Genomic DNA, 56,840 nt, shown 5'->3' with positions numbered 1-56,840 from the left:
CGTACGCAGGCTGTGCGCTGCTCTATTTAACCGGCGTTTCCTTTCTTGAAGACGAGACCGCACTCAACCTCATCATCATGCTGGCGTTCGCGGGCGGCGCGGTTGCGCTGGCCGCCCTTGTGCACCGCAGGCGCAAGCGCAGGGGCGTGTCGTACAAGCACCTTGGCAATGCGGGGCTCATCGCATTCTGCCTTGCCTTTGCCGTTGGCGGCGCGCTCATTGGCTGGGATATCGCATGGAGGGCTGCGGTCGATGCGGCAAGCGGCCCCGCTACGGTGCGATGCTTCTATCGCGACTACGACATCGACAGGCCCACCGGTCGCTACGCGGGGCTTCACCCTACCAAGCTCCAACTCGCTTTTACCAATGTGAGCGGGGACGGCACCATGCCCAACCCAGTGGTCTATATTGCCTCCGGCGACGTAGATGTAGTTCTTGACCAGGTATTTCGCGAAAACGCGTTTGCTATCGACCTCACGTACTACCCCAACAGCAACGTCTTTGTGTCTGCCGAGACCGCATAGGCGCACATGGCACGTGCCGCGCGGTCGCGGGCCCCCGCGGTTGCGGGCCGCCGCGGTCGCGATCGCACGCGACCGAAGGCGGCCGCCGCCCACACCTCGCGCGGCGCATGAATGAACACCCGGAAGCAACCGCAGCTATTTTTAGCCTCCAGTTGGACTTGGAGCGTGCTGAAATCAGCCTTCATGTTGGCCAAATTGCTAAAATCGACCTTCAGTTGGACTTGCTAGTATTCATCGTCCAGTCGCGCAAGCTCTCTACCTGCTATTCTTTCACGAGAGTCTTTTTGATAGCCAAGGCAAACTCCAACTGAAGGTCGATTTCAGTAGGGCGAAGTCCAACTGGAGGCCAAAAATAGCAAAAGAGCGTACATGAAGCTCGATTTTAGTAGAGCGAAGTCCAACTGGAGGTCGTTTTTAGCAAGGCAACTCCAACTGAAGGTCAAAAATAGCAGCGGGGCGCGGGGACGGCCCCGCGCCCATACGCGCCCGCTACATGAACTGCGACCGATACAGCTCCGCATATGAACCGCCCGCGGCGAGCAGATCCTGGTGCGTGCCCTGCTCGATGATGGTACCGGCCTGCATTACCAAAATCAGATCCGCATCCACAATGGTGGAGAGGCGATGCGCGATGACAAAGCTGGTCCTGCCCCGCATAAGCGTTTCCATCGCATGGACAATAGCCTGCTCCGTGCGGGTGTCAACGCTGGAGGTCGCCTCGTCCAAAATAAGGATCTTGGGATCGCAGAGGATTACGCGGGCGATGGTAAGCAGCTGGCGCTGGCCCTGGCTGATGTTCTCCGCGTCATTGGCCACGTGGGTGTCATAGCCCTGCGGCATGGTGCGTACAAAGAAGTCCACGTGCGCCATGCGCGCCGCCTCGACGATTTGCTCGCGCGTGGCCCCCGGGCATCCGTAGGCAATGTTATCCGCGATGGTGCCGTCGAAGAGCCAGGCGTCTTGCAGCACCATGCCAAAGTTCTGGCGCAGCTCGCCGCGATCCATCGCGCGGGTGTCCACGCCGTCCAGCGTGATACGGCCGCCGTCAATCTCGTAGAAGCGCATCAGCAGGTTGATCAGCGTGGTCTTGCCCGCGCCGGTCGCGCCCACAATGGCGATTTTTTGCCCGGGGCGCGCCTCAAAGCTGACGTCGCGCATCAGCGGCTTATCCGGGCTGTAGCCAAAACGAACGTGCTCGAAGGCCACGTGGCCCTGCGTGGGCTGGTCCACGCGGGCGGCAGCGGCGGGGGCGGGATCCGGCTCCACCTCGGCCTCGTCCAAAATATCGAAGACGCGCTCAACGGAGGCAAGCGCACTTTGCAGCGTGTTGATGGTGAAGCTCATCTGGGTCAGCGGCTCGGATGCGTGGTAGATGTATTGGAAGAACGCCTGGAACACGCCCACGGTAAGCTGTCCGGCCACCAGCATGCCGCCGGCGACCACCGCGATGATGACCTGCGCGATGCGAATGATCATGCGGATGGCGGGCGAGATGGCGTTGGTCATGAAATCAGCACGGCGGGAGGCCTCTGCCAACTTATCCGAGATGCGATGGATGTCAGCGGAGCTTGCCTGCTCGCGGTTGAAGGAACGAATGATCACGCGCCCGCTGTACGCCTCCTCCACTGCTCCGGTGAGATGACCCACCCACTTTTGGCGCTCCGCCGCCAGGGCGAGGTTGCGCTTAGCGACAAGCTTGGTCACCACGGTGGAGAGCACGGCGAAGCAGATGAAGATGGTCGCCAGCAGCGGGCTGTAGCGAAACATCATGATGACCGATCCGGTGATGGCGCCCACCGCGGTGAGCAGGCGGAGCAAGCCGGTCTGCAGCACCTCCGACATCTTGTCCAGGTCGTTGGTAGCGCGGCTTACCACCTCGCCGGGTTTATGGCTATCGAAGAACGCCAGGGGCAGGCGGTTGAGTTTATGGGCGATGCGGTTGCGCAGCTCCAGGTTGAGCTTTTCCGCAAAGCCCGCCATGGTGAAGCTCTGCAGGCTATAAAAACCGCAGGCAGCCGTCCAAATACCCAGGTAGATAATGATATCGCGCCCGGCGTTATCCCACGTGACGGTAAAGTCGCGGCCCTGGGCAAACGCCTCGCTGATGCCGTTCCACAGCACGTCGATCACGCGCGCGCTGTATGCCGGCGCGGCGAGGCTAAACCCCGTGTAGAAGATGATTGACACCATGACCAGGTAGAAATGCCAGTGCTGGCTGCGCGCGGCATCCCATAGGCGGCGGATGGTCGCCCATGTATCGCGCGGGATCTCGAGCTCCTCCGTGGCGATATCTGTAGTGCCATCTGCGGTGTTGTCCTTGGCATTGTCCTTATCGGCCATTGCCGTCACCTCCTTTCATCTGCGACTCCGCGATGGCGCGATACACCTCGCAGGTTTCCATGAGCTCCTCGTGCGTGCCTATGCCGGCCATCTCGCCGTCTTTAAGAACGATGATTTGGTCCGCATGCAAAATGGTGCTGATTCTCTGGGCGATGATCAGCGTCGCGGCGTCTCGCGTCTCCGGGACCAGGGCGCGGCGCAGCGCGGCGTCCGTCTTGAAGTCCAAGGCAGAGAAGCTGTCATCGAAGATGTAGAGGTCGGCGTGCTTCATGAGAGCGCGGGCGATGGAAAGACGCTGGCGCTGGCCGCCGGAAAAGTTGGTTCCACCCTGGGCCACACGCGAATCGAGCCCATCCGGCAGGTCGTAGACAAACTGGCTTTGGGCGACGTCAAGCGCATGGCGCATCTGCTTCTCCGTGGCAGCCTCATTGCCAAAACGCAGGTTGTCCGCAATGGTGCCGCTGAACAACCACGCCTTTTGCGGCACGTAGGCGATCGCATCTCGAAGCGACTCCTGCGTCATGCCTCGCACGTCCACACCGTTGAACTGGATGGCGCCGCCCGTAACGTCATGGAAGCGCAGCAGCAGCTTGGCCACGGTGGACTTGCCCGAGCCCGTGGAGCCGATGATAGCCGTGGTCTGGCCGCGGCGGCAACGGAAATTGAGGTTGTGCAGCGTGTCCTCGTCCGCATCTGAAAAACGGAAGGTCACGTGGCGGAAGGCGGCCACCACGTCGGTATCATCGCCCGGCTCCGCCGCATCGGCGACCACGGCGGCATCGAACGCCGGGGCGGCGTCTTTGGCATCAAGCGGGTCGTGAGCGGGTCGCACGCAATCGCGAATCTCAGGCACCAGGTTGATGACCTCGCCCGCGCGATCCAGGCACGCCTTGGCGCGCGGCAGGGTCAACGCCACGATCTGCGCCATCATGATGAAAAACAGGATGAGCATGGCGTATTCCAGCACCGCCGAGATGCTGCCGATCTCCATGGCGTGCGCTCCCACGCGGTTGCCGCCAAACCACAGCACGGCGACCTCTGCGATGTTCATAAGGAAGAACGCCGAGCAGTCCAGTCCGGCGAACAGCCAATTCACCTTGATGGCGGCCTTGGCGTAGCGAGAGAAGACGTCGTCCAGGCGCTCGTTTTCATGCTCCTCTTTGTTGAAGGCGCGGATAACGCGGACGCCGGTGATGTTTTCACGCAGCACCACGTTCATGCGGTCGATGAAGCGCTGCAGCCGCGTGAAGATGGGCGCGGCGTTTGCCACCGTAATCGCCGCGATGACCAGCACTACGGCAACCACGATCGCAAGCAGGATGCCCATTTGATAGTCGATGGAAGTTGCCAGCGCGATTCCCATGACGCACATGATGGGCACGGGCAGCACCATCTGGATGGTCATGATGATGGACTGCTGAATGACATTGATGTCGTTGAGGGTGCGGGTGATCATGGAGCCGGTGCCGAAGCGCTCGAAGTCGCTGCCGGAAAACGCCAGCGAGCTATCGTACACGGCGTTGCGAATGTCACGGCCCACGCTGGCAGCCAACTTGGCGGACAGATAGCTGCCCAGCAGCGCGCCGCCGCTCGCCAGCGCCGTAGCGCCCAGCATGGCCAATCCGTTTTGCAAGATGTAGTTGAAGTTCTTGGTGGCCACGCCGATGTTAACCATGTTAGCCAGCAGTGTTGGCACCAACAGCGTGCCGGCGATGTCGACCATCAGCACCAGCACGGTGACGATGGCAAGCCCCCGATAGGGCTTCATGTACTTTAGCAGCAGCTTCATGCAGTCCCCTGCCCTTCTGCGGCGTCCGTGGCATTCGCCGCGCCCTTGGCACCGTTCTCGCGCTGCCCGTCTTCCGAGCGCGAACCGTTCATGTTTTCGAATTCCCTTGTGAGCGCCTCTGCGTAGCGTCGCGCCAAGGCCATAAGCGTCTCACGCTCTTCCTGATCAAGGCTGAAGAACGCCCGTTCCTCCGCGCGCATGGCGGGGACGATGTTCTTATCCACGAATGCGCGGCCCGTGCCCGTCAACGAAGCGCGTTTGCTTTTGCGGCTCCCCTCTTCAAACGAAAGCTCGATAAGCCCGCGCGACTCCATGGTCTTGAGTGCCGAGCTCATAGTCTGCTTGCTATAGCCCCAATCCACGTTGAGGGCGCGCAACGATGCCTCGCCCCCGGCGCGTTCCAGCTCGTAAAGCATCCAGTAAGCGCAGTTCGAGATGCCGCAGCTGCGCGCGAAATCCACGTACAGCCGATCTGCTGCTTTATAGAGGTACTCGAGCTCTATCGGCAGATTGCAGGTACCCGACATTGAAACCCCCTCTTCGTGTCCCGCCCAATCACTCGCGTTCGCGCGAGATATGCCTTTCACGGTGCTATTATGTCCGATTTCGGACAAACTCAGAGATTAACAGCCCTTTAGTGGCCAAGTCAATCCCTCCTGCGGTAGCTTCACCGCGCAGTTCTCAAGGATAATTGCATCGATTTTGAAAAAGGCCGAGTAGCCCCATCCGCAGCCCTTCCGTGAGCTGGGAAAATGATTTGCTACTCATTTTGTATACAAAGCACTTTCCCGATATTGACGCAATTATCCTTGAGAACTGCGCAGCGACATGTAAAGCCGACGCTACCCGACTGGCAATGTGGTTGCAAAATGGATCGCAAGAATGCAAAGAGCCGCCTAGCATCGCTGCAAATGCTGTACATTTGCAGGAGGTCACACTCGAATAGACATATGCGAGGGGGATGCTCATGACAACGATTACGCTCTTTCACGGCCCCCCATGAGGAGGTAACGCCCGCGTTCGGTTTAGGAAATGACAAGCATGACTACGGCCGTGGTTTCTACTTAACCGAGAGCGTAGGGCTTGCCAAGGAGTGGGCCGTATGCAGGCCGGATGAATCGAACGGTTGGGTCCACCGTTACGAATTGGACCTCGAGGATCTGCGCATCCTAGACTTCCAGCAGTACAACGTCCTAGCCTGGCTAGCCGAACTGATGAAGCATCGCAGCGCCGCCGATTCCAAGCGCTATCGAATGCTCGCAGCTAAATTCATCGAAGCCTACGGCATCGACACCAGCGGATATGACGTTATCAAAGGCTGGCGCGCAAACGCGTCATACTTCTACATCGCCAAGGAATTCGTCCGAGACAACGTGGACGTTGACATCTTGGAGGAGCTTCTGTCGTTGGGTGGCCTGGGAATCCAATACTGCATCAAATCTGATGTAGCATACTCGCGCCTTCAAGAGGTTGAGAGCGGCCTTACGGCCGTAAGCTACGATGAGTTCAACGAGAAATACAATCGGAGAGATATCGAAGCACGCGCAAACATGCGGCGCCTCATCGATTCCGATGCTAATAAGGTAACCAATGTATTCAGCACGCTGCTGTAAGGAGCCGCGGCAATGACGTCATATCCAGAAGACTACCTAGACGATGTGGTGGAAAACCAAGGCAAGCTCTTCGATTTTGTAGCGCAGGCCTTTCCCCATAAGAGCACAGAGGACTTCATCACTGCATATATGACCAGCAAGACTCGCAAATACATCGATGAATGCCAGGCCTACGTAAACACGATGAGCGCAGAGGAGCTATGGGAGTATTTCACAGAGACCGAGCGCTACAAGCTGAAGGACGGAAAGGCGCTTGAGGGATTTATGCCCGACTGGATTGGTGAGTTCTACGCCTACTACCAGTGGTTCTACAACATTCCCAGCGCCGAAGTCATCGATAAGGTGCCGCTCAACTTCCTCAAGAAGGCATATTTTGGCCTCCATGATCTGGACTTGGATCTTGCCGTACAGAAGGTGGGCAGGCAATGAATGAGATTATCTGCTTCCATAACCCAAATGAGGAAAACGGCTACCTAAGCAACTGGTATCCATCGCGCTTCACGGTACGCGGGATAGCGTTCTCTTCAATGGAGCAATACATGATGTACCGCAAGGCAATGTGCTTTAACGACGAAGGGATCGCCACGCGTATACTCGAGATTGACGATGTTGGGGAAATCAAGCGACTGGGACGACTCGTCGCAAACTATAACGAGCACATATGGAGCGGCATGCGGCAGATTGAGGTGTACGAGGGGCTGGTTGCCAAGTTCGAGCAGAACCCGGACCTTTGCGCGCAGCTTAACGAAACCGGCAACGCCATGCTGGCTGAGCGCGCGGTCAAAGACCGCATCTGGGGCATAGGGCTGTCCATGAAAGATCCCGCCCGACTCGACCCCGCGCTATGGCGCGGGCAAAACCTGCTGGGCTACGCATTGATGCTCGCAAGGAAAAAGATCTGCCGCGCATAGTAAATGACGAAGGGGCGCCCCGTACGGAGCGCCCCAACCATGAAGCGTTCATTTGATTGCGTGCGAATGCCTACGGGCGCCACGCGCCCCGTTGGTTAGCCTACTCGGGGCGGACCCAACCCTCCTGCACCGACTCGTAGAACGTGGCGTTTTCAAACAGATCGTGCAGGCTCTTACCATCCAGCCACGGAAGCTCGACGAGCTCGGACATGGTGGTAACAAGCTCGGAGCAGTCGGAGAAACGACCCTTGGGGTTGAGCTTCTCGCAATCCTGCACGCGCCAGTAGCCGTCGGTGTGGGTGATGTAGTACTCGTGGTCGTCCACATCCATGAACACACGGGTCTTGGAGCGCAGGTAAGCCAGCAGCTCCTCAAACGAAAACGTGAGAGTGTCGTCTGCCTTCAGTCCCATGGCTGCCTCCTCGGCGTCGCGCGCCCCGCCGGGCGCTCGGATGTAATAGCTACCCTTAGTTAAACCCCCAAATACCGTTCGCCAATCGAATAAATAGGTGGACGGGCAACTTGTTCGAGCAGCGGTATGGATTGGACCAGAAGCGTGACGATTGCGTGTTGATACGGAGCACATAAACACGTTGCCGCTATTTATTCTTGTCTCGATCTCATTTATGCAGATGCCAAACTTTTTTGATACAGCTTGCCATGCGACCAAGCAGCCCCCAATCCATGGGGCCTTGCTGCCGCGCGCCGCCTCGAACATCCGCCACCGGCGCCACCGCCCAAGCGTCACGTAAGAGAGCAAAAGTTGTAAAAGCATCTTTGACGAAACCAACAAAAAGGCCGCTTTTCCCGCTGTGCGTAACGGGAAAAGCGGCCTTTCTTTTGGTTTCATCGATTGGAAAGGGGCCCGGAGGCGCAAACGCGAGCGATCGGCAGCCTGCCGCCGGCCCATACGCAGGGCGCTCGAGCGTCATTGCTCGGTTTACTCAGCGCGGTCCTTCTTCATGGCGGGGATAATGCGCTTGACAACCCACCAAGCGATGACGGCGACGGCAACCACGATGATGACGATCTTCACGATGTCGGAGAAGCCCTCGACCTGCTGAGACACGGTCTCCCACGCATTGCCGGCATAGAAGCCCAGCGTGCATAGCACGGCATTCCACACCAGCGAACCCACAAGGGTGTACAGCGTAAAGCGAATGATGCCCATCTTGGCGGTGCCCGCCGGAATAGAGATCAGGCTGCGGACCACGGGGATGCAGCGGCAGATGAGCACGGTGATCTGGCCGCGCTTATCAAACCAACCAATAGCCTTAGCCACGTCGCCGGAGTGGAATCCCAGCATGCGCATGGGTTTGGTGTCGAAAAAGCCCTCCAGGCGCTCCTGCGACAACAGGCGGCCAATACCATATAGGAAGAAGGCACCGACAACGGAGCCGACGGTCGCGAACGCAATGACACCGGGCAACTGCATGTCAGTCTGGGTAACCAGGGCGCCGGAAAGCGGCAGGATGACCTCGCTGGGAATGGGCGGGAACACGTTCTCAAGCAAGATGAGCGCCGCGACGGCAAAGTAGCCAAACTGGCTGATGAACGAGAAGAATGCCTCTTGCATAACCGAACCTTTCATATTTGCTGCGCGCTACATCATATATGCAGGGGCGCCCGCCCACGAAATTTGTACGGAATGCTAACGAAACGTGGACATAGAAAAAGGCGCCGGCACCCATCATCGAGTGCCGGCGCCAATAAGGTCAGCCTACCAAATGCCAAGCATATGCTGCATGCCCAGGCTCACCAGAGCGATGCCAATCCAGCAGCACAGACCCATAAAGATGGGCTTGCCGCCCGTCTTGACCAGCTTGACTATATTGGTGTTGAAACCAATCGCCGCCATAGCCATCACAATGAAGAACTTGGACAGCTCCTTGATGGGCGCGGTCACGCCCGCAGGCAGCGCGAAGACCGTGGTGATCACGCTGGCAAGCACAAAGAAGAGGATAAAGAAGGGGAAGATCTTCTTGATATCGAACGTGCCCGCGGCCTCGCCGCCCTCGCCGTTCGCGGCGGCGCGCTTGGCCTTGTGGACCTGCCAAAATGCCAGCGCCAGCGTGATGGGGATGATGGCGAGCGTGCGAGTGAGCTTCACAATGGTCGCCTCGTCCAACGTATTGGCGCCAGAGTGCATGCCGTCCCACGCGGCAGCAGCGGCGGTTACGGACGAGGTGTCGTTGACGGCGGTGCCGGCAAACAGGCCAAAGCCCTCGTTTGAAAGGCCCAGCATGCCTCCAAGAGCCGGGAAAATAAGCGCGGCGATGATGTTGAACAAGAAGATGACGCTGATGGCCTGCGCTATCTCCTCATCGTCCGCATCGATAACCGGAGCGGTCGCCGCGATTGCCGAGCCGCCGCAAATTGACGACCCCACGCCCACCAGAGTGGAAATCTTGGTGGGGATCTTGAGGGCGCGATGCAGGGCGAAAGAAATCACCAGTGACGTGGTGATGGTTGCCACAATAATGGGCAGCGAACGGGCGCCCACGCGCGCAATCTGGGAAAGGTTGAGGCCAAATCCCAGCAGGATAACCGCGTACTGCAAGATCTTCTTAGAAGTGAACTTGACACCGGGCGCAAACGGCAGCGCCGCATCGTCCTTAATAAACAGCGCCAGCACCATACCGATGAGGATGGCGAAAACCGGCCCGCCGATCACGTCAAAGCGCTTGCCCAAAAACCATGCCGGCAAAGCGATAAGCAGGCATAGCGCCACGCCCCTCCAGCTATCTTGAACCTTGTCCCACGTTCTTCCCGCCATGTCATCGTCCTTTCCCTAGGCGCTGCCCCGCGTGCCGGGCCGCCGGCCATCGTATGCGGCGCAGCTGTTCCCAGTCCGCCGCCGGGTGAATGTGCAAAGAGATGGTACTACCTTGGTTTATAATTCTTTTCACCCATTTGGTTATCACTCCATAATTACTTGTTATATATGGATGATGCCAATGGACGATGCGATGTACAGGGCTGCGGATGATGCCGTGGACGATGCTTGAGCATAGGAGACGCCATGCTGGACTACCGAACCCACACGTTCCTGGCCGTGTGCAAGCTGGGCAGCTTTACGCGGGCGGCGGCGGAGCTGCACATCACCCAGCCCGCCGTATCGCAGCACATCCGCCAGCTTGAAGCGCATTACGGATGCGACCTGTTCTACAGGGGAGGCCGGCGCGGCGAACTTACGCCGGCGGGAGCCATGCTGTTTCGCGCGCTGGAAACCATGGAAAACGACGAAGGACGCCTCAAAACGCAAGCAGAAGCCCTGTCACAAGAGCAACCTGCCAAAGCGCCGCTGCGTTTTGGATGCACGCGCACCATTTGCGACTATTGGATGCCGCGCGTGCTGGCCCGCCACATGGCGAAGCACCCCGACGAGCTGGTGCGGATGAGCGTGGGCAACACGCATGACCTTGTGATGCGCCTAGAGGCTGGCGACATAGATTTTGCCCTGGTAGAGGGATCTTTTGACCGGGAACGCTTTGACTTCGCCACCGTGTCTCGAGAGCGCTATGTTGCCGTTGGATGCGTGGACGAGTTTGACGCGCCGGGCGGCCCCGCGTCCCTGACGGACCTGCTTGATCGCAGGCTCATTCTTCGCGAAGAGGGATCCGGCACGCGCGAGATTCTCGAAAAGCACCTGGCAGCGCGCGACCTCGCCGTAGGCGACTTTGCCGGCACGCTCGAGGTCGCCAGCATCCCCGCCATCAAACTCTGCGTTCAGGCAGGGGCTGGCATTACGTTTATGTATCGCGCGGCCGTGCAGCGCGAGCTTAACCAGGGCGAGCTGCGCGACATCACCCCTGCGGACTTCTTTGTAGAACATGACTTTCGCCTGATCTGGCAGCGCGGCAGCCTGGCTGCGCGCCGCTACCAGGAACTCTCCCGCTCCTGGGCTCAATAGCTGCGCGAGCGATTCAGCCGACCGCCTAAGAGAACCTCAGTCTATCAACCACCGTAACTTTATTGGGAAGTACGGCCCCGTTCATGAATGCCAAAATATTGTCGACCGCCATGTCGCCCATTCGAAGGTTCGCCTCCATCGTCGATGATCCAATATGTGGAGTAGTGAGCACATTTGGAAGGCTCATATAGGAAGTAGGATCTGGCGGCTCCTTAGCGTAAACATCGACCGCGTATCCGCCAAGATGTCCAGACATCAGAGCCTTCTCAAGAGCCGCCTCACGAACGACCCCCGCACGGGCCGTGTTAATCAGAAGCGCACCCGGCTTCATTCTTTTCAGCTCCCGAGCTCCGATCAAATTCTTGGTCGCCGAAGTCAGAGGCACATGAATTGTCACAACATCCGAAGCGGAGAGAAGCTCATTGAGGCTCGTGTATAGAAGCCCGAAGCGTGCGGCCTCATCACGTTGGACGATGTCGTTGCCCAAGATATCCATCCCGAACCCCATGGCACGGCTGGCAACCGCCATGCCTATAGCGCCTACACCAATAATGCCAATTGTCTTACCATAAAGAGTTCTGCCTGGAATTTTATTCCATACGCCACCCTTGAGCTGATTAATGCTCTGAGTCACCATGCGAGCTAAATCAAGAATGAGGGCAAAGGTGAGGTCAGCAGTTTCCTCTTTGTTGGCACCAGGGGTGTTTGCCACAGTAATATCCCGCTTGCCAAGCTCAGAGAAGTCGATATTATCTAAACCCGCTCCATGGCGAACGACAAGCTTGAGATTGGAAAGCTTGCCAATAGCGGCAGAGTCGAGGCGGTCGTTACCCAAAATAATAACGTCGGCATCCTTAGCATGCTCAACGATCTCGGCGGGAGTCAAAGGGCGTCCATAAGGATTCAAACGGACCTCACACCCTGCGTCCTCAAGACGCTCCACAGGAACCTTGTTAAAAATACCAAACGTAACGGCGCAAGACGCAACGATCAAACCGCAGGACAACCCCGAATCCTCCCTACGTTAAACAGCCCAAACGACCCATTAGATATCGCGACACTCCGGACTCCGTGCAGCTCGCACAGAGGTGGTCGGCAGCAAGTTTGCAGGCATGAACGGCATTCTCCATCGCCACACCGTCTCCAGCAGCGCGCAACATGGTCGTATCATTTTCATTGTCACCGAATGCCACCACATCAGCCGTGGAAACGCCTAAGAATCCACAAAGCCATTCAAGGGCGGCTCCTTTGTGAGCACATGCGTCAGTTATCTCAACGTTGCAAGGGAGAGACGTGCTCCTCCTGAGTTCAGTACGCCTGTCAATAGCATCCCACACAAGATCGCAATCTTCTTTGGTATGGTAAAAAATATTGAGACGACAAACGGGGCCCGTCTGCGTCATCAGCTCTTCCATTGAACAATCGAACAATGTTCTACCAGCTTTAATGAAGTCCCTTGTAGGTCCCGACAATTCCACTGTATCAATGTACCCGAAACGACTACGTTCGGTATAAACGCGCCTATCCGCAAAAACATCGAAAGTTATTTGGAGGCTAGACAGCTCGTTGTACAGCCCCAAAACTGTGCGCTTTTCAATGGGAGTCTCTTGCAAGACGCGACCAGTTTTCGCATTCACCACGAGAGAGCCATTGCAACAAACCGCATACGAAACACTTGGATGAGCCAGCAGCTCCGAAGGAATATCGCTTAGATTGCGGCCTGTACAAGGAACAAACTGGACGCCACGAGCATACACGACGTCCAGCATGTTCCTGTTTTCGGCCGTAATGATCTTATCGGGCGTTAAAAACGTTCCATCCAAATCGGAAAAGACCATCTTGACCATATTTATTCCTAAATGTAATTAACGAACAACGGCACCCGTTTTCGCAGAGCCTACAGACTTAGCGTAGCGCTCGAGCAGCCCACCGTTGTTCTCATGAACGACCGGCGCCCATTTCTCTCTACGCTTGGCAAGCTCCTCATCGCTTACCTCAACCTCAATCAAGTCGCGGGTAAGATCAATGTTGAGCACGTCGCCATTCTCCACCAAAGCAATGGGTGACCCCTCGTACGCCTCGGGACAAAGGTATCCGACTGAAAGACCTCCAGACGCTCCAGAGAAGCGGCCATCAGTTATGACAGCGGAGTTAGGGATGCCCTTCATAATCTCGGTAACGCGATGAAGCTCCTTCATTCCCGGACCACCCTTGGGACCCTCATAGCGAATTACCACACCAGTTCCAGGCCTAATATCCCCAGCATTATATGCGACGAAAGCTTCCTCTTCTGAATTGAAGACCTGTGCGACGCCAGACCACACATGCTGGTCAGCGGGCACAGCGCTCGTTTTAACCAGTGCGCCCTCCGGTGCAAGGTTGCCGTAAAGCACCTGAATGCCCTTCGCAACAGAATTAGGATCATCTTGGGTTCGAATAACAGAGCGGTCGATTAGGATGTCGCCCTCAAGATTTTCTCCCAGAGTCTTACCCGTCACCGTCATCACTGAGGTGTCCAGGTCGCCCTCGATGGTCTTAAGAACGGCGGGGATTCCTCCTGCTTTGTATAGATTAATGCAAGAGATATCGCCGTTCGGCACCACATTGCATATCACCGGGGTCCTGGAGGTAATCTCAGCAACCTGCGACCACGTGCAGCTCAAACCAAGTTCTTTGGCCAAAGCGGGCAGGTGAATCAAAGCGTTGAGAGAACCGCCGATGGAAGCAAGCAGCTTGACCGTATTGTCAAGGGCGGCCTGGGTCATAATATCGGAGGGCCTGATGTTGCGGCGAACCATATCCACCACGGCGGCACCGGTACGGCGCGCACTGAATCGCCTCTGACTCGTAGAGGAGGGCCAGAGAGCCCCCATGGGAAGCATCATGCCGAGGCCCTCGGTTAGGCAGCCCATGGTATTCGCGGTTCCGAGGAACGGGCACACGCCCGGACCAGTGTAGTATTTTAGCGTGCCTTCGATAACCTCACGCTCAGTTGCCTCGCCAGCAAGGAATCGCGCGCGGAGCGCTTTGGACTCAGAAGGCTTAATTTCGTCATAGCAAGGCCCACAGGTCACCAGGGCAGACGGAAGGTTGATGCGCGCCGCAGCCATAAGCATTGCCGGAATAATCTTGTCGCAGCTTCCTAGGTAAACAACACCATCGAAACACCCCTCTCCCACAATCATAGCTTCGCACGAATCAGCAATGATTTCGCGATGAGGAAGACAGTAGCGCATTCCAGCATGCCCCTGAGCGATTCCATCGCACATTGCAATGGTGTTGAACTCGATCGGTTCTCCACCCGCCTCGAGAACGCCTTTCTTTACCTCGGCCGCGAGTTGACGCAACGGCTCGTGTCCGGGGCAAACCTCATTCCAGCTGTTGGCAATTGCAATCAAAGGCTTGTTGGTGTCCTGAAGAGAATCGATGGATATACCCGCCGATGCAAGATGCGCTTTGGAAATCGCTCGCTGAAACGGCTCGAGCTTATCAATTGCACGCTCCATATAGGACACCTCCTTTCTTTGTAATGGGACGAAGAGCAAACCGCCCTTCGTCCCTTATAGGTATGTACTCTTCTTACATCTCGTCGTATTCGGCAGCGTAAGCTTCAATCTTCTCCATGGTGATCTTCTTCTCGACCACATACCAGATGGCGATGAAGGCGATAACCAGAGCTGGAACGACGATAATCGCGTTCTCAGAGATGCAGCTCCAGAAGATGATGGCAGTCTGGGTAAGCGAGGGGCCCGCCATGGAAGCAATCTGGCCATCAAATGCCAGACCAGCGGACTGCGCGATCTCGGTCATGAACGGAGCGGCGAACGTGCCGGCATAAAGAATCGCAGCCATAACGGGAATGGAAATGAGAATGGAACGGAACACGTTACCACGGCACAGGGCCACAACAAGAGCGACACGGAAGGTCACAACTGCGAGGTCCGCCAAGGGCATCATACGATTGCCGGGAAGGATGAAGGCCAGCAGGATGGTCACCGGAATCATGATGAGTGCGGTGGTGATGACCTCGGGGTTGCCGACAACAACGGCAGCATCCAGACCAATGGAAAGGGCGCGGCCGCCAAACTTCTCGCTCGTGAACTTCTGAGCGGCAGAAGAGATGGGCATGAGACCCTCAACAAACATAGCAGTCATCTTGGGCATGAGAACCATAACGGCAGCTACGTTGATACCAGTAAGGAAAATCTGGTCAAACGGGAACAGTGCAAGAGCGCCCATCGCGCAACCGAGGATGAAGCCCAGCATCATGGGGTCGCCAAAAACACCAAGATACTTTTGAACCCCCTTGATGGAGAAGTTGACCTTGTTGAGACCCGGAATACGGTCGATAAGCCAGTTCAGCGGAGCAGCGATAATAATTGAAGAAGTATAGGAAATAGTGGGAAGCGTCACATCGGGAATACCGAAGAAATGCTCGATAAGAGGCTGGGTCCAGTCGGCGAACTTGAACGTCATGACCGCAGTGATGGCGGTAGCAACTATTGCCCAAATGATATTCTGGGTCACAAAGAAAACCAGGATGCCCACGATCATCATATGATGGTAGTTCCAGATATCGACGTCCATAGTATTCGTCTTCTTGAGAACCAGAAGCAAAATGTTGATGCCGAGGATCTCGAAAACCAGGAAAGCAACGATTGGGGACGCCCACGTCACCGAAGAAATTGCACCCCAGCCGACATCGGTAACGTCGAGGTTGAGACCAAAGTTGGCGACCATGGCTGCTGCCGCAGGGCTAACAGCGGACTTAAGCAGGTTCACCAGCAAGTTAATGCCAACAAAGCCGCAAGTAATAGTAATGCCGCTCTTGAAGGCCTTCGCAATGGGGAGGCGGAAAATCAAACCGATCACCATGATGATGAAGGGAAGCATTACATACGCACCTGCACCAATAAATGCCTGGAATACTGCATATGCGCCATTAAGGAATGCGTCCATAGCGCTCCTTCCAAATAGAAATTACTCTTTTGGGGGCTAATAGTGAGGGTGTCTAGATTTAGACTTCTCTACTCTTTAAGAGCCTCAACGATCTTCTGGAGAGTCGCCTCCTCGTTAATGCCAGTGAGCAACGCAATGGCCATGATGCACGGAGTGGTGACATCGGGATCCTTGAACTTACCGGAGGTAACAACCAGGTCGTAGTCGTTCGCCTTGCTGTGAAGCTCAAGCATCTTGCACTGAGTGACCTGAATATCAACGCCATGGTCAGCGCAGTAGTCCTTAACCTTGGATGCAACCACGGTAGAAGTCGCAACGCCGTTGCCGCATGCAATCAGAACACGTTTCGTAGCCATGAGAGTTTCCTTTCCATCTTTCTCTCAACGCCCCCTTTGGGCGCATGATTCCAAACTCGAATTAGATGAGCTGATCGCGAACCAAATCGAAAATCTCTTCTTCGCTCTCAGCCTTTACAACCTTTTCGATGAGCTCTTGGTTTTGCACAAGCGCAATGACCTTCTGAAGCATTTCCAAGTGAGCGTGCGCCTCGGTAAGGGCAAGCATGGTCACAAGCGATACCTCACACGTCGTCTCAGGATCATCCATGCGATACCACGCCACCGGATGCTCGAGAACACCAATGCAGATCGCCGCCTTATTCACGTTCGCAACATCGCAGTGAGGCATAGCAACGTTGATGCCGCCCATGTCCAAAGCGGTCGGAAATATCTTTTCGCGCTCCAAAATCGCGTTGGTAAACGTGTCCTTGGCATAGCCTTGACGCTCGAGCTCCGCCGCCATGGCACGCTCCACGTCCTCAGTCGTCAGGTCGTCTCCCTTGATACGCAATACCAATGAACTATCGAGACTCAGATCCGCCATTCTTTTCCCTTCTTCAGGCCGCACGCGGCTTACCAACAAACGTTTTCTTCAAGTCGCTTGATAGCGGCTGCAAGATTCTTGCTATTGCATGTCTTGATATCTTCCGGATCAAAAATGCCCGAACCGATACCAGCGTATGTGGCGCCCTTGTCGAAAAAGCTCTGGACGTTGCCCGTTCCGACGCCACCCACAACCATAAGCGGAAGCTTCCCAAGGGGCGCCTGCACAGCTTTGACATAATCGGGACCCAGCTGCCCCGCCGGGAACACCTTAACAATGTCGGCACCCATATCGAACATCATCTTGATCTCGCTGGGACTGAACGCGGCGGGCACCGTAATAACCTCATTCTTCTTAGCAAAGTCAAACATCTCTTTAGTAAACATGACGGGAGACAGCATGAATTCGGCTCCAGCATCAACCGCCTGCTTTGCCAAATCAAGATTGGTAACAGTGCCTGCTCCTACGCGAACCTCTGCTCCAAACTCTTTGCGAGCCGCAGCAATAGATTGCATGGCATGCGGAGAATTGCTTGCCACCTCAATGGAGTTCACCTTTGTCCCAACCAGCTGCTCCACAACGCACAGAACCTGCTCTGTCTCGTATCCCCTCAAAATGACGGTAACTTTTGGAAGTAGCAGCCCGCTCATTGATATCTTCCTTTCGACGCTTATCGTCTGTACGCCGCAGATATTAATACGTATTTTTTTGTTTTCCAACTTAGGACTATTTGCACTGTTTCTACATATTATAAATCGCCTATTTTGTCTCGATTACATAGATAGAGACTTTGCTATTAAACCTGCTATTCCTACAAGTTTTTTCTTATTTACGCAGGTAGTATAGCTATATATATCTGTATCTTCTTTTATTACGTATTTTGAAACAGCTTATTTCACTTAGTTAATCCCTTATTGTTGGGGTAATTTCATTATGTATATTTTTCGCTATCTTTTGTATATTTCTTACACTAATCCACTTATTTCTCCACTATTTCTTCACATGTATGGCTCAAAATGTATGAATCAAATCGTTAGCTTACGGAGGCATCATGGAATACGGTCGGAAACTAGCTGAGTTCAGATTGGACCGAGGTATGACGCAGGAAGAGCTCGCCAGCACGATTGGCGTCTCCCCCGAGGACATATTGAGCTGGGAATCCTGCTCGGACTACCCGAGCAAATTTCATCTCACAGCAGTCGCCACTGCACTGCGGGTTAAAATCTCCTCCATTATCGACAAAGATATCGATGCAATGATGGCGGCGATCCATGTCGCAGAGACACGGGAGACCCTCTGCATGGCAACACTTACCGCTCTCGCACTTGTTTGCACCGCGGGCCTCGTCGCAACCTCGCAGCTCTCTCCCGATAGCGTTCCCGCCGCGGCAAACGTGGTCAAAGCTCTGCTGCTCGCCATTTTCTTGGTACTCGTGGCTTCTAGAAGGAGTAAGACTTCTCTTAGGGCAAAGGCATATCGAGAGGCGCTTGAAGCGGCAGACGGCTCTCATTCGGCCTTTGTGCTAAAGCGTAAGGCAGGGAAAAGCCCTAAGCTGGTTACTTTGCAATTCGTCCTTGGCGTCGTCCTTGCCTTCTTGCTTATCACGCTTCTCGCGATTATCGAGCCCGGGTCTCGTTTACCCTGGGTCATGCTATAAAAGAGGGGAGGTGGCAGATGCAGCCCCTCCCCTTTACGTTTCTCATTATGACAAATCCAAAACCAAGACTTATTGTGCGCGCTGCAGCAGCTGCGCAACCGCTGAGGCGCTCCCCCTACTCCACCGTCACGCTCTTGGCAAGGTTGCGCGGCTGGTCCACATCGCACCCGCGCAGTAAGGCGACCTCGCGCGCCAGCAGCTGCAACGGGACCGTCGCGGTAATGGGGCTAAATGCATCGCGTACGGCGGGCACGTAGATCACGTGGTCGGCGATCGCGCAAATGTCCTTGTCCCCTTCCGTGGCGACCACAATAAGAGACGCGCCGCGAGCCTCGCACTCCTTAAGGTTGGAGACGGTCTTGTCATATGTGGGGCTCTTGGTCGCCACGGCGATCACGGGGAACCCGGGCTCAATCAAAGCGATAGGACCGTGCTTCATCTCGCCGGCGGCGTAGGCCTCTGCATGCAGGTAGCTCACCTCTTTGAGTTTGAGCGCGCCCTCATAGCTAATTGCGGCGCCCATTCCTCGTCCAACAAATAAAGCGGACGAGGCATCCTTGCAAGCCAACGCGGCATCGTGGATCGCCGGCCGCTGCTGGTCCAAAATACGCTGGATCTGCTGCGCGGTATCGCCCAGCTCGCGGAACAGCAGGCGTACCTGCGCCTGGCTCAAACGACCCTTTACCTGGCCCAGCAGCATGGCCAGCAGCGTCAAAGACACCACCTGGCCAATGAAGCTCTTGGTAGACGCAACGGCCACCTCTTTGTTTGCCTTGGTATAGATGACGCCGTCGCTTTCGCGCGCCACGGGGCTGCCCACCACGTTGGTGATACCAAAGACCTTGGCGCCCTTGATGCGCGCGTCGCGAATGGCGGCCAGGGTGTCGGCGGTCTCACCGGACTGACTTACCGCAACCACCAGGGTAGACGTGGTGATAATGGGGTTGCGGTAGCGGAACTCGCTGGCAGCCTCCACCTCGCAAGGAATGCGCGCCCAGCCCTCGATAAGGTTCTTCGCAACAAGGCCCGCGTGGTAGCTGGTGCCGCATGCGATCACGTACACGCGGTCGATTAGGTTGAGCTCCTCAAGCGTCAGGCCCAGCTCGTCAATGGACAGCGCGCCGCCGGTAAGACGGCCCGCCAGCGTATCGCGCACCACGCGCGGCTGCTCGTAAATCTCCTTGAGCATAAAGTCCGGATAGCCGCCCTTCTCTGCGGCATCCGCACTCCAGTCGATGTGCGTCACCGGCGGCTCAACGACCTCGCCCGCGGCGTTGGTGAAGGTTGCACCCTGCGGGGTGAGTCGCGCGAACACGCCGTCCTCCAACACCACCACGTCGCGCGTGGCGTCCATGATCGCGATGGCGTCCGATGCCACGTAGCTGCCCTGCTCGCAGCAACCGATCACAATGGGCGAGTCCTTGCGCGCCACGGCGATCACGCCCGGCTCGTCCTCGCACACAGCCGCCACGCCATAGGCGCCCACCAGGCGCTCGCACGCCCGGCGCAGCGCAGAAACCAAATCATGCGAGCCCGGCTTGCCGCTGCGGCCATAGTAGGCCTCCTCAAGCAGGTGGGCCAAAACCTCGGTATCCGTCTCGCTCTTAAAGACGTGGCCGCGGGCGACAAGTTCCTCGCGCAGCTCTGCAAAGTTCTCGATAATGCCGTTGTGCACAATGGCGATGCGCCCGTCGCAGCTGGTGTGCGGATGCGCGTTCTCCTCTGTAGGACGACCGTGCGTAGCCCAGCGAGTGTGGCCGATGCCGCAGGTAGCGCAGCCGGGAACAGCAACACCCGCTTGGTCGATCTCGCCCGCCGCCTCCAGCGCCTGCCCCAGCATGGCGACCTTTCCAACGCGGCGCACCACCTCAAGGCCAGATCCGTCCGGCCGCTCAAGCGCAACGCCCGCCGAGTCATACCCACGGTACTCCAGCTTAGACAACCCGCTGGTCAAAATGGCAGCTGCGCCGGCAGCTCCGGTATAGCCCACAATTCCACACATAGCGTTCTCTCCAACAATAGAAGGCGCGCCGGCCATCGCCGCCAAGGCCGCCCCGGCACCGCCGCGCCCCTTTGGAGAGTGGCGACCGCGTGCTTCTGGAAGGCTGACCGGGCGAGGGCCCGCGCGCTTTTTCAATGCCGGCGTATTATTGTAAAAAGAAAGCTGCGCGCTTTTATTAACGTCTGGTTACACATATTAAATACCAGTAGTGCGCGGCAGCGGTTTCCGACTCCTTCTGCGCCATCCGCCCCTCTTGCCTCCGTGCACCCTCCCAATACGAAGCCACGTTCAGGTTCTTGCGGGGCAACTGCTAAAAACGCCCTCCAGTTGGAGTTGGCGCTCTGCTAAAAATGAGGTCCAGTTCACGCTGGATGCTGAAAATAAGCTCCAGTTGGACTTGGCGCGGTCAGCCCTCCGGGCGAACAAGGCCCCTACCTCGCGTTTCCCTGCACAGTCCCTTAAGGCCTCCACGCCCAAGTCCAACTGAACCGCGTTTTCAGCATTGCCAAGTCCAACTGAACCCAAAAAGTAGAAGTCGAGCGCAACCGGAGGCCATTTTCAGCAGAAGCCCAAGTCCAACCGGAGGCCAAAAACAGCACCAGCGCCCAACCCGCGCCCAACCCGTTCCCAACCCGTTCCCAATCCCGCGCCCAACCCGCGCCCAACCCGTGCCAGGCCTCACGCCAAGCGCCCAGCGCCGCCCCCATCCATGTAACATGCGCTCCCGCGCACCAGCTCCCCAGGCAAACGTGATAGACTTGCAAGCAAGATTGAAGCGCATCAACTACGCATCAACAACAACTGTCACGCATATTCGCCTCAACCCGCGCGCGAAGGCACATCCAAGCCGGCGCGCGCCTCTGCACAAGGACCGCCATGGCTAAAGTCACTATCCAAGATGTCGCCAACGAGGCAGGCGTCTCGCTGGGAACCGTCTCCAACGCGCTCAACCACCCCGACAAGCTCAAACCCAGCACGCTCGACGCGGTGCGCCAGGCCATGAGCCGCCTGGGATTCATGCCCAACCAAAGCGCGCGCATGCTCGCTGGTGGCCGCAACGCCTCGTTTGGCCTGGTGCTGCCGCGTCTGGACCACGGCTTTAGCCTGCAAATCGCCAACGGCGCCCACAGCGAGGCCCGCCGCCACGGATACGGCCTGCTGATTGCCAACGCGGATAACGACGAGATCTTGGAAAACAACTACCTTCGCTATTTCATGGGCACGCAGATGTCCGGCGTGCTGGTGCAGCCCATGGCAATTGGCGACTGGCGCCCCTACAGCGAGGCCTTCCCCGTGCCAACGGTCTATCTGGACATCCACAGCGACCAGCCCGGCTACTTTGTAGCGGCGGACAACCTGGCGCAAGGGCAGCTCATCGCCGAGCACGCCATCTCATGCGGATCGCAGCGCATCGCGGTCATAGGCACAAGCGAATACATGCAGCTAGCACTTCGCGTCAAGGGCATCAAGCGCGTTGCCGCCGCCAATCATCGGGTTTCCTTTGAGTTTTTGGACGAGGGCGAATGGAACCTTGCGCGCGACGGCTTCATGATCGCCCAGCGCCTGGCCAATCAGCCCGCAGACCGTCGCCCAGACTTTATCCTCGCCCTTACCGACGTGCTGGCAACCGGCGTTATCGCAGGCGTGCAGGACGCGGGCCTTAGCGTTCCCAACGACATTGCGGTAGCTGGCTGCGACGGCAACCCGCTGGCCTGGAGCGGCAGCGTGCCGCTTACCACCTGCGCTCCTCCGGGCTATGAGATCGGCCGCCGCGGCGTGCAATTCCTTATCGACCAAATCGAACGCAGGCGCGCCTTGGCATCCGGCGAGGCGAAGCCAGAAGATTTTGCGGACGAGGATCCGTGCCATCAAACCATGATCCGCCCGTTTTTGCTTGCCCGCCAAAGCACCGTGGCAAAGACCACGCACCAGCAGTCGGCAGAGGCGGCACTCAACCTGGGCACGTACCTGTAGCAACGCGACCGGCTGCTGCCGGCGCTTCAGCCTAAGCTCGATACCGGGTTCGCGGCCATTGCAGACGCTGTCCCGCGCCTGTCCGCGCCGCAGCTAGATCGCCAGGGCGGCGGGCAGCTCTGCCAGGCTGCCCAAAACCCGGCAGCACATGCCAAGAATCTCCTGGCTGGGCTCGATCAGGTCGGGCACCAAATACACGCTCGCGCCCGACGCAAAGCCCGCGCGGACGCCGTTGGGCGAGTCCTCCACCACCGCGCACTCCGCGGGGTCGACCCCTTCAAGCTCCATGGCACGCAAGAAGATGTCTGGCGCGGGCTTGCCGTTTTTAACATCTCCGCCGCAGGTCACGTGGTTAAAGTAGCCAAGAAGCCCCATGCGCTCCAACGTGGGCTCGGCCAAATCCCTAAAGGTCGACGTCGCTACGCCGCAGGGCACGCCCGCCGCGCGCAGGGCCTCAAGGCACTCGATGGCGCCGGGCTTAAGCTCAAGCTGGTCGCCCAGCTCGCCATGGCGAATGTCGCGCGACAAGAAGAACACGCGCTGCGCATCCTGGGCGTTTCCCAGCACATCCGTCAACGCAGCCAGAACATCCGGCCTGGTCTTGCCAATAAAAGAGTAGATGACCTGCTCTGTCACGCCCTCGAACCCAAGACGCTCCGCGGCCATCGCCCACGCCCTGCGGCCCAGGCGCTCGCTATCGACCAGCGTTCCGTCCATATCGAAAATGACCGCTTTCACCACGTGAGAGCACCCCTCTTTACCCCGTTTCGCATTATCCACACGTTATCGCTCATTGTGCCATAATGCGCGCGAGCAATTGGGTAGCATCCAATCCGTTACAGCATTCGCACCGTCGCGCCGCCCGGCCTGCACGCCGCCCGCTCCGCCCGGCCTGCACGCTGCCGCGCCGCCTGATCCGCGCGCCGTACACCGCGATCATCGTCCACCTCATGAATGGGGGCCCACCTTGCAAGATAAACTTGATGCACTCAAAGACTTGCTGCAAAGCATGGGAACCGTCGCCGTCGGGTTCTCCGGCGGAGTCGATAGCACGTTTCTCGCCGCCGCTTGCGCCCGATACATCCCTGCCAGCACACTGCTCATCCACCTTGATACGCCCTTTTTGGGCACGCCGGAGCGCGAGTCTTTCAACGCCGCCGTCGCCCGGCTGGGGCTGCCCGTAACCGTTGTCAAGCTGGACCCCCTCGCAAACCCCCAGGTTGCCGCCAACCCGCAAGACCGCTGCTACCACTGCAAGCTCGCCGGGTTCACAAGCATTGTCCAGACCGCCCGCCAACTAGGCGCCACCACCGTGGTCGAAGGCAGCAACGCCGACGACGCTCAGGATTTTCGTCCCGGCATGCGCGCCATCACCCAGCTGGGCGTGCGCTCGCCCCTGCTAGAAACCGGGTGGCACAAAGACCAGGAGCGCCAGATGCTGCGCGAATGGGGCTACCCCGTATGGAACCTCCCCGCCGGAGCGTGCCTTGCCACGCGCGTCGCCTGCGGGCAGGCACTTACGCCAGAGCTGCTGCGCACCATCCGCCGCTGCGAGGACCTGCTGTCCAGCCTTGGGCTCATCCAGGTTCGCGCCCGCGTCGACGGGGCCTCGCTGCGCATCGACGCCTGCGAGCATGACCTTGACCTGCTCGCTAGCCTTGGCGGCGCACGTAAGGACAATGGCGTCTCGCTTCCCACCCAAGTGCTCGCCCAGCTTGAAGCGGTTGCGTCTTTGGACGATGCCTCGCCCGTAGCCTCGATCGATCCCACGGCGCGCCTCTACCGCAGCGGAGCCATGAACGCGTAGCTAAGCAACGGCCCGCAAGCGCGATGAGCTGCGCCCGCGGGCCGTTTCATATAAAGAGTCGCGACGGAATCGCCACGGATCAATTGTCGTACCCAGCGCCATGCAAAACCCTACGGCGGCGCGGGCGCGCGACTAGATCATCTGCTCCCCCGCGCCTTCGGCGAGCATCTGGAACGCTTGATAGGCAGCGCCCAGAGCGCCGGCATCGTTGCCGAGCGTGGCGCGGCGCAGCACGTACTTGCCACGCGTGCCGGGGAACACGTACTCGTCCAGCTTCTCTGCCAAGGGACCCATCAGCAGCTCCCCCGCATGCGAGAGGCCGCCGCCCACAATGACCTCCTGCGGGTCGACGGTGCTCATGATCGCCGCCAAGCCGCGCGCAAGATAATCAACCGTGATATCGCGCGCTTGGATGGCGATCTCATCGCCCGCAGCCACCTGGTCAAAAACATCCTTGCCCTCGGTATAAACGCGCGTGTCGCCGGCCGCCTCATAGAGATCATTGGCGGTCTTCACAAAACCGGTGGCAGAGCAGTAGCACTCAAGGCAGTTGGTTTTTCCGCAACCGCACTGGCGGGTATCCGCCGCCATAACGGGCATGTGGCCAACCTCGCCCGCGCAGCCGTGCTGGCCGTTGAGAACCTTACCGTCCACGATAACGCCACCGCCCACGCCGGTGCCCAGCGTCACAAAGACAACCGTGCTGGCACGGAACGCGGAGTCGCCGCCCATCCAGGCCTCACCCAGCGCCGCTGCGTTAGCGTCGTTGAGCAGGGTGACGGGCAGGCCCGTGCCCTCCTGCAGCAGGTGGCCCAGGGGCATGTTGTTCCAACCAAGGTTGACGGCGACTTCCACGACGTCGCCATTCACGGGGGCCGGGGACACCCACGCCAATGGCTTCGATGGTCTCGCCGCGCTCGAACAGGGTCGCCATCTTGCTCTTAAGGGACTCGATGATGTCGCCCGGAATGCTCGCGCCGCCATTCTCCGTATTGGTAGGGATGGCCCAACGGTCGATGAAATTGCCAGCTTGGTCAATGATGGAGAACTTGATGGTTGTGCCGCCCAGGTCGACACCAAAAACGCGCTTCATGTTGATTCCTTCCCGAAGTCCACAGCGGAGGACCCGCCGCGGCGTGTGCACACTTGCTTCATTCTATCCTCTGGAATAGGGGTTTATTGCAACGCATTTGCCGCCGGCGGTCTCCAGCCCGCAGACGCAGACTCGCGGGCGAACACGCGGACGGGCACGTGGGCAAGGTCGCAGATGGAACCACGGATGGACTTGTGCATGGAAAGATGGGGGCTGTTGGGCGCGGACCCCCTAGCCCCTGCTCTCCAGGAACCAGATGATCAGCATGAACCCGATCACGATGGCACCTATGATCAGCACCATCGCCATGAGAACGCTGCCGCAACCAAGATCGCTGTTGCTGCCGCCCGCTGCATGCGTATCGCGCTCTTGTTCCTCGTAAAAAAAGTTGTCGAACGTGCGCTTGGAAATATCGTCCCCCAAACCCATAAGACGCCCCCTTGAAGCTTCTCGAACGCGCTTGCCCGCACCAATGTGGCGCGTGCGGATATAACTTACTTATATGGTAGCTATTCGTGCGGACAAACTTTTGCGCAAGCCTTGACCCTTTCGCCGCGTCATAGCGCATACTGCCATAGCAAGGAGGTAACGCCATGATTGGGAGCTTTGAGGTTTACGACGCCGCTCGCCATAACGGCAGCAACGTTGGCGGGGGCGGCGAGCTTCACGGCGGCGGCTACACGCCCGCGCAGCTGGCGCGCATCAGCGGAGTGAGCGTGCGGACGCTCCACCATTACGACCAGATTGGCCTGCTAGTGCCGGCGCGGCGTGAAAACGGCTACCGCGTATATCGCCCAGCAGACGTCGAGCGCCTGCAGCAGATCCTGATCTTCCGAGGCCTTGGCATTGAGCTGGCGAGCATCGCGACGCTGCTGGATGCGGACGACCGCGATCAGGCATCCGCTATGCGCGCACACCTCTCCGCCCTGCACCGCAGGCGCCATGAGTTAGACCAGCTTATCCTCACCGTGGAAAAAACCATTGACCGCTTGGAAGGGCACTGTGACATGAAGAACCAGAACAAGTTGGGCGGGCAGCAGAATGACAGGCAGAAGTTTGAGGCCTTGAAGCGGCAAGCCGTGGACGAGAACGAGCACGTGTACGGCCAGGAGATTCGTGCTAAGTACGGCGACAAAACCGTGAATGCCGCCAATGAGAAGCTGCTCCAGATGGATCAGCAGGAATGGGACAACGTCAATGAACTGGGCGAGGAGATTTTAAAACAGCTCTCTCGCGCGATGGAGCAGGGCGACCCGACCGATGCCGCGGCTCGGCGCCTGGCGCAGATGCACGCGACCTGGCTGCGCGCGTTTTGGCCGGACGGCATCTACTCTGCGCAGGCGCACCGCAACATGGCGGACATGTACATAGCGGACGAGCGCTTTACCGCCTACTATGACGGACCTTGCGGAGAAGGCGCCGCTCGCTTTCTGCGCGATGCGGTGTACGCGGCGACCGACGGGGCCTCCCAACCGCAAGCCCTCCCGAACCGCGAGGCATGATGGCCTTGGCCGGGAGCCTCGTTGCGGCATGGCTCGCACGCCCAACCTGCGCTTTGCCACGCATAGATGACCGCTATTTTCATGAGGCTCCGGCCATTACGCATCGCTCTTTGTAGTTTCATGGCCACATTCCTCTAATAGCAACACCCTTCTTGAGAGTGCCCCATCTGCTGAAAAGATCATTGAAAGGGATATGGCCCCGCGTGTAGCACGAATGCGAAAAAGCTCGGAGACTGTTAGATCTCCGAGCTGCAAGTTCTTGATCGAAGGAGCAGGATTTGAGCCTGCAACCTCCACGTTATGAGTACGGCGAGATGCCATCGCAATCCTCAATGCGACAGCGTCGTTTTCCTGTCGCGACATTGTCGCTTTACAGCATGATTCATCACCCAAGTGACCCAACAAGTCACGCCACGCACCGGAGAAAGCGCCGTCCCGAGCCGGCTCTCGTAAAACGAAATCGGGTAGTTCGAGCGCCCATGGCCTTAACACCCAAAAGGCACCCAATCAATACGCATGAAAAAAGCTCGCCGACCAAGCCGACGAGCTGCAAGTTCTTGGTCGCGGGGGCAGGATTTGAACCTACGACCTTCGGGCAAACCGAACGTTTTGCCGTTCTCCAAGGCCGGAATGGCATTTTACCAGTTCAAATGCCATATTCTGACAGCAAGCGTATCACTGGGTATCACGCAAAAGCACGCTATATCACGCTGATACATACACGGATACCTACACGCTTTCACCGTTGCCTTGCCGTAGCATGCCGACCAGAACCGACACGTTCGTCGTGTCCGTATAGTAGTTGCGGTTGACCTCTGGGCTGTGTCCGAAATACGCTGAGCGGATCACCTCGGGAATGCCCCTCTGCATCCACTCGGTGTTAAGCGTGGCGCGCCACACATGCGTTGACACCTCGCGCAGAAGCGGAATATCCAGCTCGTCCGCCAGCTCTCGGTACAGCTTCTTGATGGCGTGCTCGGCATTGTTCAGATCCCATACGCTTCCAGACGCGGCGGGAGCTGGGAACAGCAGCGCTTCCGCATCGTCGCCCGCCTCCTCCATCCGGCGGCGCATCCGGTCGGCGACTCTTTCATCCGTGACGGGGATGGTGCGCCCGCGATGCGTCTTGGACACCTCCGCCGTCACGGTCACGGATAGCACACCCCCCTCTTCTCCCATGCTGCCACGGGTGAGCAAACGCGCCTCGCTGATGCGAAGACCCGTCGCCGCCTGAAGCAACGTGATCTCGACCACGGAGCGGCGCAGGCTACGCCTGTCCTTCACCGTGTAGCGCCCGCGCTTCGGCGGCTCCACATCGTTCGGGTCGATAGAGAGCAAATAGCCGATCACGCGCTCCCGTTCATCGGGGGCAAGAGCCTGACCGCCTACGGCCTTGCTCGTACCGCGATGCTCTGGCAAACGCGGCTTGAAGCTCCTGAGCGGATTGTGGGCTATCACCTCGTCGCGCACCAGCGGCTCCAAAACATATTTGCTCATGGTCTTGGCACATTGACGCGCCGTGGCTGTTCCGCTGCTCAACGCTATGCTCGCCAACGCCTCTTCGAGAGTGCGCGGCCGAACGGCATCCGCGATGCGAAACCCCTTGAGCGCGTCGGCGACGAGGGAAAGAACCCTCAGATAGCTCTTCTTCGTGCGCGGGCGCAACACGGAGTCGTCGGCGGTCTCGACGCTCGGGATGGCCTCCCGTGTTATGTAGTCGCTCATGGACGACGAGCCTTTCCATGCGCCGCTCTGGCCGCTCAGGGCGATAAGCTCATCTGCTTTGGCGTGCGCCCTGCGGCGCAGCTCGCCCTTGCTGCACTTTCCCCGCGTGGTGCGGCGCACGAGCTGTCCGTTGGGAAGGCGCACAAACCACTGCATGGAGAGGCTTCCGTTCTCCTCCTTGGCGATGCGTGCTCGGTCGATGCTGCTTTCGCCGAGTCCGAGGGCAACGCGCGGCATGATGAACCTCCTTTCTAACGATTTGCACGTTGCCTACCGACGAGCGGATCCGCTCGTATTCGCCCTTTGACCGCTGCCGACCAAACGCGATTCGAGCCACGATTCGATATCTCCCACTCGATACAGAACGGGCGAGCGGCTCTTCCCGAGGCGCACGTATGCAGGGCCTCGCCCCTGCGCCCGCCAGTTAGCGAGCGTGCGGGGGCTGATGCCCAGCATCCGCGCAGCCTCAGCAGAGCCGACCACCGCGCGTTTTTCAAAAGACGCGTTGTTGGAATTCATGAAATGGCCTCCCAGCATAGGGCGCACCGATGGCGACGGTGCGCAACTTGGCTGGGAGGTGCGCCCATCGGATGCGATACGCGCACCCGCGCCCACCAGCATGCGGAACCGCAAGTCCCGCGAGCCGACCTGTAGCGGCCAGTTGACCCCGCCTAGCCCGCGCAGAGGTTTGATGCGTCGGACGCGGCATGAGGAGGCTCTGTTTCCTCGGGCAATCTCTTAAGGTGCCATGGGCGACACCACAAGCATCATGGAATAAAGACAGCGAACATCGCTGTTATGGCCTCAAACGGCCAGACCGCCCTCCAGCAATGCCGGAGGGCGGTCGAAAGTGGCATCCTCTACAGCAGCCTGAAGAGGCTGTTCTTGATAAACGAATCGGGCAACTTTCGAAGCTCGACAACGGTATAGTTCGGATCGCGCTCAAGGGAATGGTAATTCCAAATCGGCGACGGCACCAAAGCATCATGGTCGACCATATAGTCATCGGTGCAGAAACCGAACAAACGCCGGCGCACGTCATAAGGGATGTTGCGATTGAGGACAATCGCTTCGCGACCGGCGGTCTCGTCAACGACCTTGCTCAATTCTGCGATGTGGTCGTTTTCGCAATTGTAAAGAAAGCGCCGCCCTCCATCGGCGGGGTCGCCGACTTCGAACAACTTATATTTCCCAATTCTATCTTTCATAGCTTTACCTTTCTAAACATCTAGCAGGATGGATGCATCCTTCGTTTATTTGCGGTACCGTGCGGCGACATTTCCGCCGCCGAATGAACGTTCGATGTCAGGGTATCTGCGCCTTCTCGTAATGGCAAACTCATGAAACACCAGCTCAGAGGCCTGTCATCTCAAAATCTGTTCATAAATGAAAGGAAGCTCGAGCGTGTTATTTCGTGCCGTCCATAAAGTCTTCACATAGAGTGATTGCACCTATGAGCATCTCGCTCTGATCGATGCCCGTCCGTTCTTTTCCGAGCACGCTGGCATAAGGGCATGGGGGCTGTCGGCTATGCCGACCACAGCGCAAGCTGCGCCAGCCCCCCTTATGCCCTTTTTGCCCCTTGCCCCTCGGAGCGTACAGCGGAGAGGGGCGGGGCGATTCGCCTGATATATGCCGTGAAACGGCGGCGAAGAAAACCCTGTTCGAGGCCTTGGACGCATCGCAGATTGCAGCAAGTTGCGCAAACGCCCTCGAATCGCCTCGCATATGGGCGGTTTTCATATGCTGTTTTTCGCACGAGATCCGCCCCGCATGACGCTGCTGCGAAACCTCCGCGCCAGGTGCAGCGCGCGAAAAAAGGGGTAGAAAAATAAGCGGCTGGGAGTTGTCAAAATGACCGGTTGGAAGAATCGCTTGAGTTCGAGCGGTTTCCAGCCAGCCGTTTAACAAAATCGACGAACTGTATCGTCCAACTATTTATTTAACGTATACCTGCGCAAAGTTTTGCGAACGCCACCGCCGGACTCGCTCGGGCGGCAGACTCCGCTATACGCCACACTCATAGATAAGCATTTCGCACCGGTCGTTGACAGCTATTTCCTTCTCGTAATTCGAATAGACGGACACGCTCTTAAAACCGCATCCCTGAAGATATTCGTCCATCTCCCCATATCGGTACAGGTGCGTCTGAAAGTCCATGGCTTCACTTCGCAGCAACTCCGTTCCGTGATAAAGCTCGTAAATGGACGGAGAAAACTGCGTCTGGCTTGTCTCGTCGTAGTGGTTTTTCGCTTTAAGGACTAAGTCGTATCCCCCTTTTGTTTTCACAGTGACATTTACTTTGTAATCATCGTCCTCTTCGCATCGGTTAAAGACGGTATCAACTGCAAACACAAATTTCCCGCCGGGAGTCAGCAATTCTTTCATCGTCCGCAAAATTCGCTGGCACATTCTCATGTCTGTAAACAGGGAGACAGAGCCAGACGGAATGAAAATGAAATCAAACCGCTCCTGCGCGACATAGCTGACGATGTCCGCCTGCACCACTTTTGCGTCCGGTGCTTTCTGTTTCAATTTCGCAAGCATCTCTCCTGACGAATCCATCCCGCAGATGTCAAAGCCACGTTCCAAAAACGGAACCAGAAACCGTCCGCTGCCACACAGAGGTTCCAGTATTTTCTTCCCCTCTTCTGCATAGGAAAGATAGAAGTCCAATTCATCCTGCGGCGCTTCTTCATGTAGGATTTCGTACATTTCGGTACACAAGCTGCCATAGTAATTTCGTTTTAATTCGCTCATTACATTCCCCCAGAATTGCCGATATGGAAAATGTCCCAAATTCCGTTCCGTCAACCTCCCTAGAATCAAATGCCATATTTGCAGAATCGCCTCGTCTCTTCAATGCTTTCGGAAATGGCTATGGCAAGTGCCTGTCGGGCTTTCCGTCTCGGAGGGCACGAAACGGCGCCTTCAAGTTCCGTTCGACGATTCTCCCGAGAATCAGGCGCCCGGCTTCGAACGTCGGCGTGTTCGCCTCCACTCACCCCTGTTCCGACGCGCAACCGACCCTGACTTCACCCTACTTCCGCCGTCGCCCATGCCATTCTCTGCAAAGTCGTTTTACGAGCCGCTATTCCCACTGATCTTCCTCATGGCGGAACCAGGCGCAAGCCGTCTCGACATGAGGCAGTTCGCCAGAATAACCCCATTCCTGACCGCCGCATTCATGCAGTCGAGGTTATATCCCATCTTCCCGAAGAAAGGGCGGGCCGTAATCGAGGCGAACACGACAATGTCGGCCCCGCCCCGTTCGGCCGCCATGCGCTCCAACTCCAGAAGGATGCGTCGCGCAATGCCCTGACCCTGTCGATCTTTGTGGACGTACAGCATATCCACGCCGTCTTCGCACAAGGTTTCAAAGCCTACAAGAATCCCGCACTCCCTTGCGGCGATGCTCTCTTGCCGGCGGAGCCTCTCGATGATTTTTTGCCGTTGCGTCTCTTCGCACGGCGCCCAAGCGTCAAGCTGCGGCAGCGAGTAGTCGCGCGCATTAACGGCGTGGACTGTTTCATGGAACAGCCGCTCGGCATCCTCTGCATCGTCGGCGGCGAACGGCTCGAACGAAACGTTTCGCACTTCATATTCTTCGTCAAGCGTGTTTTTCATGCGATCGCCTCCCGACCATCCTTTCGAAGCGCCATATTGCGGTTATGTGAAACAATTGGTTGGGAGTTGTTAAACGACTGGTTGGAAGAATCGCTTGAGTTCGAGCGGTTTCCATCCAGTCGTTTAACAAAATCGACGAACGGTATCGTCCAACCATTTATTCAACGTATTCAACCAGTAGTTTTACATACCCGAAAAAAGGAAGGGTGCGGCGATTTCTCGCCGCACCCATAAGGCACGCATGACTAGTGAATACCTGGGGCGGGAACGAGGCTCCACGCCGTTCCGAAATGCCTCACCCCGAGCACGTACAGCCCAAGCTCTTCGTCATAGAACATCGGCTCGTCGGTATGCGCCATGATGAAGCTCGGGTCTTGCACGACGTACCACTGGAACACCTCGTCCCATGGCAGAAGCTCGCCGCTCACAAGCATCAATGGGCGCTTGCCCATCTCGTTGGCGAGAACCATGCCCCCGCAGGTCTCCGCGAGATCGGCGTAGGTTCCAATCCCGAAGTCGCTCACCTTGCACCCCCTTCCGTCGCCTCTATAGCTCGCACGACGCAGGCGCGGATAATTCGAAGCTTCCCAGCCGTGATGCCCTGTGCAAGCATGTCCGAATCAAGCACGACGCGCCCCAGCGCATCCACAAACCGCCATTCCATCAGCTCGTCGATGCTTCGCAGGACTTCCTCAAGCTCTTTTCTGTCTCCGAGCGGATCCATCCGCGCCATGGCGTCTTTTTCTCGCCCCAGCCTCTTCGCCTCCGCGGCGCACGTCCTTGCGGTTCGCTTGAGCACCTGTATCCGCCACTCCATCTCCTCTTCGATGCTGTGCTCGATTTTCTTCTCTTCTCCCATGAACAGCACCTCCCTTCGCGCATTCTCCCGATGCCGAAGGCATCTTCATGACTTTGCGAGAGATGCGGGGGCAGTGGGAATCATGCGCGCCAGAGGCTGCGCTGACGTTCGGGGCAAGGTTGTCCGGCGGGTATCTGCCGTACCGCCTGTGGCGGAGAATTGAAAAAATACGGCTATGCCGTTCCCCGTGAGGGGAACGGCATAGCCGTGGTATGGACGATTGCGATTAGCGGGTTGCACCGCAGCCGCAGTATTCGTAGTCGACATAGGTCTCGTAGTGACCGTGGTCTTCCCGATGGGAACCGACCTGAACCTGTCTCTCCTCGTAGATGGTTTCCATACGGTAGTTGTCTGGGAGACCTGCGAAGATGAGTTCCATAGCGTGGTTTTCAGCGTCGGTGTCACTCGTAGTGGTGTAACCGTCATAGGCGAAGATGTAGCGAGTTCCAACAGCGACCTTCTGGATTTCATAGTCGGGAACCGTCACCATATTGGACACCCACTTCTGTGCGGCGTGCTGTTTCCACGAATGCTGGTGAGCAGGTTTGCTCGGCTTGTCGGAACCGCCAGAGCTTCCAGTGTTGCCGGAAGAGCCAGAGTTGGAACCGCTGTTTCCGGAGTTTCCAGAATTGGAATTTTCTGAGTTTGGGCTGGAGGGACCCTTGCTTCCGGATTTGGAATCGGAAGAGGAGGATTCGCCCTCGGAAGCCTCGGCAGACGGGCCGCCTTCTTTGCCGTCGACAGAAGTGCTTCCCTCTCTTGCATCGGCACCGTCCCCGCCGGAGGCGGCGACGGAGGCATCGGAACCTGCGGCGTCCACCTTTCCGTCCGGGGAAGACCCGCCGACGAAGAAGGCCCCTAGGCACAGGGCGAGGATGATCGCCGCGGCGACCGCTTGTACCCTATGGGAGGCGAGCCATCCTTTCAGCCGCTCCATCCCTAATCGACCTCCACCCCTTCGGTTCCGGGCGTATCGAGAATGAACCCGTGATGCCCCTGCTCGATGATGGTGTACAGGCCTTTGTATCCGAGGAAATGGAAGTCATAGACCGTCCATCCCATGCTCTGCGTCGTGAGCTCGATGGACTCGGTCCCGTATCCGAGGTCCTCGCTCTCGGCGTTGTTGCCCGTGCCGTCGGTCTCCACGCGAAGCGTGAAGGGCTGAGCCTCGGGAGCGGTGTAGCCCGCCTCCAACTCGGCGATTTCGTCCTTCATCCTCTGAATCGCCTCATCGTTCTCGTTGATTTCCGCCTGGAGCTCCTCCCTCTCAGCTTGCATCGCCGCAAGGGCCTCGGGATCGTCCGCGTAGCGCTCCTTCTGCTCCTCCAGCATGTTCAGGCCCTCTTGAGGGTCGGCGTTGTCCCTCGTGCGGTTCGTGATCTCGGCGTTGAGTTCGTCCATCCTGCTATCGCGGGTGGCGTTGAAGACCTCCTCGTCCTGCTGCTTGGCGGTGTCGACGATCTCGTCTTCGGACTTGCCTTTCAGGTCCCCGTAGGTGAGGTCGGTCTTGTACACGGTGACGTTGCCCGCCCCATCGAACACGAACACCTCGGACACCTTCTCGTCCTTCTCGGGCGCGTCCGACGAGCGGAACCACACCCCCTTCGCGTTGAACGCCTGCGAAGCGGAGACGGGCTCCTCCGCCTTTTTCACATCCTCCCCACCGGAGCAGCCGGCGAGTGACACCGCGAGGACCGCAGCGGCGAGCGCCCCCGCGACAACCGTCATCTTCCTTTTCATGTCTGCATTCCTCCTTGTCATGATCCTTCGACAGCCCGGCGCAACCTCCGTCCGCGGAAGGCGGGTCTGCGGGCACTCGCATGAAGCACCGCCCCTCCATACTTCTCGGTCTTTCGTCGCGCCCAGCCCAATCCTCGTTCGGCGTATCTTCGATGCGCTTAACAAGAATTGAACTACAAAGGCATACTTTAGCCTACACAGGCTATTATACTTGAGATGATTCGCCCATACGATTCAAGGAAACTTGATTTTGATGGGCGGTGACGATATGAGGTATTTCGAGATAGGCCAACGTATACGGCGGTATCGCAAGGCGTGCGGGCTGTCGCAGGAAGCGCTGGCGGGAAGGGTCGGCATCTCCGTCACGCACATGAGCCACATCGAGACCGGAAACACCAAGTTGAGCCTGCCAGTGCTGGCGAAGATAGCAGACGAGCTTTCGGTCGGCACGGACGCTCTTCTGTCCGATGCCCCGAAACCAGATAAGGCGGCGCTCTCGGCGGAGGTGCAGGAGGTTCTGGACTCGTTTGAGGCCGACGAGCTTCCCGTGGCCATCGAGGTGCTTCGGGCGCTTAGAGACGCGCTGGCAAAGCAACGTGGTTAGAAGCATACTTCGGTACCCACAATAATGTGAAATCGTTTTTCGGTTTTATGCCATACTACGCCTCGCCGTCAGCAACGAAAACGTAGTCCGTTTCCCCGGTTTTCCCAATCGCCATCGTGTTCGAGCGAGAACGACGGACTGCGCTCTGACGTCCTCGCTCGCGCGCAAAATGGCATCGATAAACTAATGCTGCCCTGGTTAAGCGTTGCCGTTATTCCCATTCAATCTCTTGATTGCCCTCATTGTAAATCTCAATCTGGTTTTCAACCGAAACCTCTTCGACAATCCAAGTGCGGAGGGAGCAGCGCTGGATAAATTCCTCGATACGATTCACGCCGTCCAATGCGTGAAGTGTTACAACGACCGCAAAGCGGATTCCTTTCCCATAGCGAGTGCCAAGACGCTCTTTGGTTTTGATGCTCAGGCCCCATAGACCACTCTCATAGCACTTTACCGCACGACTGCCAGGTGTTATCGCCTCCGAAACGCATTTGACGTTATCCCACTTCCGATAGTGGTCGCGCGCCTCCCTCTCGTTGATAAAAGAGCCAGGCATATCTTGGCGATTTCGGTTGATAGATTTGATGTGCTCATCATTGATGCGTCCAAATGAAATTGAAAGTTCCGTTGACGTATAGTCGACACCCTGATTGCGTTCGCAATGCGGAAAATAACAAAGTGTCGCTCTCGCCTTATACGGATGTGTGCCCTTATCTATGGGAACCGGAATGTTGTGGGTGTATGTCTCATACGCCATAGATTTCCCCGTGATGATGAACTTGATCTCATCTTCGCCCGTCTCCAAAATATCCTCAATGCGCTTCGGCACGACCCCGTAGCCCATCACTGTCGAATCAGATTCAGAGCCCCATCCGCATGCAGCATCAATCACAAGAGCCTTAGCCGCCTCACGGCTGAAACCAGCAATATGGATAAGATACGCCAACTTCCTCGCCACCCAGGGAGCGGCAAACGAAGTGCCCTTCGTCAGATGAAAGGCCCTTCGTTCCCAACACGTTTGTAACGGCTGATCAGAGTCTCCACCGTAATAGCTGACGTCAGGCTTTCCAAAAAAAGAGAGAACCGGACCACTGCGGGCGTAGGAACAAGGGGATCCGTCGAATCGAACCGCATTGACCACAAGCGAGTTGATGGAGTCGGCAGGAGCCCCTATCCTCTTTTCCCCGGAGCATCTTGGATCGTTTGTGCCCGCGATCACAAACAGAACGTCATATTCCGATTGAATCCTGTCTAGAGCCGACGCCTCGGGCGATACAAAGTTCTCAGGCACCTCCAATATGGATCCTAGCGAGAGATTCCAAACCTTCACTTCAGGATGACGAATTACAGCCTGCTCGATGTCTCGAATGATGGAGAACGAGCTAAACCGCCCGCTCGCTGCCACACCCACATGGCGAACGCGAAAACGTCCACATCCATCATCTAGCATCGGATTAAGAGACGGCCCGTCCACAATAATCGACGACACACAGGTCCCATGCCGGTAGTCTTGTGGGCGCAATACCTCGGAGGGGAGCGTCGTCTCCGCACTTACCCAATCCGAAAAATATACATCCTCATTGAAAGGAGTATCGATAACGCCAATCCAAGGCTCGTTGGAGGGGAGGGGCATCTCCATTCTTCCAAAGCCCCGCTCATCCCCTGACTCCACCGGAATTTCATTCATATCCTTGAGTGCCATCGCGATGAGCTGAGGGGCCTGACTGTAGAGCGTCCTGTACTGCTCTGGCGTGAGCAAAAACGTTGAATCATCGTATGTGGTGAGGTTCAACTCCGAAATGCCGATCGAGCGCAAAAATTCCCTGTTGCTTGGCAGCGCGCCCTTGAACAGCGTAACGAGAGACATGTCCTCAACAGCATCCGGCGCATCGTTGAGCATGAATCGCTCAACATTGCAGACGTCCAGTGAGAGTTTGACAAACGCAGTCCGGGCCAAGGGAAGTCCCTCGAAACTCGGCTTTTTTTCGCTAATCTCTTTTAATCGATCGTTAGTGAGCTCGCCTCCACATATCCCATCAAGGCAATTTGCGAGCGAAGCCAGCTCGCTAATCGACTTGCGAATAGCATTAAGGCTTATGCAGTGCGTAATGACGTGTTGAGTCTTACCCTCAGGGCTACGGTAAAAACGCGCACCCACAATGGATTCGTTTGACGAGGCCATCCCCGGCTCGCTCAACAAACGGAGAATCCTTCCGCTCTTGGGGACAACGCGCTGGTAGCGCACCGCCACAAGTGGTTTATGCTGTGCATGCGATTGCTCCCAGTAGGCCGCAACATCGGCGAGCGTATCATGCAAAAACATGACGCGATCAGAGGTGATTCGTGCGCTTGCAGGCAGCGAAGGTATTACCGTCGTATTGTCATTTCCCCTATGCTTAAGTTCTCCATGGAGCCGTAGTGTGCTATTGCCCATGCCCTATCCATTCAACGCACGCGAAACCGAACTTTTCGAAACGCCTGTGAGCTTCTCTATCTCACGTACCGTGAACCCCTGACTCTTCAACACCTCGGGGGTTGCGGAAGCCTCCTCCACCAATTGGAGGTAAAGGCGACGCAGGTAATCGTATTTGCTCCCCGGTTCTGAAAAAGCAACGCTCGTCTTGATGATATTCAGAAGATCCGCCGGATATGGTAGTGTTTCTGGCAGCGAAAGAATCTTCTTGAAAGTACGCACGTCTCTCGCTGAACTGCCGTATTTCGAAAGCATCACATCAAGGATGAACCCGGCAACCTCTTCGAGGTCCGAACGCGCGTAGCGCCCAAAGTCTATACACGCATCGAAGCGACGCAACAGGGCCTTATCAAACGAGTTGTACAGGTTGGTCGTCGCGAAAACCGCGATAGAGTCATCAAGTCGATCAAGCTCTCGAAGCAATATCGATGTCGCACGCCCCATCTCGCGCACATCATTATTACTTGCACGGTCAAGCGCCAGAGCATCGATTTCATCAAATAGTACGAGGACTCGCTCCGGTCGCGCGAACCTGGAAATCTCTTTGAACAAAGACGTGATATTCTTGCTCGTCTGGCCAAGCTTGCTATCGATGACAACATCGAAATCCACCATAAACAAATCGCGATTGAGAATGCGGGCAACCTGTTTTACTGCTTCCGTCTTCCCCGTGCCAGGCGGTCCATAAAAGAGGAACTTACTGACACCGACAGACGAACGGAGGGCGTTGATGATTCCGCTAACGTCATCAGCAATCGGATCCGGAAGAGGCAGCGCCGACGTGGCGCTCGGCACTGCGGTCAGAAAACCCGGCTGACCATCGAACTGAGGAGCCAGCGTATTTGCATTTGATAGCAACGCCATAATGTACTCGGCGAGGCGTTGGTCGCCCGATTCTGCAAAGTCACGTGCGATGAGTATGGACTCATCGCGGAAACCCTTTTCATTGCCTTCGGCATGGCATCTGATGAGTTCAACAACGTCTCGTTTTTTCATACCGACCTCCCATCTTATTTACGATAAAAGTATACCATGGGACAAGTGATTGCAATTTGGGACAATATGTATATGATTAAGCTAAATCGAATAGATTGGAAGCGACCCGCCCCGCAACAAAAGATTGGAGAAGCATGGTGTCCAAGAACCAGCATGTTACCCCGCGGCCAGATGGAAATTGGCAGGTTAAGGCAGAGAAAGCTTTGCGAGCGACTGCGGTGACCAAAACGCAAGGGGAGGCAATTCGTATAGCGCGCGATATAGCACGTAATCAAAAATCCGAGATTTTCAATCATCGACCAGATGGCAGAATTCGAGCTCGTGACTCCTATGGCAACGACCCCTATCCCCCACGTGGATAGCACCGCCGCCCCCCGAGACGGCTTCGCGCCACAATATCCATATTGATAGACGTATATCAATACATCTGGTGGGGAGTGTTATACCGACGCACGCCCACCGTATGCCGGACAAGAGCGATGAAATTGCCGCTAGAATCTCCATAACGAACTCACAGAGAAATACACTACTGTCTCGATCCGGATTGTCTTGCCTGGCTTACTCCGTTAATGTGCAATGGAATAAAGACCCCTATTTCCGCGCACCTCCTAGCCATCTGCATCATGAGGGCTTCCCCTCGCAATTAGGCAACTTCCTTCCTCAAGTTATTACGACAGCACGCGCGTTGCGGATATCGTCTCGGCTTCCCAACCGCCCCAGCGATGTCCCCAACAAAACAAAGAGATGATTTCAGTGAAGACCCGAAACTAGCTGCTTACCGGCAAGAAATAGTTTGCGCTGATACCTACACGGATACCTACACGGTCGCCCGTCTTGGACGGCAGATAAAAGAAAACGCCTGAACCGTTTTACCAGTTCAGGCGTAAAGTTCTTGGTCGCGGGGGCAGGATTTGAACCTACGACCTTCGGGTTATGAGCCCGGCGAGCTACCAGACTGCTCCACCCCGCAATGTCTGGACGCACCGTGTGCGCAAGAAAGTATATTACGCAGGCTTCTCGTCCAAAGCAAGAGAAATCTTGCGAGAGTTAAAACCCGTGAGTGGTCTTTACATTTCCTTCATATATCCCTTAATTTGCTTAAATGTGTCAGGTTTTATCCTGTTTTCAAACCATATCGCTTCGAGCCACGCTATTATCGATAATGTTGCTAGAAAATAGCAACATTCGTAACCATCCATCTGGAGGCCGACCTTGTCCCAGCAAACGCCAGAGAGCACTCAACAAACAAGTCGCCAAGAGCTGCTCCTTAAGCTCGCGGAGCTCCAGCGAGCCATACAGAAGTGGCACAACGCGCTGCGCCGCCAGACCGGCAACATCGCAGCCAACCCCATCACGGGCCAGGGCCGCGTGCTCTCCGTGCTCGCAGAGGCCGGCGACATGCCGCAGCGCACCATGAGCTCGCGCCTGGGCATCACGCCGCAATCGCTTGGCGAGATGCTGGTCAAGCTCGAGCGTGCCGGATACATTACGCGCGAAGCCACGGGCGCCGGCGCTCACACGCTTTCCGTTTCCATAACGGATGCGGGACGCGAGCGCGTTGACAGACACGGCGACATTGATTGCTTTGATGATTTTTCGGACGAGGAGATCCAGCAGTTCGCCGATTTTGTCGATCGCGCCATCGAGGACCTTAACCGGAAAGGCGAGGAGCTCAAGGCGGCAAACGACGCCGCCGGCAACGCCAAGTAGCGGCTGCGACTGGCGGCAGTCGCGCTGAGGGGCGAAAAGCTTTAGTCAAACGCTCTTGCGCCCGGAAACCCTCCACTCAGCAGTTCATCGTCCAGATACGCTCATCGTCCACGCACTTAATATAAAAGCGCCGGCCGCGCTCCCCCACGGGGATCTGCGCGACCGGCGCTTTGCTTGTTGTTAACCGCTGCTTGAGTGCTAGCGCTGACTGTCTTTGCGTTCCTCGAGCGCCTGTTTGAGGGCTTCGATGTCTTCGCTGGTTCGCTTGGATTTACGCCACAGCGCCAGAACAAAGATGAACAAAACCAGCCAAATGCCAATGTAGGCGGCCAGCACGTAGGGGGCGGCGGGCAGTACGGTCGAGTAGACCTCGGACAAGATGGAATCCATGGCTAGTCCTCCAAAGACGTGGAATGGGCGGGGCTGGCGGTCGCGGACGCCGAGTCAAGGACCGCGGCAGTCGAGCCGGAAGGCGCGGCGGGAGCTGCGGGCGAGGCGTCGGCTACAGCGGGGGCGACAGAGCTGGCGGCGGCGCGCAGGCGCGCCAGGGCATCGTCCGCGGCAACGCGGGTAGAGCGGGCGTCCATTTCTTCCAGCTGTTCTTTAAGCTCGTCCACCGCAAGGGCATCCGTATGGACGCGCAGCGCGTAGCGGTACAGGGCGAACCCGATCATGAGCATGCCAAACAGGCCCAGCAAAAACGGAATGAGCATCATGGGCGGCAGGCCGCTGTCCGTGCGGAACACCACAGGGTGAATCGACGAGGGCACCATGCGCGTGATGAGGAACGAGATGGGCGCATCGATGAACGCCACAATGCCAAAGACCGCGCAGAAGCGGGCGCGGCGCTCCGGATCCTCGATGGCGTTGCGCAGAATAAAGTAGCCAATAACCAGCAGCATCAAAATGAAGTACGTGGTAAGGCGCGGCTCCCACACCCACCATACGCCCCACTCAAAGCGGGTCCACAGATCACCGGAGACCATGGTGGCGATGATGAACACCAGCGTGACCTGCGCCGCGGTCTGCGAGCGAAGGTCGTATTTGCGGTCCTTGGTCATCAAGAACCTCACGCCGTAATACGCCACAAAGAACATGATCGCAAACGACGCGATCGCCACCGGCACGTGCAAATAGAAGATCTTTTGGCTCAGCAACAGCTTGGTGGTGACAACCTGCCCCGCGATCACGGTGGGCTCGGACAGAACCGCGCCCTGCACCAGCGGCGCCAGGGTAAAGGTCCATGCGACGTCGACCGCGGTGAGCAGCGCACCAAGTATCAGCAGCATTGGGACGAGCCTATCTGCCTTTGATTGCAACGTTCTCTCCCCTCTCACGTATCTCTCCCCTCTCATATATATAAGAACGTTCCCTATGGTAGCCGATTCGTCCTGCGTTGCGATACCGAAACGTGTCGAGCGTTTTGAAGACCCGCTTTGCAGGCGGCATGCCGGGGTGCGGTCGCGCCGGGTTGCACCCGCACGTCAATCCCTGTTCGCAAGGGCGCTTAAAAGTCTAATGTTGCTACAATATCCCTAATTGCACGCTGCTTTTACTTGCCTTGAGCTTGCCACATTTAGGAGTACCGTATGAAGCAATTCACCCACATCCGCCTCCTTGCGACCGCCGCGCTCGCCCTGAGCATTGGCCTGGTGCCGCTCTCCGCGCGCGCGGACAACGGAGGCACCGGCGCGGCAGCCGCAGCCCCCTCAACCGCTGCCTCAGCCGCTGCAGGCCAGGCATCCACCTCGCCCGAGACCGACGGCGTCATCGTTACGCTGACAAACACAGCGGAACGCGAGCTGCAGTCCCTGGGCGACGGGCGCGCAAACGGCGACATCTCTATGCTCGGCTCCTCGTCCACATTCCAAGAGCTTGACCAAGCAGGCCTGGACGTGACCCAGCAGATCACCACTGCCGACGGCGACATCGCCCTTGAAGTGCAGCCAGAGCAGGGAGTCTCTGACCAGGAGGCGCTTGAAGACGCCCTTGAGCTGGATAGCGTTGAATCCGCCCAGCTTAACTACGTGTACAACCTGATTGAACCCGTGATCGACGAGCCGCTGGCCTCTGCCGCAAGCACCGACGCCGCCCGCGCCGCGACGTCCGCCGGCGAGGTGTCCACCCTGGCCGTCGACCAAATGCCCAACGACCCCTGGGCTAAGAACTCTAATCCGGACGAGGACCCCAACCAGTACTACCTGTACTCGTCCCACTTTGTCGAGGCATGGAACATGGCCAAGGCAGACGCCGACGTCACCGTCGCCGTGCTGGACTCCGGCGTGATGCTGAACCACGACGACCTCAAGGCGAACATCCTCACCTCGCTTGCATGGGACTCTTACTACAACAAGGCCCTTACCGGTGACGGCGACAACGTGGGCCACGGTACGCACGTCGCGGGCATCATCGCTGCAACCGCCAACAACTCCATAGGCATCGCCGGCGGCTCGTACAACGCGAACATCCTGCCCGTCAAGGTCTTTAGCGACGACTCCTCGCCCAGATCCAACACCACCGCGATCATCTCCGCGTACCAGTACATCATGACGCTGGTGAGCTCCGGCGCCGTCGACAACCTGCACGTTATCAACATGAGCCTGGGCTACTACGGCAGCGACATCAACGACCGCCTGCTTGAAGAGACCATCCGCACCGCCCGCGAGGACTACCGCATCGCCACCGTGTGCGCCGCCGGCAACGGCAACAAGGTCGACACCGCCTACACCGAGAACATCTACCCCGCGGACTTTGAGGAGTGCATCGCCGTTACCGCCCTCACCCCCACCGGCTCCAACGTGGTGTTCTCTGACTACAACGAGGCCAAGGACATCTCTGCTCCCGGCGCCTCCATCTGGTCCACTTACCTGCGCGATACCACCATCGGCAACGTCAAATTTGGCAAATACAACCGCATGACCGGCACGTCCATGGCGTCTCCCATGGTCTCGGCCGCCGTCGCGCTGATGTTTGCCCAGAACCCGGACGCCACTGTTGACCAGGTGTGCCAGGCCCTCTACGCCACCGCCGAGCCCGTGGTGGACGCCGAAAACAACCGCAGCGAGCTGAGCGGTAGCCACGGCGCCCTCAACGTCGCGGCCGCCCTGGTCGAGCTGCAAAATATCATCGACGCTTCCCAGTTCCCCGACGTCAAGCCGGGCGACTGGTTCTACGACGCCGTGCTCGACATCACCCGCCGCGGCATCATGAACGGCTACGACGACGGCACCGGCACCTTTGGTCCCAACAACGACCTCCTGCGCGAGCAGGCCGCCGCCGTGTTCTACAACTACCTGGGCAAGAGCGACACCTCTGCACCCCGTGCCCCTCACAAAGACGTCCTGGACGACTGGTACACCGTCGGCGTCAACTGGGCGTATGACAAGGGTTACATCAATGGTTTCTCGGACGAGGTCTTTGGCGTTGGCCAACCCCTTACGCGCGAGCAACTGTGCTGCATCTTCGCCAACATCCTCGCTTCTGAGGACGAGGTGGAAAACGTCGACATGACCAAGTTCGAGGCCATGCCCGATGCGGACAAGACCAGCTCGTGGGCGCGCAAGTCCGTCGCCTGGTGCATCAACAAAGAGCTTATCAACGGCGTCGACGTCGATGGCGAGCGCCAGATCCAACCAGACGTCAACTGCTCGCGCGGCATGATGGCCGCCCTACTCTCGAGCGCGATCAAGTTTGGCCTAATCTAGCACGCACTTCGGGCCCCGCGCCCGGACCACGCGTTCAAGCCACGCGGAACATAGCTTCACGTAAGAAGGAGGGGCCTTGCACCCCTCCTTCTCTGCTATTCGCCCCTTCTCGCGTCCACGCGCACTCCCAGTATGGGCTCCTCGTCGGCCGCACGCGGGCCACTGCTGAAAACGGGCTCCGGTTGAACTTGGCGTTCTGCTGAAAACGGGCTCCGGTTTACCTCCGACGCTAAAAATGACCTCCAGTTGAACTTGGCGCCGCCGGGGGCCTGGTGCTCCGGGCTCCTATCCAGCGCTTTTTCTCACGACCCCTCGGGGCCTTCCGAGCCCAAGTCCAACTGGACCGCATTTTCAGCATCGTCAAGTCCAACTGGACCCAAAAAGTAGATGACAGATGCAAACGGAGCCTGTTTTCAGCAGAGACCCCAAGTCAAACCGGAGGCCAAAAACAGCGCGCGGGCAAGACCGCAGACAGGACCGCACCAAAACGCAAGTAAAACCACGCGGCAAGCCCTACCAAGCCGCACGGACCCGGCCACCGCCCTTAAAAAAACCGGGCAACCCCCAGCGCAACTCGCAGCACTCGCGCCCCTACCAGCGCTTGATAGATTCCTGTAATACTTTTGAAAGACAGCGTTCTACTTTTCTTCTTCTGGCCCCCTACCCACCCACTTGCATGCGCTACGGTATGTGCATGGATATTTGTGTAAGCGACATAACGGAACTTGAATGCCTTCGCGCCCTCGCCGCGCCAGGAACAGCCGGGTCTGCCCAATCAAAGGAGACTCAGCTGTCCATACCCGCTGGCAACACGTACGGACCCACGGCAATCAAGCGAATCAGGAGCTGCGGTGCCACATCGCCCCGCCTGCATATCGTTCTTCCAAAGGATGCAAAGCGGCCGCATATCAAAAATATCGTGTTCCATCGATACGTCGAACCCAAAGGGGTTGAGCAATTCATCGATTTCGGTGCGGGCGTAACAGGGCTTTCCATAGAGCACTTCTACGTCTCCATATGCAGCAGGCTTACGTTCATCCAACGATTGCAGTTGGGATTTGAGCTTTGCGGCTGGTACGCCATTGTTCCAAATCCAGAATATGAGGACGAGGTACAGCAGGGAAAAACGGCCTTCAAGACCGTCGCAGCACCTAGATCTCCGCTGACCACGGTCGAAAAGCTCACCAACTTTGCCCAGGCAAACCGTCACATCCGCGGGGCGAGCATCGCGCTCAAGGCACTCCGGTACGTCGCTGACAACGCCCGATCTCCCGAGGAGGCAAAGATGGCAATCGTCATGCGCCTCCCCTATCGCTTGGGAGGATACAATCGAGGCCCCCTACACATGGATTACCTTGTAGACGGAACAAGCGGCCTGCGCCGTTGCGACGTGTACCTTGAGATTGGAAAAGTAGACGTTGAATATGGCAGCACGCTCCACCACGCCTCCGCAAAAGCGATGCAGGAAGACTCCCGACGAACCAACGAGCTCGAGGCCCTTGGCGTCAGCGTGGTCAACATCACAAGCAAAGAGCTGAGAGACCCCAAGCTCTTCCATATCGCGATGATGCGCTTGGCACGGATCCAAGGGCGCCCCATTCATATCCAAATCGATGATTTCGAAGCGCGCCGAACCAGCCTGTGGAACGCCCTCTTCCCTAAGCCTCCGGCAGCCAAAGCGGCGGACGAGAACTCTACGGACGAGAAGCCCTCTAATGAGAGCGCGAATGCCTCGGAAACAGAAGAGGCCCGGGACGAGAAGCGCTAGAAAAACGGCGCCGCCCGAAAGGGACAACGCCGTATCAAACCAAGCACAACAGAGCGCCAACCGCACCAACAGTCCTCGCGCCCGCACGCCCGCAGCACCCGTAATGCCCTTACGCGTCCAACGCGAACTCGTACAGGCCCCAAGCCGCCGCGATCATGATCACGTCGTACGCCGCGGCCATGCCGCACGAGCTCCAAAACGTTCCAAACGTGCCCTCGACCCCCATAAACGCCACGGTAGTCGCAGAGACGCAAGCATAGAGCAGCGGAAACGCCACGGGAATGAACAAAATCGCCAGCAGCACGTCGCGCCCACGCGTATCGATGGTCATGGTCGAGAGCAGCGTGCCCACGCCGGCCACGCCCACCGTGCCCACCAGCAGCGGCAGCGCGATCATGGGCGTAGTTGCCGCCAGCTGCGCACCGGACAAGAAGAACAAGAAGAACAGCGGGATTACCACAACCTCGACCGCGACCAAAAACAGCAGGTTGCTGGTCGCCTTGGCCAGAAACACCACCGCACGGTCCACGGGCGCCAGCAAAATGCCCTCCAGGCAGCCCGATTCCGTCTCATGGCTAAAGCTGCGATTCAACCCCAGCAAGCTGGTGAAGATGATGAGCGCCCACAGCAGGCCCCCGGCAAAGGAGACCACCTGCAGCTTATCGCCCACCTGCGCCAGCGCCGCGCCGTAGATGGTCAATACCAGCAGCGCGTAGACCACCATGGACGTAAGCATCTCGCGCGTGCGCAGTTCCTGCCTCACGTCTTTCATGAGCAGGGCCTTGTATTGAACAAACTTGCTTTGCGCCTGCTTTTTCTGGACGAGTTTTTTCTGCACGCGCGCCATCACGCCACCCCCACGCCAACAGTCGCCAGATACAGGTCGCGAAACGCCGCGGCGTCGATCTGCGCGCGCTCGGCGCATACCACCACCTGACCGCGGGCCAAGATGAGCGCATGGGTGCACATCTGGTAGCCCTTCTGCAGGTCATGGCTCACCATCACAAAGGTGCGCCCGTCGCGAACGCGGTCGATAAGCTGGTCGAACAGCTCCGCGGCGTGAGGATCCAAGCCAGAGTACGGCTCGTCCAAAAGCACAAGGTCGGGATCGTTCACCAGCGCACGGGCGATGGACAGCCTCTGCTGCATGCCGCGCGAAAAGGTGCGCACGGGGTCGTTGCGGCGATGGTCCAGCTCAACCAAGCGCAGCAGCTCGTCGATTCGCGCACGGTCCGGCCCGCCCGGGTACAGCGAGCTGAAGAACTCCAGGTTCTCCCGCGCGGTCAAATCCCCGTACAGCATGGACTTGTGCGAGATCAACCCCACGCGCGAGCGCAGCGCATCCGGCTCCTCCAAAGCGTCGACTCCCAGCATGGCGAGCGACCCGCGCGTTGGCCGGGAGAGCAGCGCCAGCATGCGCAGCAGCGTGGTCTTGCCCGCGCCGTTGGGGCCAAAGATCGACAAGAACGCCCCCGCAGGCAGCTGAAAATCAACGCCGTCCAGGCCTCGACGCGACCCAAACTGCTTCACTAGCCCGCGCGCGTCGATCGCCAACTCGCCACCACCGGAGGCCCCGGTCCCAGCCACAGCACCAGGCACGGCGCTAGCCACGGCGCTTCGCCCCCTTCGCCTTTTTGGACGAGGACCCGCTACGGCCCGCCTTGCCCGCGCGGCCAGCTTTGCCCGCGCGGCCCGCGGCTGCCTCCGCGGCGGCGCGTTCATCCGCAGCCAGCAGCGGTGTGGCGCGGCGCGGAGCGAACGCCAGGATAATGCCCACGATAGAGATGCCGGCGCCAATCCAGTTGAGCATGATCAACGGGTTGATCTTCACGTTGATGGAAAGCGTGCCGTCCGCGTTAAGGCCCTGAAACGCCACAAACAGGTCTTCCAGCGGAAAGCTCAGCACGCCGGCGTGCAGGGTCTGCTGGCCGGAGTTGGTGGCGCTCACTTCCATGGAGGGCGCAAGCGTGCCCAGCTCGCGGCCGGTCGCGGCATCGGTCACAGAGAGCTGTACTTCCTTAAACATGTCGGACGCGGAATCCGTGTACTCGCGCGTGCCCGTCACGGTGAGCACGTAGGAGCCCACCTGGCCGCCCTGGCCCTGGTCCGCGGACAGATTAAGCGTCTGCTCCTGCACGTACATGGAAGATCCCACCAGGCCAACCAGCACAACCGCGACGCCCAGATGGGTCAGATACCCGCCGGCCTGCGCGGGCGAGTGGCGGAACAGCTGGGCTAGCGCCACAGCGGGGTTCTCGCCCTTGTTGCGCATGCGGGCGGAGACGCCACGAACAAGCAGGTAGCCGCTGCTGGCAAGCAACAGCGACGCCGTCGCGAACGCGAGCACGGTGAGGGCGAAGTAGTACACCTTAGGGCCCTGCTCGGTCAGCGCGGTGGCGGCAGCACCGCCCGCGGCAACGATGGCGTCGTACTCAGGGACAAACTTGGTGACGAACAAGAACATCAGCCCCGCGAACACCACCGCGCCCGCGATTGCAGGCACGCGCATGTTGCGAGCGAAGGCGGCGCCATCGGTCTTGCGCCAGCCAAGCATGGGGCACACGGCCATAAGCAGGCAGAACAGCGTTCCCACCGGACGGGCGACCGCGTTGAAGGCGCCCGCCGCGATCACGCTGCCGCCCAGGGGCATCCACGTAGGCAGCGCGCTGGAGACCGTAAGGTAGGCCACCAGCACCGCGGATACGCACATCACCAGATTGGTGATGTAATACGAGCCGTTCTTGGAGAGCAGCGACTCGATCTCATCGTCCTCCACGATCTGACCGTGGCGATACAGGATGCCGATAAGGAACGCCATGCCCGCCGCGACCATGATGGCGAGGAAGAAATACGTGGAGACGGGGTCCTCCGCAAAGGCATGGACGGACTGCACCAGGCCAGAACGGGTGATGAAGGTGCCCAGAACAACAAAGATAAACGTGATGGTGGCGCTGAACATGCTCCAGCGCTTGAAGCAGCCGCGCTTACGGTACAGGGTGAAGCTGTGGATCATGGCCACGCCGGTGAGCCAGCTCATAAGGCTCGCGTTCTCCACGGCGTCCCACGCCCAGAAGCCGCCCCAACCCAGCACCACGTAGGCCCACACGGCGCCCAGCGCCATGCCAATGGTGAGGAAGATGAAGCTGAACACGGCGATGCGGTCGCACAGCTCGACCCAGCGTGCGGACATGTCGCCGCAAATAAGGGCCGCCATGGCGTAGGCGAACGGCAGGGTCATGCCGGCGTAGCCTATAAAGGTCGCGGGCGGATGCAAGATCATGGCCCAATGCATCAGCAGCGGGTTCATGCCGCCGATGGTGCCGGCAAGGGTGCCGTCGGCGTTGAGGAACTCCGGCGCGGTCGCCATAAAGGGATTGTTGGACTCGGAGAACACCAGGGTCGCCGCGAACAGAGCCACGATGATCTGTGCCACGCCCAGGGCGGCGTTGGAGAGGTCGTCCGTCACGCGCATGCGACGCCATGCGACCACGCTGGTAAAGACGGAGATGAGCCAGGTCCACAGCAGAAGCGATCCCTGGCGACCCGCCCACACGGCGGATACCTCGTACAGGGGCTTGAGTGCGCTATCCGTATTGGGATAGTTGCTCACCACGTACGCCAGGCTAAAGTTGCTGGTCACAAAGCACACCAAGATGATGACGATGCACAGCGTGAGGGCGATGGTGGTGCCAAACACCATAAGGTAGCCGGCGTTGATCAGCGACTCGCGGCGGCCGCTCTCAAGCCCGCGAGCCTTGGTGGCGCCAATCAGCACCGCAGCGCTTAGCAGCGACAGCACCATCGCAAAGACTTGCAGCCCGTTGCCAAGGGTTGGAATCATACGCGTATCTCCTTTGGGATTGCTAATACGTTGGCGTGCACACTAGCATGCACGTAGATGCGCCCCGCTCGCACACGCGACACGGGGCGCCAAAACGGTATGGGATGGCGTTACGCCTTAATGGACGAGTCGATGGACGGTTGCTCGGTCGCAACAAAGACGCCGTCGGAATCCAGGTGACCGGAGATCACCAGGGCGGTGCCGTCGGCGATGGCCTCGTCCAGGCCGCCGTCGTACACAACCTTTAGGGTCTCACCCTGAGACTCGATGTTGAAACGGAAGTCCGCCTGAGCGTCGTTGATCTCGCCCTTGACGTAGCCGCACACCTTGGTGTCCTTGAACATCATGGAATCCTGCTGGTCAAGAAGTCCCTTGACGGTCAACGAGCCCTCGGCGCTCTCGTACTTGGACGGGCACTTGGTCACCATCTCAGACGCCTCAAGGGTCTTACCGTCCACAGTGCCGGTGCAGATGGCCACCACGCCGGTACCAAAGGTCGCGGGCAGGGCGCCGTTGTATTGAACGGTAAGCGCCTGCTCGGAATCGGCCGCGTCAACGCCCTCGGGCGCGATCTTGAACACCGCGGTGGAACCCTCGCTGGCTAGCGAGTCGGCCACCACGGCGCCGGAAACCTGGACCTTCTTGCCGTCATAGTTGCCGCCTAGCACGTCGGCGATAGAAAGCGAGCTGGCAGAGCCACCCGACCCGGCGATCGCAACGATCACCAGCATGGCAATGACCACAATGCCGCCAACCACCACAAGGCGACGCTTTGCAGACTTGTTCATATTGTCTCTCCACATGCAGTTATCTGGCAGTATATGCAATGTCTCAGTATACAATGAGCGCTGCAAGTCACGTTATCACACGCTCGTGATTCACGGTCACGGGCATAGCTTAGCCACAGGCTGGAGACACATATGCTGCTCGCTATCGACATGGGAAACACGCAGACCGCCCTGGGCCTTTTTGAACAAGACCAGCTGCTCCAATCTTGGCGCATGCCCACGGACCGCACCTTTACTAAGGACGAGATCCTGGTCCGCTTGCTGGGCTACTTCCAGATGAGCGGCCTCACGCTTTCTTGCGTGGACACCATCTGCTTTGCCGGCGTGGTTCCGCAGCTCACGCGCGAGTGGCGCGCCGTGGCCGCCCAGCTGGGCGTGCGCATGATCCAGGTGGGCCCGGACACGCAGATGGTCACCAAGGTAGACGCCCCCAACCCCGCAGAGGTGGGCGCCGACCGCATCGCCAACGCCGTGGCGGCGGAGGCCCTCTACGGCGCGCCCGCTATTGTGGTGGACTTTGGCACTGCCACCAACGTGGACGTGGTTGACCCGCGCGGCTACTACATCGGCGGCGCCATCGCCCCCGGCATCCGCATCTCCATGGACGCCCTCACCGCGCGCGCGGCGAAACTCTCCAGCATCTCACTCGAGGCTCCGCAGCACACCATTGGCCGCAACACCGTCGAGGCGGTTCGCAGCGGCACCGTGGTAGGGGCCGCCGCCATGGCAGAAGGCCTGGTCGCGCGTATTAAAGATGAGCTGGGCGAGCCGGGCGCCCACGCTATCGCCACCGGCGGCCTCGCCGGGCTGGTCGCGGCCTGCACCAACGTGTTCGACGTGATCGACCAGCAGCTCACGCTCAAGGGCATCTGCGAGATCTGCCGCAGGCTGCAGGCATAGCCCTCCCTTGCGCAGTTCTTGAGGATAATTGCATCAATTCTGAGTTTTCCTTTGTACACCAGAATGGTGGGTTAGCCATTGCCTGCGGAAATGGCATCCAAAAATCCTGGCTACTCGCCTAAATCTAAAATCGATGCAATTATCCGTAAGAACCGCATGCGCCCTCCCCATCTACCACGCATCCAGCAAGGCATATCAGCATGAAAAGGCCCGGTGCGGTGCTCATTTCCGCCCGGGACTCGACCAGTTCAAGGTTATTCTGCACAGGCCGGGCGCAAGCATGAACCCAAAAATCGAAGGCATCGATAACGTGGACCAGAAGCCAATCCCCGGTACACGGCGAATAAGCGCCAAGCTGGGCGAGCAGTACATCAAGGACTGCCTCATCGAATATGAGGGGCTAAGCACGCAGCAACTGCAGGATCTCACCGGCATGAACGTCAACCAAGTGCGCAACCGCATTCGAAACCTCATCGATATGGGCGAGGTGCTGCCCACGTCATCGGCGAGCAGCAGAAACAGAAGGTACAAGATCACCGGCTAAAAAACCGCAGGGGTGGCTTTCACGCTGCGCCCACCGGGTCTCCAGCCCGCACAGCCGCCAGCCCGCAGCTTGAAGCAGCAGCTCACATTCGGATTTTGATACCCAAATCATTCGGATTTTGGTATTGGAATCATTCGGATTTTGGTACACCATACATTCGGATTCTGGAATGTGGGTATATCTACCTTGTATAATGTTTGGCAAAGCACGGACGCGAAAGGCAGCGCATGGCCACTTCTCAAACACATCGAACAACATGCCCCGCAGCATATCAACCCCGCATTGTCGACACCCAAATAGAGGCATATCTCAACCTGTTTGGAGCCGTTGAGGTGTCGGGCACCAAATGGTGCGGCAAAACATGGTCGTCCCTAGCCCATGGCTCGTCGGTGCTCTACGTGGATCGCGGGTCAAACCTGCAGATCGCCTCTGCCGACCCGTCCTATGTGCTCGCCGGCGACCGCCCCCACGTCATCGATGAATGGCAGCGTGTGCCCGTAGTCTGGGACACCGTGCGCCATGCGGTCGATGACCTTGGCGGAGAAAAGGGCGCTTGGATTCTCACGGGTTCATCAACCCCGCGCAACATGTCAAAAGCACACAGCGGTGCGGGGCGCATCGGTCGCGTTCGCATGCATCCCATGACGCTTGCAGAAACCGGCGAATCCAACGCAAAGGTCAGTTTGGCAGGCCTGTTCGAAGACGAGTTCACGCCGTGCGCGTGTGACTCCGGCATTGAGGACCTTGCTCGCGTGGCCGTTCGCGGAGGCTGGCCAGAAGAACGTCTGCAGACCGCGGCCAATGCGCAGATAGTTGTTCGCGAATACCTGGAATCCGTATTCACGCAAAGTGTTCCCCAGCTTGGCGGCAATGAGGAGCTCACGCGCCGCGCCGCCGCCTCCATCGCGCGCAATGTAGGACAATCAACCAAAGTGGACACGCTTGTCCGCGACGTTTACGCATATGAATCCGAGGACATGGCAACGGAAGGCGATCGTAAGGCGGTGTCCCAATGCGTCGACGTCCTCCGCAGCACGTACCTTATCGATGAGGTCCCCGGCTGGGTGCCGGCGTCGCGCTCCCCCAAGCGCATGCGCGTCAAACCCAAGCGCTACTTTGCTGACCCCTCGCTCGCCGCGGCACTGCTGGGCCTCTCTCCGGACGCGCTGCTGCAAGACTGGCAAACGTTTGGCCTGGTCTTCGAGAATCTTGTCATGCGCGACTTGGACGTCTACGCACGCGCGCTTGACTACGCGGTCTCAAACCCCGTGCGCTATTACCATGATGATTCCGGCCTCGAAGCCGATGCGATTGTAGAGCGCGCAGATGGACGATGGGCCGCGTTCGAAATCAAGGTGAGTCTTGAAAAGGCGGATCAAGCAGCCGCCAACCTCATAAGGCTGTCCAACAAAGTTTGCGGCAATGATAAGTCGCAGGTACGCAAGCCATCGTTCCTCGCAGTGATTACGGGCATGGGCGAGGTGGCTTATCGCCGCAGTGACGGCGTCTACGTCATCCCCATCCGCGCACTAGGCGCATAGCCCAACGCTACACGGCTCGAATGATCACGGCCTCGCAGGGCAGCTCCTTCTCGGAGCCGTCGGCCGCCGTCACGCACGCGCGACCCCAAATATCCAGGCCGGAGAACGCGCCGATCGCCATGGGCAGCCCGTTGGGAGACAGTGCGGCAACCTGGTGGCCCAGCAGCGGCACCATGTCAAAGTAGTCGGAAAGCACAGGAGCCATGGGCCCGGGGCTGGGGCGGGTCGCCAGCATCTGCGCCCACTGGTCCACCTTGGCTTCAACGGCGGCGGCAAGGGCGCGGCGCAACTCCTCGCGCGCGGGCAACGCAGCACCGCAGCGAGCAGCCGCCCCCTCGAGCACAGGCATGTCGACCGTCACGGTCACGCTCGCAGCCGGCCCGTTTTCGCCCGCGTGGGCATGCACGCCCACCTTGCCCATAAACAGGTCAAAGTCAAAGGACGAGGTATCCGCGCTCATGGCCTCGCGCGGCTTGGCGCCACCCGGCACCGCGGGATGCTCGCGGCGCGCCACCAGGTCCGCAGGCCAGCCAATGCCCACCTGCTCGCCCAGGCCCAGCTGGCGCAGGCACTCGACCACACCCATGGCGCACACCTGCGGCAGGGCGATAAACTCCATCATCTTCACCTTGGGCGTAAGCTCAAGCTCGCAGCACAGCTGGTCGACCTCGGCCACAGCACACCAACCTTTCCGGAGGGCTATCCCCGTCCAACAAATCAGGGCGACCCGAACCCGTCGAGCCGCCCCGCATCAGCACATCAAGCCAACGCCCGAAACGTCGCCCGCGCCGCCACGGCACCCACGTCGCCCGCGCCGCCACGCCGCCCGCGGCAGCACCCGCGACGCCTACAGCGAGCCCAGCTCGCCAACCACGTGTCCCACGCGGTCCTCGGGCTCCTTCACGTCCACGCCCTCGTAGCGGAAGAAGCGCGCAGGGTCATGCATAAGGTCCTCGAGCGGCACCAGCACAAAGTCGCGCTCGCCAAGGTACGGGTGGGGCAGGCGCAGCTTGTCGCCGCCGTGCACCTCGCCGTCCATCCACAGCAGGTCCAAATCGATGATGCGCGGACCGTTGGGGCGGGCGCTCTTGGTACGGTTGCGTCCCATGGTGTTCTCGATCTTCATCAGCTCGTCCAGCAAGATCAGCGGGGCCAGCTCGGTCTTGATCTCAATCACCGCGTTGGCGAACGGGTCCTGGCGGTTCTCGTAGGCAGGCTCGCTCTCGTAAATGCGCGAGCAGCTGCTAACGCAGGTCATGGGGATCTCCGCGATCAGGGCCTTGGCTGCGCGGATGTTCTCCGCGCGCTTGCCCAGGTTGGAACCCAGGGCCACAAAGGCACGGCGGGGCTGCGGGCGGGCGATGGCCCAAAAGCCGTTCAGGAACTGCGAGAAGCCGCGCACGTCATGCACGCGGACAATGTTGGCGCCTAGCTGGATGGCGCCCAGGCACACGCCGTAGGTGGCGGCGTCGCGCTCGTGTACATCGCCCACGCCGGAGACCGCGCCAACAAAGCGCTTGCGGCTCACGGCACACAGCAGCGGATAGCCCAGCGAAGCCAGCTTGGCGGTCTCGCGCTGGATAACAATGTCCTCGTTCGCGTCTTTGCCAAAACCCGCGCCGGGGTCGATGCAGATGCGCTCGCGGGCCACGCCGGCGTGAACCAGCGCACGGGCCTGGTCAGAAAGGAAGCCCATAACGCGGCGCATAATGGGCGCGGAATCCGGCAGGGTGAAGCGGCGCAGCTGGGATGTCGACCCCGTGGCGGCATCGCGGCGGGCGCTGCGGGCCATGATGGCGGCGAGCTCGTCGTTAGCGGGCACGGCACGGGCCTCTTCCTCGGCGGCCTTGGCAGCGGCTTCGGCCTCGGCGGCCTTCTTCTCGGCCTCGGCGGCTGCCAGCGCGGCGGCCTTGGCAGCAGCCTCCTGCTCGGCAGCCTCGCTGCCATTGGGCAAGTCGCCAAAGGGAAGCTGCGGCTGAACCAGGCCGCCCAGCTTCAAGCCGGGGCGACGACCCTTCGCGGCCTTGGCGGCCTTTGCCGCGGCCTCAGCCTCAGCAGCGGCAGCGGCGGCGCGGGCCTTCTCGGCCACAAACGCGGCGGCGCTGGTGTCCAGCTGCACCGCGGTATGCCTCTTGGGAGCCTCCTCCGTGGGCTCGCCCGCGTGCATGACGATCACGCCGCAGTTGCTGCCCTTAACAAACTCCACCATCTTGGGATCGGTAAAACCGGTGACGTCGTTCACAATCGAGGCGCCCACGCGCACCGCGGCCTTGGCCACGTCAACGTGACGCGTGTCGATCGATACGATGGCGCCCTTCTGCGCCAGCGCGCGCACCACCGGCAGCACGCGACGAGCCTCCTCGTCCGCACTCACCGGAGTAAAGCCCGGACGCGTGGACTCCCCGCCAACATCGATGATGTCGGCGCCCTCGTCCAGCATCTGCAGGCCGTATGCAATGGCGGCGTCGGCGTCAAAGTGCTCGCCGCCGTCGCTAAAACTATCGGGCGTGACGTTGAGAACACCCATGATGCGGGGTCGATCGAACTTGAGCTCGAACTTACCGCAACGCCATGTCTTCGAATCGTTTGCCATGAGTACCCTTTCGTGCGCGTACAGCTCCCCCTATTGTATCCAGACTGAGCGGGTTTGGCGGCACATGTCTGCGGGGTGCACCAGTAATGCACGGGCGGTTCGCCTGGGGTGGGTTTTGGACGAGTATTTGGACGAGGAGGGGCTGACGTACGGTCGGGGCCCCACCGGACTTATCACGGGATGCGTTCGGCCCTGGCGGGCCTCAGAGCATCCCTTAGATAAGCCGGTGGGCGCCCCGGCCTGCTGCAAGCCCTTCTTGGCCAAAGCGCGTGAAGCCGCCGCTCCATGCAACGGGACCGGCACCTGTAACGGTACCGGCCCCGTGTAGTGGCCACTTGTTAGGCCTTGCCAAACTGGCTGGCGTAGCTGGCCTCTCGCCGGTCTGGCCTCTCGCCGGCACGGCCCTCCAGGCCTGCGGCGATTACGCGTACATCAGTTTGATGAAGCGCATCAGGACCGCC

53 protein-coding genes, 1 tRNA gene and 1 pseudogene (1 of these 55 running past the window's edge) are annotated in these 56,840 nt (G+C 58.7%); 17 read left to right on the top strand and 38 right to left on the bottom strand.

The window, feature by feature from the left end; genetic code table 11:
- Window positions 1-524: the 3' portion of a hypothetical protein gene (locus B3H65_RS09280; RefSeq protein WP_286685022.1), read on the top strand. 412 nt of this gene lie to the left of the window's left edge; the window shows 524 of its 936 coding nt (coding positions 413-936); its start codon lies off the left edge, out of view; the stop codon is at window positions 522-524.
- A 489-nt stretch (window positions 525-1,013) separates the two neighbouring features.
- On the opposite strand, the gene B3H65_RS09275 is transcribed toward B3H65_RS09280, so the two are convergent.
- The 3 genes from B3H65_RS09275 to B3H65_RS09265 are packed head-to-tail and all read right to left on the bottom strand — an operon-like array spanning window position 1,014 to window position 5,180.
- Window positions 1,014-2,864 carry an ABC transporter ATP-binding protein gene (locus B3H65_RS09275; RefSeq protein ID WP_286685021.1) on the bottom strand — a complete coding sequence of 617 codons (1,851 nt, stop codon included), beginning with the start codon at window positions 2,862-2,864 and terminating at the stop codon, window positions 1,014-1,016.
- Window positions 2,854-4,653, bottom strand: coding sequence for an ABC transporter ATP-binding protein (locus B3H65_RS09270; protein WP_286685020.1), 1,800 nt, complete (start codon window positions 4,651-4,653; stop codon window positions 2,854-2,856). Before B3H65_RS09270 ends, B3H65_RS09275 begins: the two co-directional genes overlap by 11 nt.
- Window positions 4,650-5,180, bottom strand: coding sequence for a MarR family winged helix-turn-helix transcriptional regulator (locus tag B3H65_RS09265; RefSeq protein ID WP_286685019.1), 531 nt, complete (start codon window positions 5,178-5,180; stop codon window positions 4,650-4,652). Before B3H65_RS09265 ends, B3H65_RS09270 begins: the two co-directional genes overlap by 4 nt.
- 495 nt (window positions 5,181-5,675) lie before the next feature.
- Here B3H65_RS09265 and B3H65_RS09260 point away from each other — a divergent pair.
- The 3 genes and pseudogenes from B3H65_RS09260 to B3H65_RS09250 all read left to right on the top strand — a co-directional run.
- Window positions 5,676-6,266: pseudogene (locus tag B3H65_RS09260) on the top strand (DUF3990 domain-containing protein); the annotation flags it as partial.
- A gap of 12 nt (window positions 6,267-6,278) precedes the next feature.
- Window positions 6,279-6,695 (top strand): hypothetical protein, encoded by a 417-nt coding sequence (locus B3H65_RS09255; protein ID WP_286685018.1) that lies wholly within the window; start codon window positions 6,279-6,281, stop codon window positions 6,693-6,695.
- Entirely contained in the window at window positions 6,692-7,177 is a 486-nt protein-coding gene (locus tag B3H65_RS09250; protein WP_286685017.1) for an NADAR family protein, read from the top strand. The genes B3H65_RS09255 and B3H65_RS09250 overlap by 4 nt, the downstream gene beginning before the upstream one ends.
- Before the next feature lie 100 nt (window positions 7,178-7,277).
- On the opposite strand, the gene B3H65_RS09245 is transcribed toward B3H65_RS09250, so the two are convergent.
- The 3 genes from B3H65_RS09245 to B3H65_RS09235 all read right to left on the bottom strand — a co-directional run bounded on the left by B3H65_RS09245 (window position 7,278) and on the right by B3H65_RS09235 (window position 9,953).
- Window positions 7,278-7,589 (bottom strand): hypothetical protein, encoded by a 312-nt coding sequence (locus B3H65_RS09245; RefSeq protein ID WP_009141112.1) that lies wholly within the window; start codon window positions 7,587-7,589, stop codon window positions 7,278-7,280.
- A gap of 528 nt (window positions 7,590-8,117) precedes the next feature.
- A complete protein-coding gene (locus B3H65_RS09240; protein WP_281695182.1) occupies window positions 8,118-8,753 on the bottom strand; it encodes a DedA family protein in 636 nt (211 codons plus the stop codon).
- Between the two features lie 144 nt (window positions 8,754-8,897).
- A complete protein-coding gene (locus tag B3H65_RS09235) occupies window positions 8,898-9,953 on the bottom strand; it encodes a YeiH family protein (RefSeq protein ID WP_286685016.1) in 1,056 nt (351 codons plus the stop codon).
- 246 nt (window positions 9,954-10,199) lie between these two features.
- Between B3H65_RS09235 and B3H65_RS09230 the strand changes: the two genes are divergently transcribed.
- Window positions 10,200-11,090 (top strand): LysR family transcriptional regulator, encoded by an 891-nt coding sequence (locus tag B3H65_RS09230; protein ID WP_286685015.1) that lies wholly within the window; start codon window positions 10,200-10,202, stop codon window positions 11,088-11,090.
- 25 nt (window positions 11,091-11,115) lie between these two features.
- Here the strand turns inward: B3H65_RS09230 and B3H65_RS09225 are convergent, their stop codons facing one another.
- The 7 genes from B3H65_RS09225 to B3H65_RS09195 form a co-directional block, all read right to left on the bottom strand.
- Window positions 11,116-12,096 (bottom strand): phosphoglycerate dehydrogenase, encoded by a 981-nt coding sequence (locus B3H65_RS09225; protein WP_286685014.1) that lies wholly within the window; start codon window positions 12,094-12,096, stop codon window positions 11,116-11,118.
- 13 nt (window positions 12,097-12,109) lie between these two features.
- On the bottom strand, window positions 12,110-12,937 hold the full coding sequence (locus B3H65_RS09220) for a Cof-type HAD-IIB family hydrolase (RefSeq protein ID WP_286685013.1): 828 nt from the start codon (window positions 12,935-12,937) through the stop codon (window positions 12,110-12,112).
- An 18-nt stretch (window positions 12,938-12,955) separates the two neighbouring features.
- Complete coding sequence (gene ilvD / locus B3H65_RS09215; RefSeq protein ID WP_286685012.1) at window positions 12,956-14,596, bottom strand: dihydroxy-acid dehydratase; 1,641 nt, start codon at window positions 14,594-14,596, stop codon at window positions 12,956-12,958.
- Between the two features lie 73 nt (window positions 14,597-14,669).
- Window positions 14,670-16,049: a PTS galactitol transporter subunit IIC gene (locus B3H65_RS09210; RefSeq protein WP_286685011.1), complete on the bottom strand. Its 1,380-nt coding sequence runs from the start codon at window positions 16,047-16,049 to the stop codon at window positions 14,670-14,672.
- 68 nt (window positions 16,050-16,117) lie between these two features.
- Window positions 16,118-16,405 carry a PTS sugar transporter subunit IIB gene (locus B3H65_RS09205; RefSeq protein ID WP_009141104.1) on the bottom strand — a complete coding sequence of 96 codons (288 nt, stop codon included), beginning with the start codon at window positions 16,403-16,405 and terminating at the stop codon, window positions 16,118-16,120.
- A gap of 61 nt (window positions 16,406-16,466) precedes the next feature.
- On the bottom strand, window positions 16,467-16,931 hold the full coding sequence (locus B3H65_RS09200; RefSeq protein ID WP_009141103.1) for a PTS sugar transporter subunit IIA: 465 nt from the start codon (window positions 16,929-16,931) through the stop codon (window positions 16,467-16,469).
- A gap of 29 nt (window positions 16,932-16,960) precedes the next feature.
- The gene (locus B3H65_RS09195) at window positions 16,961-17,650 is read right to left on the bottom strand and encodes a bifunctional 4-hydroxy-2-oxoglutarate aldolase/2-dehydro-3-deoxy-phosphogluconate aldolase (RefSeq protein ID WP_286685010.1); all 690 of its coding nucleotides are present in this window, start codon (window positions 17,648-17,650) and stop codon (window positions 16,961-16,963) included.
- Window positions 17,651-17,982: 332 nt separating this feature from the next.
- Between B3H65_RS09195 and B3H65_RS09190 the strand changes: the two genes are divergently transcribed.
- Entirely contained in the window at window positions 17,983-18,588 is a 606-nt protein-coding gene (locus B3H65_RS09190; protein WP_286685009.1) for a helix-turn-helix domain-containing protein, read from the top strand.
- Window positions 18,589-18,703: 115 nt separating this feature from the next.
- Here B3H65_RS09190 and glmS read toward each other — a convergent pair whose 3' ends face one another.
- Window positions 18,704-20,590: a glutamine--fructose-6-phosphate transaminase (isomerizing) gene (gene glmS / locus B3H65_RS09185; RefSeq protein ID WP_286685008.1), complete on the bottom strand. Its 1,887-nt coding sequence runs from the start codon at window positions 20,588-20,590 to the stop codon at window positions 18,704-18,706.
- An 876-nt stretch (window positions 20,591-21,466) separates the two neighbouring features.
- Here glmS and B3H65_RS09180 point away from each other — a divergent pair.
- Window positions 21,467-22,564 carry a LacI family DNA-binding transcriptional regulator gene (locus tag B3H65_RS09180; protein WP_286685007.1) on the top strand — a complete coding sequence of 366 codons (1,098 nt, stop codon included), beginning with the start codon at window positions 21,467-21,469 and terminating at the stop codon, window positions 22,562-22,564.
- Window positions 22,565-22,657: 93 nt separating this feature from the next.
- On the opposite strand, the gene B3H65_RS09175 is transcribed toward B3H65_RS09180, so the two are convergent.
- The gene (locus tag B3H65_RS09175; RefSeq protein WP_286685006.1) at window positions 22,658-23,305 is read right to left on the bottom strand and encodes an HAD family hydrolase; all 648 of its coding nucleotides are present in this window, start codon (window positions 23,303-23,305) and stop codon (window positions 22,658-22,660) included.
- Window positions 23,306-23,531: 226 nt separating this feature from the next.
- On the opposite strand from B3H65_RS09175, the gene B3H65_RS09170 reads away from it, so the two are divergent.
- On the top strand, window positions 23,532-24,371 hold the full coding sequence (locus tag B3H65_RS09170) for an ATP-dependent sacrificial sulfur transferase LarE (protein ID WP_286685005.1): 840 nt from the start codon (window positions 23,532-23,534) through the stop codon (window positions 24,369-24,371).
- Between the two features lie 132 nt (window positions 24,372-24,503).
- Here the strand turns inward: B3H65_RS09170 and B3H65_RS09165 are convergent, their stop codons facing one another.
- From B3H65_RS09165 to B3H65_RS09155, 3 genes are all read right to left on the bottom strand, one after another.
- Window positions 24,504-25,226, bottom strand: a complete 723-nt coding sequence (locus B3H65_RS09165) for an ROK family protein (RefSeq protein WP_286685004.1) — start codon at window positions 25,224-25,226, stop codon at window positions 24,504-24,506.
- Window positions 25,129-25,464 carry a hypothetical protein gene (locus tag B3H65_RS09160; RefSeq protein ID WP_286685003.1) on the bottom strand — a complete coding sequence of 112 codons (336 nt, stop codon included), beginning with the start codon at window positions 25,462-25,464 and terminating at the stop codon, window positions 25,129-25,131. Before B3H65_RS09160 ends, B3H65_RS09165 begins: the two co-directional genes overlap by 98 nt.
- A gap of 231 nt (window positions 25,465-25,695) precedes the next feature.
- Window positions 25,696-25,893 carry a hypothetical protein gene (locus B3H65_RS09155; RefSeq protein ID WP_270240035.1) on the bottom strand — a complete coding sequence of 66 codons (198 nt, stop codon included), beginning with the start codon at window positions 25,891-25,893 and terminating at the stop codon, window positions 25,696-25,698.
- Window positions 25,894-26,057: 164 nt separating this feature from the next.
- Here B3H65_RS09155 and B3H65_RS09150 point away from each other — a divergent pair, with 164 nt between their 5' ends.
- Window positions 26,058-26,966, top strand: coding sequence for a MerR family transcriptional regulator (locus B3H65_RS09150; protein WP_286685002.1), 909 nt, complete (start codon window positions 26,058-26,060; stop codon window positions 26,964-26,966).
- A 729-nt stretch (window positions 26,967-27,695) separates the two neighbouring features.
- On the opposite strand, the gene B3H65_RS09145 is transcribed toward B3H65_RS09150, so the two are convergent.
- From B3H65_RS09145 to B3H65_RS09110, 9 genes are all read right to left on the bottom strand, one after another.
- On the bottom strand, window positions 27,696-28,928 hold the full coding sequence (locus B3H65_RS09145; RefSeq protein WP_286685001.1) for a tyrosine-type recombinase/integrase: 1,233 nt from the start codon (window positions 28,926-28,928) through the stop codon (window positions 27,696-27,698).
- Window positions 28,929-28,961: 33 nt separating this feature from the next.
- The gene (locus B3H65_RS10470; RefSeq protein WP_349675997.1) at window positions 28,962-29,210 is read right to left on the bottom strand and encodes a helix-turn-helix domain-containing protein; all 249 of its coding nucleotides are present in this window, start codon (window positions 29,208-29,210) and stop codon (window positions 28,962-28,964) included.
- Window positions 29,211-29,551: 341 nt separating this feature from the next.
- On the bottom strand, window positions 29,552-29,872 hold the full coding sequence (locus B3H65_RS09140; RefSeq protein ID WP_286685000.1) for a hypothetical protein: 321 nt from the start codon (window positions 29,870-29,872) through the stop codon (window positions 29,552-29,554).
- Between the two features lie 826 nt (window positions 29,873-30,698).
- Window positions 30,699-31,451 (bottom strand): class I SAM-dependent methyltransferase, encoded by a 753-nt coding sequence (locus B3H65_RS09135; protein WP_286684999.1) that lies wholly within the window; start codon window positions 31,449-31,451, stop codon window positions 30,699-30,701.
- A 321-nt stretch (window positions 31,452-31,772) separates the two neighbouring features.
- Window positions 31,773-32,318, bottom strand: a complete 546-nt coding sequence (locus B3H65_RS09130; RefSeq protein ID WP_286684998.1) for a GNAT family N-acetyltransferase — start codon at window positions 32,316-32,318, stop codon at window positions 31,773-31,775.
- Window positions 32,319-32,563: 245 nt separating this feature from the next.
- Window positions 32,564-32,842: a hypothetical protein gene (locus tag B3H65_RS09125; protein ID WP_286684997.1), complete on the bottom strand. Its 279-nt coding sequence runs from the start codon at window positions 32,840-32,842 to the stop codon at window positions 32,564-32,566.
- Window positions 32,839-33,177 (bottom strand): cAMP-binding protein, encoded by a 339-nt coding sequence (locus tag B3H65_RS09120; RefSeq protein WP_286684996.1) that lies wholly within the window; start codon window positions 33,175-33,177, stop codon window positions 32,839-32,841. Before B3H65_RS09120 ends, B3H65_RS09125 begins: the two co-directional genes overlap by 4 nt.
- 226 nt (window positions 33,178-33,403) lie before the next feature.
- The gene (locus B3H65_RS09115; protein WP_286684995.1) at window positions 33,404-34,114 is read right to left on the bottom strand and encodes a hypothetical protein; all 711 of its coding nucleotides are present in this window, start codon (window positions 34,112-34,114) and stop codon (window positions 33,404-33,406) included.
- Window positions 34,115-34,116: 2 nt separating this feature from the next.
- Complete coding sequence (locus B3H65_RS09110; protein ID WP_286684994.1) at window positions 34,117-34,917, bottom strand: hypothetical protein; 801 nt, start codon at window positions 34,915-34,917, stop codon at window positions 34,117-34,119.
- Between the two features lie 253 nt (window positions 34,918-35,170).
- On the opposite strand from B3H65_RS09110, the gene B3H65_RS09105 reads away from it, so the two are divergent.
- Entirely contained in the window at window positions 35,171-35,521 is a 351-nt protein-coding gene (locus B3H65_RS09105) for a helix-turn-helix domain-containing protein (RefSeq protein WP_286684993.1), read from the top strand.
- Between the two features lie 211 nt (window positions 35,522-35,732).
- Here the strand turns inward: B3H65_RS09105 and B3H65_RS09100 are convergent, their stop codons facing one another.
- Window positions 35,733-37,955: a S8 family peptidase gene (locus B3H65_RS09100; RefSeq protein ID WP_286684992.1), complete on the bottom strand. Its 2,223-nt coding sequence runs from the start codon at window positions 37,953-37,955 to the stop codon at window positions 35,733-35,735.
- Window positions 37,956-37,958: 3 nt separating this feature from the next.
- The gene (locus B3H65_RS09095; protein ID WP_286684991.1) at window positions 37,959-38,990 is read right to left on the bottom strand and encodes an AAA family ATPase; all 1,032 of its coding nucleotides are present in this window, start codon (window positions 38,988-38,990) and stop codon (window positions 37,959-37,961) included.
- A gap of 134 nt (window positions 38,991-39,124) precedes the next feature.
- On the opposite strand from B3H65_RS09095, the gene B3H65_RS10465 reads away from it, so the two are divergent.
- Window positions 39,125-39,352, top strand: coding sequence for a DUF2188 domain-containing protein (locus B3H65_RS10465; RefSeq protein WP_349675996.1), 228 nt, complete (start codon window positions 39,125-39,127; stop codon window positions 39,350-39,352).
- 531 nt (window positions 39,353-39,883) lie between these two features.
- On the opposite strand, the gene B3H65_RS09090 is transcribed toward B3H65_RS10465, so the two are convergent.
- Window positions 39,884-39,960: transfer RNA gene (locus B3H65_RS09090), tRNA-Met, on the bottom strand.
- 242 nt (window positions 39,961-40,202) lie between these two features.
- On the opposite strand from B3H65_RS09090, the gene B3H65_RS09085 reads away from it, so the two are divergent.
- Window positions 40,203-40,700 carry a MarR family winged helix-turn-helix transcriptional regulator gene (locus B3H65_RS09085; protein WP_286684990.1) on the top strand — a complete coding sequence of 166 codons (498 nt, stop codon included), beginning with the start codon at window positions 40,203-40,205 and terminating at the stop codon, window positions 40,698-40,700.
- Window positions 40,701-40,898: 198 nt separating this feature from the next.
- Here the strand turns inward: B3H65_RS09085 and B3H65_RS09080 are convergent, their stop codons facing one another.
- Together B3H65_RS09080 and ccsA are read right to left on the bottom strand one after the other, a co-directional pair.
- Complete coding sequence (locus tag B3H65_RS09080) at window positions 40,899-41,090, bottom strand: hypothetical protein (RefSeq protein WP_286684989.1); 192 nt, start codon at window positions 41,088-41,090, stop codon at window positions 40,899-40,901.
- Window positions 41,091-41,092: 2 nt separating this feature from the next.
- A complete protein-coding gene (gene ccsA / locus B3H65_RS09075; protein WP_286684988.1) occupies window positions 41,093-41,989 on the bottom strand; it encodes a cytochrome c biogenesis protein in 897 nt (298 codons plus the stop codon).
- A gap of 300 nt (window positions 41,990-42,289) precedes the next feature.
- On the opposite strand from ccsA, the gene B3H65_RS09070 reads away from it, so the two are divergent.
- Window positions 42,290-44,404: a S8 family peptidase gene (locus tag B3H65_RS09070; RefSeq protein ID WP_286684987.1), complete on the top strand. Its 2,115-nt coding sequence runs from the start codon at window positions 42,290-42,292 to the stop codon at window positions 44,402-44,404.
- Between the two features lie 1,051 nt (window positions 44,405-45,455).
- Complete coding sequence (locus tag B3H65_RS09065) at window positions 45,456-46,172, top strand: hypothetical protein (RefSeq protein ID WP_286684986.1); 717 nt, start codon at window positions 45,456-45,458, stop codon at window positions 46,170-46,172.
- 109 nt (window positions 46,173-46,281) lie between these two features.
- On the opposite strand, the gene B3H65_RS09060 is transcribed toward B3H65_RS09065, so the two are convergent.
- The 4 genes from B3H65_RS09060 to B3H65_RS09045 form a co-directional block, all read right to left on the bottom strand.
- Complete coding sequence (locus B3H65_RS09060; protein WP_009141087.1) at window positions 46,282-47,019, bottom strand: heme exporter protein CcmB; 738 nt, start codon at window positions 47,017-47,019, stop codon at window positions 46,282-46,284.
- Entirely contained in the window at window positions 47,019-47,783 is a 765-nt protein-coding gene (locus tag B3H65_RS09055; RefSeq protein WP_286684985.1) for an ABC transporter ATP-binding protein, read from the bottom strand. The genes B3H65_RS09060 and B3H65_RS09055 overlap by 1 nt, the downstream gene beginning before the upstream one ends.
- On the bottom strand, window positions 47,776-50,013 hold the full coding sequence (locus tag B3H65_RS09050) for a heme lyase CcmF/NrfE family subunit (protein ID WP_286684984.1): 2,238 nt from the start codon (window positions 50,011-50,013) through the stop codon (window positions 47,776-47,778). The genes B3H65_RS09055 and B3H65_RS09050 overlap by 8 nt, the downstream gene beginning before the upstream one ends.
- 110 nt (window positions 50,014-50,123) lie before the next feature.
- Window positions 50,124-50,801 carry a cytochrome c maturation protein CcmE gene (locus tag B3H65_RS09045; RefSeq protein WP_286684983.1) on the bottom strand — a complete coding sequence of 226 codons (678 nt, stop codon included), beginning with the start codon at window positions 50,799-50,801 and terminating at the stop codon, window positions 50,124-50,126.
- Between the two features lie 132 nt (window positions 50,802-50,933).
- Between B3H65_RS09045 and B3H65_RS09040 the strand changes: the two genes are divergently transcribed.
- The 3 genes from B3H65_RS09040 to B3H65_RS09030 all read left to right on the top strand — a co-directional run bounded on the left by B3H65_RS09040 (window position 50,934) and on the right by B3H65_RS09030 (window position 53,786).
- Window positions 50,934-51,701, top strand: coding sequence for a type III pantothenate kinase (locus B3H65_RS09040; RefSeq protein WP_286684982.1), 768 nt, complete (start codon window positions 50,934-50,936; stop codon window positions 51,699-51,701).
- Window positions 51,702-51,981: 280 nt separating this feature from the next.
- Entirely contained in the window at window positions 51,982-52,245 is a 264-nt protein-coding gene (locus B3H65_RS09035; RefSeq protein ID WP_286684981.1) for a hypothetical protein, read from the top strand.
- Window positions 52,246-52,472: 227 nt separating this feature from the next.
- Window positions 52,473-53,786: an ATP-binding protein gene (locus tag B3H65_RS09030; protein WP_286684980.1), complete on the top strand. Its 1,314-nt coding sequence runs from the start codon at window positions 52,473-52,475 to the stop codon at window positions 53,784-53,786.
- A 7-nt stretch (window positions 53,787-53,793) separates the two neighbouring features.
- Here the strand turns inward: B3H65_RS09030 and B3H65_RS09025 are convergent, their stop codons facing one another.
- Both B3H65_RS09025 and folP read right to left on the bottom strand, forming a co-directional pair.
- Window positions 53,794-54,462 carry a hypothetical protein gene (locus B3H65_RS09025; protein WP_009141080.1) on the bottom strand — a complete coding sequence of 223 codons (669 nt, stop codon included), beginning with the start codon at window positions 54,460-54,462 and terminating at the stop codon, window positions 53,794-53,796.
- 171 nt (window positions 54,463-54,633) lie between these two features.
- Complete coding sequence (gene folP, locus B3H65_RS09020; RefSeq protein ID WP_009141079.1) at window positions 54,634-56,379, bottom strand: dihydropteroate synthase; 1,746 nt, start codon at window positions 56,377-56,379, stop codon at window positions 54,634-54,636.
- Window positions 56,380-56,840 lie beyond the last annotated feature (461 nt).

Origin of the sequence: Collinsella sp. UBA1693 (assembly GCF_002320115.1) — a bacterium.
GTDB classification, from domain to species: domain Bacteria; phylum Actinomycetota; class Coriobacteriia; order Coriobacteriales; family Coriobacteriaceae; genus Collinsella; species Collinsella tanakaei.
The sequence above is the reverse complement of the archived record's forward strand: the minus strand, read 5'-3'. Positions and strand labels throughout refer to the sequence as shown.

Excerpts from the sequence above, each read along its gene's own strand:
- B3H65_RS09275 (WP_286685021.1), bottom strand. The coding sequence starts at position 2,864 with ATGGCCGATAAGGACAATGCCAAGGACAACACCGCAGATGGCACTACA.
- B3H65_RS09270 (WP_286685020.1), bottom strand. The coding sequence starts at position 4,653 with ATGAAGCTGCTGCTAAAGTACATGAAGCCCTATCGGGGGCTTGCCATC.
- B3H65_RS09265 (WP_286685019.1), bottom strand. The coding sequence starts at position 5,180 with ATGTCGGGTACCTGCAATCTGCCGATAGAGCTCGAGTACCTCTATAAA.
- B3H65_RS09255 (WP_286685018.1), top strand. The coding sequence starts at position 6,279 with ATGACGTCATATCCAGAAGACTACCTAGACGATGTGGTGGAAAACCAA.
- B3H65_RS09250 (WP_286685017.1), top strand. The coding sequence starts at position 6,692 with ATGAATGAGATTATCTGCTTCCATAACCCAAATGAGGAAAACGGCTAC.
- B3H65_RS09245 (WP_009141112.1), bottom strand. The coding sequence starts at position 7,589 with ATGGGACTGAAGGCAGACGACACTCTCACGTTTTCGTTTGAGGAGCTG.
- B3H65_RS09240 (WP_281695182.1), bottom strand. The coding sequence starts at position 8,753 with ATGCAAGAGGCATTCTTCTCGTTCATCAGCCAGTTTGGCTACTTTGCC.
- B3H65_RS09235 (WP_286685016.1), bottom strand. The coding sequence starts at position 9,953 with ATGGCGGGAAGAACGTGGGACAAGGTTCAAGATAGCTGGAGGGGCGTG.
- B3H65_RS09230 (WP_286685015.1), top strand. The coding sequence starts at position 10,200 with ATGCTGGACTACCGAACCCACACGTTCCTGGCCGTGTGCAAGCTGGGC.
- B3H65_RS09220 (WP_286685013.1), bottom strand. The coding sequence starts at position 12,937 with ATGGTCAAGATGGTCTTTTCCGATTTGGATGGAACGTTTTTAACGCCC.
- ilvD (WP_286685012.1), bottom strand. The coding sequence starts at position 14,596 with ATGGAGCGTGCAATTGATAAGCTCGAGCCGTTTCAGCGAGCGATTTCC.
- B3H65_RS09210 (WP_286685011.1), bottom strand. The coding sequence starts at position 16,049 with ATGGACGCATTCCTTAATGGCGCATATGCAGTATTCCAGGCATTTATT.
- B3H65_RS09205 (WP_009141104.1), bottom strand. The coding sequence starts at position 16,405 with ATGGCTACGAAACGTGTTCTGATTGCATGCGGCAACGGCGTTGCGACT.
- B3H65_RS09200 (WP_009141103.1), bottom strand. The coding sequence starts at position 16,931 with ATGGCGGATCTGAGTCTCGATAGTTCATTGGTATTGCGTATCAAGGGA.
- B3H65_RS09190 (WP_286685009.1), top strand. The coding sequence starts at position 17,983 with ATGGAATACGGTCGGAAACTAGCTGAGTTCAGATTGGACCGAGGTATG.
- glmS (WP_286685008.1), bottom strand. The coding sequence starts at position 20,590 with ATGTGTGGAATTGTGGGCTATACCGGAGCTGCCGGCGCAGCTGCCATT.
- B3H65_RS09180 (WP_286685007.1), top strand. The coding sequence starts at position 21,467 with ATGGCTAAAGTCACTATCCAAGATGTCGCCAACGAGGCAGGCGTCTCG.
- B3H65_RS09160 (WP_286685003.1), bottom strand. The coding sequence starts at position 25,464 with ATGAAGCGCGTTTTTGGTGTCGACCTGGGCGGCACAACCATCAAGTTC.
- B3H65_RS09155 (WP_270240035.1), bottom strand. The coding sequence starts at position 25,893 with ATGGGTTTGGGGGACGATATTTCCAAGCGCACGTTCGACAACTTTTTT.
- B3H65_RS09150 (WP_286685002.1), top strand. The coding sequence starts at position 26,058 with ATGATTGGGAGCTTTGAGGTTTACGACGCCGCTCGCCATAACGGCAGC.
- B3H65_RS09145 (WP_286685001.1), bottom strand. The coding sequence starts at position 28,928 with ATGCCGCGCGTTGCCCTCGGACTCGGCGAAAGCAGCATCGACCGAGCA.
- B3H65_RS10470 (WP_349675997.1), bottom strand. The coding sequence starts at position 29,210 with ATGAATTCCAACAACGCGTCTTTTGAAAAACGCGCGGTGGTCGGCTCT.
- B3H65_RS09135 (WP_286684999.1), bottom strand. The coding sequence starts at position 31,451 with ATGAGCGAATTAAAACGAAATTACTATGGCAGCTTGTGTACCGAAATG.
- B3H65_RS09130 (WP_286684998.1), bottom strand. The coding sequence starts at position 32,318 with ATGAAAAACACGCTTGACGAAGAATATGAAGTGCGAAACGTTTCGTTC.
- B3H65_RS09120 (WP_286684996.1), bottom strand. The coding sequence starts at position 33,177 with ATGGGAGAAGAGAAGAAAATCGAGCACAGCATCGAAGAGGAGATGGAG.
- B3H65_RS09115 (WP_286684995.1), bottom strand. The coding sequence starts at position 34,114 with ATGGAGCGGCTGAAAGGATGGCTCGCCTCCCATAGGGTACAAGCGGTC.
- B3H65_RS09110 (WP_286684994.1), bottom strand. The coding sequence starts at position 34,917 with ATGAAAAGGAAGATGACGGTTGTCGCGGGGGCGCTCGCCGCTGCGGTC.
- B3H65_RS09105 (WP_286684993.1), top strand. The coding sequence starts at position 35,171 with ATGGGCGGTGACGATATGAGGTATTTCGAGATAGGCCAACGTATACGG.
- B3H65_RS09100 (WP_286684992.1), bottom strand. The coding sequence starts at position 37,955 with ATGGGCAATAGCACACTACGGCTCCATGGAGAACTTAAGCATAGGGGA.
- B3H65_RS09095 (WP_286684991.1), bottom strand. The coding sequence starts at position 38,990 with ATGAAAAAACGAGACGTTGTTGAACTCATCAGATGCCATGCCGAAGGC.
- B3H65_RS10465 (WP_349675996.1), top strand. The coding sequence starts at position 39,125 with ATGGTGTCCAAGAACCAGCATGTTACCCCGCGGCCAGATGGAAATTGG.
- B3H65_RS09080 (WP_286684989.1), bottom strand. The coding sequence starts at position 41,090 with ATGGATTCCATCTTGTCCGAGGTCTACTCGACCGTACTGCCCGCCGCC.
- ccsA (WP_286684988.1), bottom strand. The coding sequence starts at position 41,989 with ATGCTGCTGATACTTGGTGCGCTGCTCACCGCGGTCGACGTCGCATGG.
- B3H65_RS09070 (WP_286684987.1), top strand. The coding sequence starts at position 42,290 with ATGAAGCAATTCACCCACATCCGCCTCCTTGCGACCGCCGCGCTCGCC.
- B3H65_RS09060 (WP_009141087.1), bottom strand. The coding sequence starts at position 47,019 with ATGGCGCGCGTGCAGAAAAAACTCGTCCAGAAAAAGCAGGCGCAAAGC.
- B3H65_RS09050 (WP_286684984.1), bottom strand. The coding sequence starts at position 50,013 with ATGATTCCAACCCTTGGCAACGGGCTGCAAGTCTTTGCGATGGTGCTG.
- B3H65_RS09045 (WP_286684983.1), bottom strand. The coding sequence starts at position 50,801 with ATGAACAAGTCTGCAAAGCGTCGCCTTGTGGTGGTTGGCGGCATTGTG.
- B3H65_RS09040 (WP_286684982.1), top strand. The coding sequence starts at position 50,934 with ATGCTGCTCGCTATCGACATGGGAAACACGCAGACCGCCCTGGGCCTT.
- B3H65_RS09035 (WP_286684981.1), top strand. The coding sequence starts at position 51,982 with ATGAACCCAAAAATCGAAGGCATCGATAACGTGGACCAGAAGCCAATC.
- B3H65_RS09030 (WP_286684980.1), top strand. The coding sequence starts at position 52,473 with ATGGCCACTTCTCAAACACATCGAACAACATGCCCCGCAGCATATCAA.
- folP (WP_009141079.1), bottom strand. The coding sequence starts at position 56,379 with ATGGCAAACGATTCGAAGACATGGCGTTGCGGTAAGTTCGAGCTCAAG.